General features: G+C 61.2%; 42 protein-coding genes (1 of these 42 running past the window's edge). 18 read left to right on the forward strand and 24 right to left on the reverse strand.

Annotated elements, in window-relative coordinates; translation table 11 throughout:
* Positions 1-187: 187 nt before the first annotated feature.
* Entirely contained in the window at positions 188-340 is a 153-nt protein-coding gene (locus tag FQP90_RS23400; protein WP_167510535.1) for a hypothetical protein, read from the reverse strand.
* 124 nt (positions 341-464) lie between these two features.
* Here FQP90_RS23400 and FQP90_RS21155 point away from each other — a divergent pair, with 124 nt between their 5' ends.
* Entirely contained in the window at positions 465-746 is a 282-nt protein-coding gene (locus FQP90_RS21155) for a hypothetical protein (RefSeq protein ID WP_144653037.1), read from the forward strand.
* Positions 747-785: 39 nt separating this feature from the next.
* On the opposite strand, the gene FQP90_RS21160 is transcribed toward FQP90_RS21155, so the two are convergent.
* The 4 genes from FQP90_RS21160 to FQP90_RS21175 form a co-directional block, all read right to left on the reverse strand.
* Positions 786-1,424, reverse strand: a complete 639-nt coding sequence (locus FQP90_RS21160; RefSeq protein WP_144653038.1) for a hypothetical protein — start codon at positions 1,422-1,424, stop codon at positions 786-788.
* A 612-nt stretch (positions 1,425-2,036) separates the two neighbouring features.
* Complete coding sequence (gene mobF / locus FQP90_RS21165; protein ID WP_144653039.1) at positions 2,037-5,603, reverse strand: MobF family relaxase; 3,567 nt, start codon at positions 5,601-5,603, stop codon at positions 2,037-2,039.
* On the reverse strand, positions 5,600-5,938 hold the full coding sequence (locus FQP90_RS21170) for a hypothetical protein (RefSeq protein WP_144653040.1): 339 nt from the start codon (positions 5,936-5,938) through the stop codon (positions 5,600-5,602). Before FQP90_RS21170 ends, mobF begins: the two co-directional genes overlap by 4 nt.
* A 904-nt stretch (positions 5,939-6,842) precedes the next feature.
* Positions 6,843-7,349: a MarR family winged helix-turn-helix transcriptional regulator gene (locus tag FQP90_RS21175; protein WP_144653041.1), complete on the reverse strand. Its 507-nt coding sequence runs from the start codon at positions 7,347-7,349 to the stop codon at positions 6,843-6,845.
* A gap of 116 nt (positions 7,350-7,465) precedes the next feature.
* On the opposite strand from FQP90_RS21175, the gene FQP90_RS21180 reads away from it, so the two are divergent.
* The gene (locus FQP90_RS21180) at positions 7,466-9,085 is read left to right on the forward strand and encodes an MFS transporter (protein ID WP_144653042.1); all 1,620 of its coding nucleotides are present in this window, start codon (positions 7,466-7,468) and stop codon (positions 9,083-9,085) included.
* 154 nt (positions 9,086-9,239) lie between these two features.
* The gene (locus tag FQP90_RS21185; protein ID WP_244296911.1) at positions 9,240-10,025 is read left to right on the forward strand and encodes an FAD-dependent monooxygenase; all 786 of its coding nucleotides are present in this window, start codon (positions 9,240-9,242) and stop codon (positions 10,023-10,025) included.
* 579 nt (positions 10,026-10,604) lie between these two features.
* Here FQP90_RS21185 and FQP90_RS23405 read toward each other — a convergent pair.
* The gene (locus FQP90_RS23405; RefSeq protein ID WP_167510536.1) at positions 10,605-10,943 is read right to left on the reverse strand and encodes a hypothetical protein; all 339 of its coding nucleotides are present in this window, start codon (positions 10,941-10,943) and stop codon (positions 10,605-10,607) included.
* 96 nt (positions 10,944-11,039) lie between these two features.
* On the opposite strand from FQP90_RS23405, the gene FQP90_RS23885 reads away from it, so the two are divergent.
* Entirely contained in the window at positions 11,040-11,252 is a 213-nt protein-coding gene (locus FQP90_RS23885; protein WP_167510537.1) for an alanine racemase C-terminal domain-containing protein, read from the forward strand.
* Between the two features lie 415 nt (positions 11,253-11,667).
* On the opposite strand, the gene FQP90_RS21195 is transcribed toward FQP90_RS23885, so the two are convergent.
* The gene (locus FQP90_RS21195; protein WP_208760054.1) at positions 11,668-13,143 is read right to left on the reverse strand and encodes an MFS transporter; all 1,476 of its coding nucleotides are present in this window, start codon (positions 13,141-13,143) and stop codon (positions 11,668-11,670) included.
* Between the two features lie 60 nt (positions 13,144-13,203).
* On the opposite strand from FQP90_RS21195, the gene FQP90_RS21200 reads away from it, so the two are divergent.
* Complete coding sequence (locus FQP90_RS21200) at positions 13,204-13,725, forward strand: MarR family winged helix-turn-helix transcriptional regulator (RefSeq protein ID WP_244296913.1); 522 nt, start codon at positions 13,204-13,206, stop codon at positions 13,723-13,725.
* A 128-nt stretch (positions 13,726-13,853) separates the two neighbouring features.
* On the opposite strand, the gene FQP90_RS21205 is transcribed toward FQP90_RS21200, so the two are convergent.
* The 5 genes from FQP90_RS21205 to FQP90_RS21230 all read right to left on the reverse strand — a co-directional run bounded on the left by FQP90_RS21205 (position 13,854) and on the right by FQP90_RS21230 (position 21,842).
* Entirely contained in the window at positions 13,854-15,464 is a 1,611-nt protein-coding gene (locus FQP90_RS21205) for a long-chain-fatty-acid--CoA ligase (protein ID WP_144653044.1), read from the reverse strand.
* A gap of 161 nt (positions 15,465-15,625) precedes the next feature.
* Entirely contained in the window at positions 15,626-17,128 is a 1,503-nt protein-coding gene (locus FQP90_RS21215; protein WP_144653046.1) for a glycoside hydrolase family 43 protein, read from the reverse strand.
* Positions 17,129-17,144: 16 nt separating this feature from the next.
* Complete coding sequence (locus FQP90_RS21220; protein ID WP_167510538.1) at positions 17,145-18,071, reverse strand: alpha/beta hydrolase; 927 nt, start codon at positions 18,069-18,071, stop codon at positions 17,145-17,147.
* Positions 18,068-19,282 carry a glycoside hydrolase family 1 protein gene (locus tag FQP90_RS21225; protein ID WP_144653048.1) on the reverse strand — a complete coding sequence of 405 codons (1,215 nt, stop codon included), beginning with the start codon at positions 19,280-19,282 and terminating at the stop codon, positions 18,068-18,070. The genes FQP90_RS21220 and FQP90_RS21225 overlap by 4 nt, the downstream gene beginning before the upstream one ends.
* 67 nt (positions 19,283-19,349) lie before the next feature.
* Positions 19,350-21,842 (reverse strand): family 78 glycoside hydrolase catalytic domain, encoded by a 2,493-nt coding sequence (locus FQP90_RS21230; protein ID WP_244296915.1) that lies wholly within the window; start codon positions 21,840-21,842, stop codon positions 19,350-19,352.
* Between the two features lie 652 nt (positions 21,843-22,494).
* Here FQP90_RS21230 and FQP90_RS21235 point away from each other — a divergent pair.
* A complete protein-coding gene (locus tag FQP90_RS21235) occupies positions 22,495-23,094 on the forward strand; it encodes a TetR/AcrR family transcriptional regulator (protein WP_144653050.1) in 600 nt (199 codons plus the stop codon).
* Between the two features lie 292 nt (positions 23,095-23,386).
* Here the strand turns inward: FQP90_RS21235 and FQP90_RS21240 are convergent, their stop codons facing one another.
* From FQP90_RS21240 to FQP90_RS21285, 10 genes are all read right to left on the reverse strand, one after another.
* The gene (locus FQP90_RS21240) at positions 23,387-24,205 is read right to left on the reverse strand and encodes an SDR family NAD(P)-dependent oxidoreductase (protein ID WP_144653051.1); all 819 of its coding nucleotides are present in this window, start codon (positions 24,203-24,205) and stop codon (positions 23,387-23,389) included.
* Complete coding sequence (locus FQP90_RS21245; RefSeq protein WP_144653052.1) at positions 24,202-25,065, reverse strand: alpha/beta fold hydrolase; 864 nt, start codon at positions 25,063-25,065, stop codon at positions 24,202-24,204. Before FQP90_RS21245 ends, FQP90_RS21240 begins: the two co-directional genes overlap by 4 nt.
* On the reverse strand, positions 25,065-26,528 hold the full coding sequence (locus FQP90_RS21250) for a flavin-containing monooxygenase (RefSeq protein ID WP_167510539.1): 1,464 nt from the start codon (positions 26,526-26,528) through the stop codon (positions 25,065-25,067). The genes FQP90_RS21245 and FQP90_RS21250 overlap by 1 nt, the downstream gene beginning before the upstream one ends.
* Positions 26,529-26,654: 126 nt before the next feature.
* Positions 26,655-28,454: a hypothetical protein gene (locus tag FQP90_RS21255; RefSeq protein ID WP_167510540.1), complete on the reverse strand. Its 1,800-nt coding sequence runs from the start codon at positions 28,452-28,454 to the stop codon at positions 26,655-26,657.
* Between the two features lie 191 nt (positions 28,455-28,645).
* Positions 28,646-30,898, reverse strand: a complete 2,253-nt coding sequence (locus FQP90_RS21260; RefSeq protein ID WP_167510541.1) for a glycoside hydrolase family 3 C-terminal domain-containing protein — start codon at positions 30,896-30,898, stop codon at positions 28,646-28,648.
* A gap of 331 nt (positions 30,899-31,229) precedes the next feature.
* Positions 31,230-32,108: an alpha/beta hydrolase gene (locus FQP90_RS21265; protein WP_144653055.1), complete on the reverse strand. Its 879-nt coding sequence runs from the start codon at positions 32,106-32,108 to the stop codon at positions 31,230-31,232.
* 423 nt (positions 32,109-32,531) lie between these two features.
* On the reverse strand, positions 32,532-34,886 hold the full coding sequence (locus tag FQP90_RS21270; protein ID WP_244296917.1) for a family 78 glycoside hydrolase catalytic domain: 2,355 nt from the start codon (positions 34,884-34,886) through the stop codon (positions 32,532-32,534).
* 44 nt (positions 34,887-34,930) lie between these two features.
* Complete coding sequence (locus FQP90_RS21275; protein ID WP_144653056.1) at positions 34,931-35,845, reverse strand: alpha/beta hydrolase; 915 nt, start codon at positions 35,843-35,845, stop codon at positions 34,931-34,933.
* A 9-nt stretch (positions 35,846-35,854) separates the two neighbouring features.
* Positions 35,855-37,207, reverse strand: coding sequence for an MFS transporter (locus tag FQP90_RS21280; protein ID WP_144653057.1), 1,353 nt, complete (start codon positions 37,205-37,207; stop codon positions 35,855-35,857).
* 269 nt (positions 37,208-37,476) lie between these two features.
* A complete protein-coding gene (locus FQP90_RS21285) occupies positions 37,477-41,172 on the reverse strand; it encodes a carboxypeptidase regulatory-like domain-containing protein (protein ID WP_144653058.1) in 3,696 nt (1,231 codons plus the stop codon).
* 248 nt (positions 41,173-41,420) lie between these two features.
* Here FQP90_RS21285 and FQP90_RS21290 point away from each other — a divergent pair, with 248 nt between their 5' ends.
* From FQP90_RS21290 to FQP90_RS21330, 9 genes are all read left to right on the forward strand, one after another.
* Positions 41,421-42,446, forward strand: coding sequence for a LacI family DNA-binding transcriptional regulator (locus tag FQP90_RS21290; protein WP_144653075.1), 1,026 nt, complete (start codon positions 41,421-41,423; stop codon positions 42,444-42,446).
* A gap of 258 nt (positions 42,447-42,704) precedes the next feature.
* A complete protein-coding gene (locus tag FQP90_RS21295) occupies positions 42,705-43,628 on the forward strand; it encodes a carbohydrate ABC transporter permease (RefSeq protein WP_144653059.1) in 924 nt (307 codons plus the stop codon).
* On the forward strand, positions 43,621-44,544 hold the full coding sequence (locus FQP90_RS21300; protein WP_144653060.1) for a carbohydrate ABC transporter permease: 924 nt from the start codon (positions 43,621-43,623) through the stop codon (positions 44,542-44,544). The genes FQP90_RS21295 and FQP90_RS21300 overlap by 8 nt, the downstream gene beginning before the upstream one ends.
* Positions 44,545-44,589: 45 nt before the next feature.
* The gene (locus FQP90_RS21305; protein ID WP_244296919.1) at positions 44,590-45,891 is read left to right on the forward strand and encodes an ABC transporter substrate-binding protein; all 1,302 of its coding nucleotides are present in this window, start codon (positions 44,590-44,592) and stop codon (positions 45,889-45,891) included.
* A gap of 2 nt (positions 45,892-45,893) precedes the next feature.
* Positions 45,894-46,997 carry a Gfo/Idh/MocA family protein gene (locus FQP90_RS21310; RefSeq protein WP_144653061.1) on the forward strand — a complete coding sequence of 368 codons (1,104 nt, stop codon included), beginning with the start codon at positions 45,894-45,896 and terminating at the stop codon, positions 46,995-46,997.
* Positions 46,994-47,929 carry a PmoA family protein gene (locus FQP90_RS21315; RefSeq protein ID WP_144653062.1) on the forward strand — a complete coding sequence of 312 codons (936 nt, stop codon included), beginning with the start codon at positions 46,994-46,996 and terminating at the stop codon, positions 47,927-47,929. Before FQP90_RS21310 ends, FQP90_RS21315 begins: the two co-directional genes overlap by 4 nt.
* Positions 47,926-48,666, forward strand: coding sequence for a cupin domain-containing protein (locus tag FQP90_RS21320; protein ID WP_144653063.1), 741 nt, complete (start codon positions 47,926-47,928; stop codon positions 48,664-48,666). The genes FQP90_RS21315 and FQP90_RS21320 overlap by 4 nt, the downstream gene beginning before the upstream one ends.
* A 102-nt stretch (positions 48,667-48,768) precedes the next feature.
* Positions 48,769-49,794 carry a LacI family DNA-binding transcriptional regulator gene (locus tag FQP90_RS21325; protein ID WP_144653064.1) on the forward strand — a complete coding sequence of 342 codons (1,026 nt, stop codon included), beginning with the start codon at positions 48,769-48,771 and terminating at the stop codon, positions 49,792-49,794.
* A gap of 69 nt (positions 49,795-49,863) precedes the next feature.
* Complete coding sequence (locus tag FQP90_RS21330; RefSeq protein ID WP_144653065.1) at positions 49,864-50,712, forward strand: hypothetical protein; 849 nt, start codon at positions 49,864-49,866, stop codon at positions 50,710-50,712.
* Positions 50,713-50,863: 151 nt separating this feature from the next.
* Here FQP90_RS21330 and FQP90_RS21335 read toward each other — a convergent pair whose 3' ends face one another.
* Both FQP90_RS21335 and FQP90_RS21340 read right to left on the reverse strand, forming a co-directional pair.
* Positions 50,864-53,398 carry a rhamnogalacturonan lyase gene (locus FQP90_RS21335; protein ID WP_144653066.1) on the reverse strand — a complete coding sequence of 845 codons (2,535 nt, stop codon included), beginning with the start codon at positions 53,396-53,398 and terminating at the stop codon, positions 50,864-50,866.
* A gap of 152 nt (positions 53,399-53,550) precedes the next feature.
* Positions 53,551-54,519: a LacI family DNA-binding transcriptional regulator gene (locus FQP90_RS21340; RefSeq protein ID WP_167510542.1), complete on the reverse strand. Its 969-nt coding sequence runs from the start codon at positions 54,517-54,519 to the stop codon at positions 53,551-53,553.
* 347 nt (positions 54,520-54,866) lie between these two features.
* On the opposite strand from FQP90_RS21340, the gene FQP90_RS21345 reads away from it, so the two are divergent.
* From FQP90_RS21345 to FQP90_RS21355, 3 genes are all read left to right on the forward strand, one after another.
* Positions 54,867-56,153: an ABC transporter substrate-binding protein gene (locus FQP90_RS21345; RefSeq protein ID WP_144653068.1), complete on the forward strand. Its 1,287-nt coding sequence runs from the start codon at positions 54,867-54,869 to the stop codon at positions 56,151-56,153.
* Between the two features lie 31 nt (positions 56,154-56,184).
* Entirely contained in the window at positions 56,185-57,135 is a 951-nt protein-coding gene (locus FQP90_RS21350; protein ID WP_144653069.1) for a carbohydrate ABC transporter permease, read from the forward strand.
* Positions 57,132-57,671, forward strand: part of the annotated coding region (locus FQP90_RS21355) for a carbohydrate ABC transporter permease (RefSeq protein ID WP_144653070.1) (this coding region is incomplete at its 3' end). Its footprint extends 179 nt past the window's final position; 540 of its 719 annotated nt are in view. The genes FQP90_RS21350 and FQP90_RS21355, both read left to right, overlap by 4 nt.

Raw genomic sequence — 57,671 nt, forward strand, 5'->3', positions numbered from 1 at the left:
GAGCACTACAATCAACGCAGGCCACACACCGCACTCAAAGGCGCCTCACCCATCAGCCGCGTCACCAACCAACCGGGATAGTACAGCTAGAGTTCCGTGCTTACGACAAGGACGGGGAACGACGTGAAGCTCGGCGGATTATTGCTGACACCATCGGACCGGACCTTCGCTTTGGCACCGCGACGTATCAGCGCTCTGCGCGAGCAGTTGCCGAGGCCGAGGTCGCCGTGGAGACTGCAGGGCCACAAGCGACTACGGCGACTGGCTGGCCCGCGTACAACGTGACCACGAAGGGTCCGGTGGTGACGTCCCCTTTAGGCGGAGCTCCGGTGAATGACATGACGGTTTGATCCGTCTCCACCGTTTCAGCCCACGTCTCTCCAAGGAGGCGTGGGCTCTCCTTTGTACACAGGATCCCCTGTACGCAGGATCTCCATTAGAATATATGTTCTAGTCTTGTTGGTATGAGACCAAAGCAAGACTCCATCGCTTTCGCCCGCATGATGGCCCAGATAGACGCCGACGATAGCCACCCCAAGCCTGACGACGGCAAGATCATCGAGCTGGAGCCTGCGAGTCAGCCTCTGGTTCGCGTGGGGGAGATCTATGGTCGAGCGATCAAGTACACGCGGACGTTTGGGCTGGTTGAGTGGGTGGATGACCGACGCGTTTATCACGTGGAGTGGTTCCCGGCTGGGCAGGTCAAGCGGGTGGACCAGGAGTCTTGGAGGGGGCGGCAGTTGTGAATATTCATCGGTGGAAGTCGGAGGCTGACGTCGCCGACGTTATCCCAAAATCTGGGGCACGGATGTGATTTTTTGGGAATCAATAAAGTCTAGGAGGACGTGTCCGCGCGCAACATCGCGCTTCTGACCTGCGTAGCTGCCGTCGTCGAAGAGCTCTGCCCGAACTATGTAGGAGGTACCAGCTGGCGGTGACCCCGACCAGCAGCGCCAGGTCACTCCATCCTCATTGGCTTTCGGGCTTTTGCCTTCGCAACCTGAGTGGGCAACGGCTATCGCCCTAAGAGTTTCCGAGTCCAGCAAAGTTACTCGCATGAAGTAGATTCGATCACTAAATCCGTTGAGCGATGCATGGACAACAACTTCGACTCCTCTCCGGGCATCCGGACCTTCCTGACATTCAGAGTTTTCTGAAGCAAGCTTTGCCTCGTATTCGCAATAGGCAATATCTTGCTGAATTCCGATACGGTCAACGGCGGCTCCGAGCTTGTCTCGCGGCTTGAGATCGGGAGCGACTAGATATGTAGCCCCTACCAGTGCCGCCACGAGCGAGGCCACGGCACCGAGCCACGTGATCATCCCCTTGGTAAATCCACCTAGGCTCTCATAGGCTGATTTCAGCCCCCTGCCCGGTTTTGCACGGCTTTTCTTGTCCGTCGGGCGTTTATCCGGTTCCGGCATTCATCGAGTCTATGTGACCAGCGTCTTAGCCGGCTTCGCCAGATCCCGTTGTCAAGCCCCTAGGGACTTGATCGCGGATGGGACGCTTAGACTTGCGGTGCCCACGCCAAGACATTTTCGCCGCTGATCCGGTAAGTCTCGGGCCACGGAGCTCCTGGTCGCACCTGGGCGGGATCCGGCCGGATCAGCAGAATAGAACCTGGCCAGATGGGTTCGGGGAGCGCTTCGAGCCACGCTGGCTGGACGTAGTCGAAACGATTCCACCTAATCATGATCCACGATCCAGTTGGCTGCACGGCGTCTACGCTCAGCACAGTGACCTCGCTTGTAGTCCCGCTAGCCTCCTTTAGCCTTTCAAGGCGTTTCCATTGAGCTGCTGTTTCGGTCTGCCACTGCCGCTTGCTTTGGAGCCGTTGAGCCCAGAAGAGCAGGACGACTACACAAGGAGTCGTGAGAGCAACCAGCAACCAGGCCGTGTCGGAAAGCGTGAAGCTCAGCACCGTTAGGATCGCGGCAAGCACCAGCGCCACTGCGCTCGCAACGATCAGAGCGGGTGTTGCTACTCTCGGCTTGAGGACTGGGTTCATCGGCATGATTGCTCCAACTTCCAGTTTAAAGCTGCCATCCAGCACTTGTCAGGCTAGTTGGGGAGTCGAACTCATACAGGCTGCGGACATCTTCAACCTCGGGATACGGTGTGGCGGCCTGGCTAACTGCTCGCTGCAGGTTGTCCCACTGTGAACGTTGTTCCCATTCCCAGTCCGCGGGAACCGGGCCGAAGGGGAGAGCCGCGGTACCGACACCCCAGCGATCCCGATACACGGCCACATCGCGAATCAACGCGGTCCTCTCGAACGGATCTGCACCCTCCCCGATATCCTTGCGCAAGTGCGTGGCCCATTCAGGCTCGTCAAGTAGCGCCGCGGTGGCGACGTGTTCCGCACGCTTCCCAATCCGCCGTCGTACTTGGTCCAGCAATGCCGCCAAGTCTGGCCGGTCTACCGTCATCCGCTCAGTCAACGGAGCAACAGGCGACTGGGGCATCGCCGAACAGAACTTGCGTAGTCGGGTGTGGACTACTGCGGCTAGGTCCCGTGCCTTGGCATCGGAGCCCATAGCTTCGTTCAAGGTCCGTAGAGCTCCTGCACGGCTTAGGTTGTTGGCACGGCGCCAGGCAGCGATGGCGGCGCCCCAAGCTGGAGATTCGCGCATCTCCTCAGAGCGGCCGGGCATGACACCGTCGATAGACTTTACGAGCTCCAAGCCCGCAGCGATTTGAGCCAGGTAATCGTATTCGCGGCTCAGCCGCTCCAAGCTATCGGCATGCTGCCGTTCGAAGTCCTGAATCTCGTGAGCCGTTCGTTCCGCACCTTCGGCAGCAAGGACCTCGCCCAGGATCATCCGCCAGCTAGAACGGGCACTCGGGTCCAGGATCTCGTCCTCGTCCGGGTCGTTCTCGCTCACATAGGCCTTGTTGGAGTGCCGCCCTCGGGTCATGCTGACATACAACAGCTCGCGCGTCAGTCGACCGGGAGTCACGACAGTGTGGCCGGTGTCTACAGTGAGGCCTTGACCGCGATGGGCTGTGGTGGCGTAGCCCAGCTCCATGGACGCCTCCACATAAGTGCTCGGCAAGAGTAGGGCCGCTCCGGTGTCTTTCCGTATCGCCCGCAAACCGCCGTGGAGTCTATCGACTCCCGTGACTTCGAGGAGCGTCCCATTGCGAAGGAACTCATCTCGATCATCGCGAATGGATCGGTCATTTCGACGGGCAATGACGATGTCGCCGCGACCCGCTCGAAGCCCGTCCCGAAGGACCACAGTACGTTCCGCGTCCACGGCGCCCAGACTGACCCGGTCGGCCTGGGCTCGTTCATTGAGCATTTGGACGGTCTCGTTATCAGGAGCTATCAAAACCGAGACGCAGCCAGCCAAGACATCCGAGTGCCACGCGGAGTAGGCACGGTCGACCATTTCCGAGTAGTGGCCATGCCTGATGCGACCGTGGTCCTCATACTCTGCGAGCACAGACGGGCGACCCTCACGCAGCCCGAGGGAGGCTGACCGTTCCCACGGATCCTTGAAACGCCAGATCGTGCTCAACCGTGCTGCCTTCCCTTGCCGATCAAGCCAACCAAGCACACCGCCGGCATCGATGGAATCGAGCTGGGCGGGATCTCCTACGAGGAGGATCTTGGCACCGGCGTCCTTGGCCTGGCGGACCAAGGTTGCGAGCTGAAGAGTTGAGACCATGGAGGCTTCATCGACTATTACCAGCTGGTCGGGCCGGAACTGCCATTGATTCTGCTCGGCGGCCAGTCGAGCGACCTCTTGTTGAAGTCGACTAATGATTGGGACGTGGGGAACGGATGCTCTACGCAGTCGATTCTCCGCCTGGAAGAATCGGTCTGCGCGCTCGGCGGCACCCGACCCAACAGATTCATGCAGCCACTTGGCGACGTTCTCAGTAACCATGCGCAACTCCGAACCGAGAACCTCGGCGCTCGCAGCCGCCGGCGCCAGGCCAACAACACTGCCCACTCCGTGCGCTGCTTCCCATGCTGCTTTGACCGCACCAAGGGCGGTTGTCTTCCCGGTCCCTGCGGGACCGACGATCGCATCGAGCCGGTTGGGGCTCAAAAGGACATCCGACGCGGCCGCCAGTTGGTCATCGTGCAGGGGCGATCCCTGACCGTTTCTGTATGAGGTGAGCGTCTGGAAGGTGAGATTCACCGGCACTGCCAGACCGCCGTCGTCGTTCTTCGCCGCTAGGATCTCATCCTCAAAGGCGAGTGTCGACTCCCCGGTGTAGAGTCGTGACCCGGGGAAATCGAAGACGCTGCGCCCTGCGAATCGCAGATCATCAGCCGTATCCGCGGGGACGCCGTACCGATATCGGTTGAGTGGCACGGATTGACGCTCTGCCTCGGTGGCCACAGCATCGATCAGGGCATTGCGGTCGGCGGGGGAGGCGCAGCGGATCTCGGTGCACACGCGCTCACCCTCGGCGATCAGATTCCAGTGATTCCAGGTTGAGCGTTTGGCCGCCACACGTTGTCGGGTGAGAAGCCCGACGGCGGCAATCCAGTCAGGAGCAAAGTCGCCTACGTGGAACGGACGTGAGCGGGAACGCCGAATGGTGGAAGCTATGACGGACTCAGGGTCAAACCCCTTGGTCTTTGCTCTGTCACGCCATTGTGCGGATAGCAGTCGCAGAGGTGACGGCGAAGCATTCTTGGGGGTTCGCGTTGAGAGGGTAGCTTGCTGGCGCAGTCTTACAGTGGTTGTCGCCGTCGGGGGAGTTCCGTGTTTCGTGGTCCACTGTTTGATCAAGCGATCGGTCTCGATGTCGATGAGCCTTGAACGGTTGGAGAATTCGCGGATGAGGGCTTCGGCGATGCCAGTGAGTTGCTGGCTGGGGTTATGGGTGTTTTGTGCTGGGGCTCGGATTTCGGTTTCTGTTCCGAGGCTCGTCTCCAGGGCATCAAAGAGGAGCCCGTTGTAGTGCTCGCTGGCGGCGACGACGGCTTTGTACAGGGATCGGGAGTCGAGGGTGACCCATGCGCTGTCCGTGATGCGCTGGACCCGGTTCGCTATGACAAGGTGGGTGTGGAGTTGAGGGTCGCCGGCGCGGGATTCCCAATGGTCGAATGCGGCGGCGATGACTCCTCGAGTTCCGACGTGAGCAACGCCGTTTCGGCCGGATCTGGTGTTGATAACCTGCTGTTCCATCCAAGCCAGGGTTGCTTCGATGGCTTCGTGGTGGGTGCCTAGTATCTGTTCTTGGAGATGGCGGGGGCTGAGAGCCCACAGCGTCGAAACGGATTTCGGGACGCTGAAGGTGAGGTCGAAACCGGCGACGGCGTGCTTCGTTGCGTTGGGATTGCTGACCTCTTGGCTGATCGGCGGCTGCGCGTGGGGCCTCCCTAGAGGTTCCTCACTGTCGGGATGGGTAGCGTCCTGGAAGATGGAGCGTGCATCGGATTCAGTGACTTTGTCCCCGGCTTCCCTCGCGATCCCTTGGAGACCGTTGCCCAGCCAACGGCCCTGAGGTGTTCCCGTCTTCATGTAGTAGCTGATGGTTTCTGGGGGAGTAGGGGAGACGTCGTCCAGCATCGTGGACTTGTACAGGTACCGGAGTCCTGATTTGACAGAGAGCCTGGCGATGGACATCGTCATGGCCGCGCTCCCGTGCGGGTCCTGGCGGGCAGCCAGCCTCGCCGACGGAGGATGTCTAGCGTCACTGAGTCGAGGGCGATGCCTTTAGCGCGCGAAACCTGGAGCAAAACGGCCGCCACTCGGGCAAGGTCTTGGACGTTCGTTCGCTGAGCGCGCTTTAGGCGAAGCACTTCGTTGTGAAGGAGACCGTTCCGGGTTTCCAGTTCGTCGTAGATGGCGTGGAGCCGTTCGAGTTCGGAGGACTGCGATCGCAGCTCTGTCAGGAGCCGGTCCATGCGGTTGGCGCCATCTTCAGGTTTGCCATGTGCTTGCTGTCCGGAGCTCTGCTTGTTCACACCAGTTCATGAATTCGGCCCGCCCCACCCGCATGATTTCCTGCGGACTCGCCCTTGGATGCCAGAGGTGTGAAGGGAGTGGCGGCCCCGTCGTTAGGGGAGATCGACATGGCAGGACAGGGCATCAACCCTTTTGGCGCTGCCGACGCTTGACTGTTTGCAAAGCGGCCTGCGAGGCGGCGGGAAAGAGACTGTGAGTAGGCGCGTTCTATTTCGACGGTGCCGTTGGCAGAGTCTCAGGTACCAAGCAAATGTGCGGCAGGCATTGGCATATTTGCAACTTTATGAAAGCAGTCTGAGGCTCTGGGTCGATAGTTGCGGCCTAGGGGCTCGGTGGTTCGATGGATCGGGACTTGGTCTGGACGGCCCCACCCGCAGATGGTGGGGCAGGCGTCTAAAGACAAGGGAAGCCTCCCAGGTGGTGATTGCGCAGCCGGCTGCTGCGCAATCACTTAACAGTCGCCTTGCCTCAATTCGGCGGGAGCGTTTCAGACGCCACCCGACTGAAACTTCAATGAACGAGGAAAACGCCGATAAACCCATATGCCGGGCTGCCGGTAGCCGGAATACAAGCACACTCACGAGGCCGCTGCGCGGGAAGAGTTGGAGACGCGTGAAGCAGAGCCTCCCGGACAGTGCGGTACCCGGCTAAGCGGCTCGTGGGTGCATTGGCAATTGTGTGTTCACGACGCGGGCTAGGTGCCGTGAAGCCTACGTCTTCCAACCCAGGACGAGGGACATGCAATATGCCTGAGCAGGATCGGATATGCCCCTTCAGCCATGGCTGGGGCGCCCCACGTGCCTGCTGCTGCAGATGTCCCATTTTGCGGCGTGGATAGGGACGGCATGTTGGGCCGCAGTGTTGACTGTCGAACTACGTTCTCCGCGCATGTTAGTAGGACGGCTAGTCAGGATTCTTGGCTCTGGCAGCAGCCGTATCTGCTATGTAGCTCTCCATGGTTTCGGTGAGTTCGCCGAGCATGTTCTCGAACTTAACCAACCGCTCGGTGGAGTGATGGGCCATGACTTTGGCGATCCGTTCGCCCAAGGGCTGGAAGAACGCATCTGCGATGACTTGGACACCAGGTGTGGAGTGAAGCGTTACGACCCGCCGGTCGGCGTGAACCCGGCTGCGAATGATGTGGCCAGCCAGCTCCAAGCGGTTGAGGAGCGTTGACGTGGCCCCGGCTGTGAGACCGATCTTGTCGCCAAGTTTCGCTGGGGACAACGGTGTTCCGCGTTCTTCCGCGGCCAGGATCTCAATCAGGGCGACGGCATCAGTGGAGTGCAGCCCCTCGCTGGCTGCGAACTGTCGCGCGAGCTCACCATACGTTGCTCCGTAGGCGCGGAGGGCGTCGTTGACTCGTTCAAGCTGCGCAGGGAAATCGCTGCGCGGGAGGGACTTGCCCATGGAACCACCTTCCGCTGGTGTCTACCTGTTCTTTTGATACCTACTCTTTGACTTTATCACCATGAAGTAGTTTGATGATAAAAATATTCTTTGATGAAAGTTATAGGAGGTTTGCTATGAGTGTGTCTGAGAGCGCGCGGCGGTGGATAGGTCTGATAGCCCTGGCGTTGGGCGTGGCCCTGATCGTGGTCGATACGACCATCGTTAACGTGATCACTCCCTCGGTGATCGATGATTTGGGCATAAATTCAAGTCAAGCGCAGTGGATTCAAGAGTCCTACGCGATCGTTTTCGCGGCCCTTCTGCTTGTTTCCGGACGGATCGCGGACCTTCGCGGTGCCCGTACCGTGTTCGTCGCGGGTGTTGTTATCTTCGGTGTCACCAGTCTGCTCGCGGGCCTGGCCCCCAATGGTGAGATTCTTATTCTCGCCCGTTTCCTGCAAGGCATCGGTGCTGCCGCGATGCTGCCCACGTCCTTGGCGTTGCTGAACCACATGTTCACAGGCCCAGCCCGTGGGCAGGCATTTGCCGTGTGGGGTTCGACCATCGGCGCGGCGACCGCGCTTGGGCCGGTTCTGGGCGGCTGGCTCTCCGAAAACGCGTCATGGCGGTGGGCCTTTGGCATCAACATCCCGCTCGCGATACTCGTCCTGGTCATAGCTGTCGTTTTCCTGGGACAGCCGAAGCGTTCACGCGGGAGCGTGGATGGTGTCAGTGCCGTCCTCTCCGTTCTTGGGCTTGGTCTGTTGGCTTTCGGCCTTGTTGAGGGACGCGTCTACGGATGGGTGATGAGCGAGGAGGCGTTCACGATCTTCGGTGCTACCTGGGATTCCGGACTCTCCCCAGCCTTCGTAGCACTCTTGCTCTCGGTTGTGCTGCTGACCATCTTCGTGCGGCGTCAGGTCGTCATCAGCCGAGGGGGAAGCAAGCATCAGCCGCTGATGGACGTCAAACTCTTCTCGATAGCTTCGTTCCGCAACGGCAACATCGCCACACTGATTATCGGGCTCGGAGAGTTCGGCATTATCGCCGTGCTGCCGCTCTGGCTGCAGTTCACCCTCAATTACACACCGTTGGAAGCCGGGGCAACGCTTGTCCCCATCGCTGTAGGCAGTTTCGTTGCCAGTGGTATCAGCTTCCCGCTCTCTGCGCGGGTATCCCCGCTGGCGTTGGTCCGAACCGGTCTGATTCTCGAAGTTGTAGGACTGGCAGGACTCGGCTTGGTTGCTGCCCTGACGGACGCGAACTGGTGGTTTATCGCCATGGTCTTGTTCTTCTATGGGATTGGAGTCGGGTTCGCGACTTCACAGGTGACCAACGTGGTTCTGGCGGACGTCCCGGAAGGCGACGGGGGGCAGAGTTCCGGCATCCAGAGTACGTTCCGGCAGCTGGGTTCAGCGCTGGGTATTGCCGCGTTGACGACAGTGTTCTTCTCCTCGCTGGGAAGCACATTGCACAGCAAGCTGACTGATGCCGGCCTTCCCGATGGGGACGCAACCCAGCTCAGCGACGCAGTTACCAACAGTGCCGGCGCCGCCATAGGCCCGCTTGCCTCCCGTCCCGAAACTGCTTTCGTAGCCGACGCGGCGCACGAAGCCATGACCCAAGCAATCGCCTTCGGCTCTTACCTCGCGGCCGGCTTCCTCGTTCTTGGCGTCATCGCAACCCTGCTCATTCCCAGCAAGAAGAACAATCTGGACACGCCCTCCGCTGTCGTGTTGACCGACGCCCGCTAACCGCAGCCGCGAGCATCGGCTGCGACGAGTCGAGCCCTTGGGCTGTGTTCCGAATCGATGGACCACACACTACCGCCAAGTGTGTGGTCCATCCGTGACTGCCGCGTGTCCGGCGTCGCCAACGCCCTGCACCGCCATGAAAGGATTCACACCCATGACCAGCAAACGTGTACTGATCTCCGGAGCCAGCATCGCTGGTCCCGCGGCAGCCTACTGGCTCGCCAGGTACGGGTGGGAAGTCACCGTGATTGAACGCGCCCCACAGCTGAGGGACGGAGGACACAACGTTGACATTCGTGGTGCCGGCCGCGAAGTTGCCCGGCGAATGGGTGTGGAAGAAGCCATCCGGGAAGCGACAACGCATGAGAAGGGGACCAGATTCATTGACCTGAACGGCAGAATGGTCGCAGAGTTTCCGGCATCAACCTCTGATACAAGCGGGGCAACAGCAGAGCTGGAAATCCTCCGCGGCGACCTTGCACGCATCATTATCGATGCCGGCTCCAAGGACATCGAGTACATCTTCGATGACACAATCACCACCGTGACAGAGAATCCGGACGAGGCTGTTGTGTCCTTCCGGAAAGGCCAGGATCGATCCTTCGACGTGATAGTAATAGCCGAAGGCATAAATTCCAGCACTCGTGCGCTCCTCTTCGGTGACGAGCCAGTGGTCCGCCACCTCGGTTTGTACACTGCAAACTTCACCATTGACCGCGCCCACGGCGACGATGACTGGGCCCGCTGGTACAACACCACGGGAGGTCGCGCTGCTCTATTGCGCCCTGATATCAAAGGAACAACCCGCGCAGCCCTGTCATTTCTGTCCCGCCCAGAAGGATACGAAGAACTGACTCTTAATCAGCAAAAGGAAGTCATGCGTGGTCGTTTCGCTGGCGCCGACTGGGAAATCCCCAGACTGCTGAACGGCCTTGACTAGGCCAAAGACATGTATCTGGACTACATCGGACAAGTACATGCACCGACTTGGACGAGCGGAAGAAAGATTCTCCTTGGCGACGCCGCCTACTGTGCTTCACCCATCAGCGGTATGGGAACCAGCCTGGCCCTCGTTGGCGCACACATCCACGCAGGAGAACTCGAATCCCGTCCCATCGATGCAGCGACCGGGAAATACGAAACCATCATGAGACCGCACGTCCACCAAGCCCAACAATTACCGCCAGGAGCCCCCCGGTTAGCGAACCCCAAATCCCGCACCGGGCTGGCCCTCTACAGTGCTGCACTAAGAATCGGCTTGACCCGAGCATTCAGCACACTGGGAGGAAGGCTCTTTGCCCCACCCGCTGACAAGATCTAACTGCCCGACTACAAACACCTTTCGACCCCATCCGAGGTGTCGGATCTAACGGGATGAAGGTAGCGCCAACCCCGTGGCGGATTTCGATGCCATTACTGACAAGTGGTTTCCTAGAGAGCCAGTGTCCTCAGCGTCACTGCGTCGGTTTGGACTGGACTGTGCATCGAACAAGGGACAATACATGAGGCTGGTTATCCCTCAGCCGTGGGTGCCGCCCGACGAATAGATGTTTGGCTCCAGGTACATCAGAGTCGCTATCGGCACGGCGGCCCGGTCGCGCGTCTCCGCGGCATCGATAATCGCAGCGATCTCTTCCCCGCTGGACGACCTCGACACGGCAATTATGAGGGCCACAAGGAGCTCCTCCGGCGCAAGGTGCATCGTCCTAAGATGAATGACTCGCTCCACATCCGGACCAAGGAACGCCACGACCATCGCGTCAATGTCGGGCGGGTTCGCTGCCTCGCGCCTCAGTCGTTTCGACGTTGTCTCCACGACCAGGACGACGGAGACCGTTACAAGCAGGAGCCCTGTCAAGGCAGCTCCCCAACGCGGACTCCGCGAAGCCTCTTGCCAACGATTCCCGGCTTGGCTCCTTCGAGACCGCCCACAAGATGGCTCAGGGAGCCGGCCTTGGGCGGGCTACCCCAACACCTCGACGCGGCGGCGCGGGTCATGATCAACAACCGCCCCTGCCGCATCGTGGGGCCAGTTAACATGGATCAGATCGTCGTCGAAAGCGGTAGCTGGGCGGCTTCCCTTGGCACCGAAGCAACCCTCATCGGCGTTAACCCGAGAGCCCACAGTGCAGGATTGGGCCCATTGGGGGAACACATCGGCACATAACATCTTCACCGACTTCGGTCAGCGACTCCACCGCGCCACGTCTACCAACCAAAAGGAAACGTCGTGAGCACCGTTTTTTTCGTCGGCGGGGGGGAACAAACCCCGAACACTCCGTCTGACTGGCTTCAGCCACAACCATCAGCAGCACGCTCAATTTCGCCCAAGTGTTAAAGGCCCCACGGTCGTTCCCACACCCCCTGCCTTGTCACTTAGGGTGGGGGAAAGTAGCCAAGCCGTTGAATGTCTCTGCTCGGAGGATGAGAGATCGAGACCCACCGAGAACGATGATCGGTCCGCCCGCCGGATATCACGGCAGTCACGCTAAAATTGCCCAGATCCAAGAACCGGCATCAGTCGAAATGCGTCCGCTTGGCGTGCGTCTTCCAAGCAAGCACAAGGCCGTCGCGCGTTAGCCCTATTTTCCGATCAGGTCGTGCTCGGTTGTTGATTGGACGAGTTGGCTGGCTTCGACGCCGTGGCTGTCGGTTCGGCTCTTCTTGGGGAAGAGGAAGGTCAGTGCGAAGAAGCCCAGGAGCAGTCCGGCTTGGATGAGCAGGGTGCTGCGGAAGGCATCTGCCGGTGAACCGTCTGCGATTGCGGAGAAGAAGGTTGACCCGAAGACTGCCACGCCAATCGAGCTTGCGATCGACTGGACCGCAGTAAGGACACCGGACGCCGATCCGATTTCTTCGTCCCGGACGGCGGCAAGGATGATGCTGAACAGTGCGGCAATGACCAGGCCTGATCCGACACCTGCTATGGCAATTCCGGGCACGATTTGCCAGATATCGAACGTGGATCCATCACCGAGTTCGATCCACAGGAGTGCAGCTCCGATGAGCTGTACGACGGCGCCGATCTGCAGGACAGCGCGGCCGAGCCGTTCGGCGAGGAATGCTCCGCTGAGCGCCCCGCCAATCGCGGTGCCCAGGGCGACGGGTAGGTTCCCCAGTCCTGCCTCGCCGGCGCTGAAGCCTTGTCCGATCTGTAGGAACAGCGTCAGGACCAGCTGTGTGCCAATGAGGGCGCTGAAGTACAGGGCGATGCCGGCAAGACCCAGCGTGTAGGCCCTGCGGGAGAAGATCCCGGGGATGACCAATGGCGTACGCCCACGCCGGGAAGCGGCCCGTTGTTGCCATGCGAAGACCCGGAAACCGATGAGGCCCGCGGCGATGCTGAGCCACGTCCATAGTGGCCAATCCTGCTCTTGCCCGAAGTTGAGCGGCAGGACCAGCAAGGCTGAGGCGGCGACGATGATGGATGCGCCAACGGCGTCCACCCCCACCGATTTGTCGCCCGCCCGTCGGGGCAGGATACGCCACGCGACGATGAGGGCGGCCAGACCAATCGGTACGTTCACCAGGAACACGGCGCGCCAACCGAGCCCGAACAGGTTGGCTTCGATGAGGCCGCCACCGATCAGGGGCCCAAGTATGCCACCCAAGCCAAGGACCGGACCGAAGATGCCAAATACCTGAGCCAGTTCCTTGCCGGAGAAGTTCTCGCGCAGCAGGCCAAGACCCTGCGGCAGCAGCATCGCGCCGGCGACACCCTGCACCAGCCGGGCAGCGATGAGCAGTTCAATATTTGGAGCCAGGGCGCAGAGCATTGAGACGAGCGTGAAGGCCAAAAGGCTGGCCAGGAACATGGGGCGGCGGCCGAACCGGTCCCCGAGCCGACCGCCCAGAATCAGTCCGGCTCCAAGGGTGAGTGCGTAGCCGCCGATGACCCACTGAAGTCCGAGTGCGGACGCCCCCAGGGAACGTTCCAGGTCTGGGCCTGCGACGTTGACGATGGTGGAGTCGAGGAGATCCATGATCTCGGCGGTGAGCATGACCGCGAGGATCAGCCACCGCCAGCGGTATGGAGGTGGAGTAGTCAGGTCCGGCAAAGTCGCTTCCAATCTTGATTATCAATAATATTGGCAACTTTGAGTATTACTATGGTGGGTATGGATGTCAAAAGCGCGGCACAGCTTCCCATGCCCCCTTCGGGGAGGGCTGACCGACGAGACCGTGAAGCGGCGCGTCGCGACGGCCGGGAGCTTCCGGAAGATGACATCCGTGCGCGTGTGCAGCAATTGGCGGTTCGGCAGCAGCGCTTCGAACGCTATTTGGCCTCCGAGCTGGGAGTAGACGCACCCGGGCTTGAGGCGATGGACCACCTGATTGCGACAGGACCTGCCACGCCCACCGAACTCGCCAGGCGTCTCGGGATTTCGACGGCGGCCACGACGTTGGTGCTGAACCGGCTGGAAGACGCTGGCCACATCAGGCGCGATCGGCACCCCTCCGACGGGCGGAAGTTGGTTGTGACGGCAGCCCAGAGCTCGGCCGACCAGGCTTTCGAGCGGGTCCTTCCGATGATCGAAGGGGTTGAGGAACTCGTCGCCGGACTGTCCGCGCCGGAACGGGCCGCAGTGCAATCGTTCCTGGATCGTCTCGTGGAGATCTACGACGGCGCGACAGGCTGATCGAGTGGACCGCTTGCTCGAAAAGCCGATATCGGATGCTAGACGCGCTCCCACTTTGCCGACGTCTAGCGGGGGCACTCCTTCTGCTTGTTTCTCAGCGAAAAGTCACTCCATGCCAGGCTGTGGGGTCATGCGTCAGTTCCGATCACGACCGCCTCCGAGCGGGCGGAAGCATCCGACTGCCAGGAGGACTGGAGTGCACGTTTGAGGATTTTCCCGCTAGGGCCCAGTGGAAGCTCAGGCAAGATCTGAACAATCCGGGGATACTTGTAGGCTGCCAGACGGTCTTTGCCGAAGTCCAGGATTTCCTGGCTGCTGGTGTTCGCCCCGTCGCTGAGGATGACCGCAGCGACGACTTCCTGCCCATAGACCTCGTGCGAAACTCCGAAGACGGCGACGCTGGCTACGTCCGGATGGCTGGCCATGACTTCCTCCACCTCCCTGGGGTAGACGTTATTGCCGTTGCGGATGATCATGTCCTTCTTGCGGTCAAGGATTCGCAGGTAGCCGTCTTCATCTTTGGTACCGAGGTCACCGGACCGGAACCAACCGTCCACGATGGCTTCGGCTGTTGCCTCAGGGCGGTTGAGGTAGCCCTTCATGAGCAGGTGTCCTCTTATAACCAGCTCTCCGAGTGCGCCGTGGGGCATCAGTTCGATCCGGTCGGTCACTTCAGGGCGCGCGATTTCAACGTCTACTCCCCAGATCGGTGTGCCGATGGTTCCGGGCCTCGGCGGTACTCCGACGTGATTAAAGGCGGCCACGGGTGATGTTTCGGTGAGGCCATACCCTTCGTAAATTTCAGTGCCGAAGACTTCACGGAACCGTGAGAGCAGCGCCAAGGGCAAGGATGCCCCTCCCGAGATGCCGTAACGCAGCGCATCAGGGCGATCCTCCGAGGTTTTTGCTGATTCCAGAAGTGCCGCATACATGCTGGGAACGCCCATAAAGACAGTCGCGGCGTGTTTAGACATGAGGCTCAGTGCAGCGGCGCCAGTGAATCGGGGCAGCAGGACGATGGCCGCGCCGGCCCGTAGGCCGGTATTGAGCACCGCGGTCTGGCCAAACGTGTGAAAGAGCGGCAGCCCCCCGAAGAGCACGTCGCTGCCAGTGATGTCGAATGTGTCCGTGAGAAGGACGTTTGTCTGTTCTACAAGGGCGAAGTGGCTGCCGAGCGCACCCTTGGGTCTTCCAGTGGTCCCGGACGTGTACAGGATTGTGGCGGTATCCTCCGGCTGGCGGGGCAGGTACGTGATGACGGGTTCCGCGGCGGCCGCTTCGTCTTCGAGCCTGGGAAGACTCTCTGTTCCTTCTGCAGCCAGGACAGTAACGGTATCAATTCCTGCCCTGGATGCCGCCGGAGCGCCCTGTTCAAGCAGAGGCGCTGCGCAGATCAGAGCCTTCGCGCCGCTGTCGGACAGTACGAATTCGATTTCGTGGGCCTTCAGAAGGGCATGAACCGGGACAACGACAGCGCCTAAGGCAAGGATGGCGTAGTAGACCCGCACAAAATCCGGGACGTTGGGAATGAGCACGGCCACTGGATCCCCAGGGCCGATTCCGCGGGTTTGCAACGCCCCGGCGTAGGCCCTGGTTTGTGCCCAAAGGTCGGCATAAGTGATACGGGTTTCATCAATAATGAGTGCAGTTGAATCGGGGCGCCGGGTGGCCGATTCAGAGAGAATCGCGGCCACAGAGATCGTGCCGTATCCGCCTGTGGCGGGGCTGTCCTTTGTCATGGTGATCCTTGGGTAGTTTTCTTGAGTGGTTATGCGCTGAGGTAAAGGCATCGCCTTGGCCGCCGCCGGAGAGCACGACGACGCCGGCGCCACCGCCGCGCCGATGCAGCTCATGAGCCTGTTGGGGTACCAGCCGGGGGTGCGCAGGGGACAGTGAAGAATCAGGCGTTTGTGCCGTTGTACGCGAAGTCACGGAATGTGACGGTGCCCTCGGTTGAGTAGGGGCCGATAACTCGTCCAGTGAATGAGGGAACCACTTCGGCGCTGAGGTACCGGCCATCGATTTCGGCGACGGTGGCGGCTGCGTCGCCGGCCGGTGCGGCGCTGAACGTCACGCGTTCAACCGGATCTCCCAGCGAGAACCCGTCGCGGTTCGGGGCCAACACGACGCTCATGATTATGGGACCGGCGGGAAGCTCGGCGTGCCACTCCTGCTGAAGGCCCGCGAGGCGTGCGCGGGCGACGAGGTGGACGCCCTGGTCCGTGGTGGTTGCTTCCAGGTCGTAGTGGTTGTTCTCGTCGTACCGGATTGTCAGGCCACCGGTGCCGCGCGAGACGTCAACCTCGATGGACGCCGACGCCTTCAAAGTGGATTGGCGTCGGCCCAGGAACGTCGGATGAAGCCCGTCCAGGGTTTCGCCGTCGGCGGTGAGGACAAGCGCGCCGTTCTCGACGGCAGTGACCTCCCCGGGCGTGCGCCGCACAGCCATCCAGCCCATGTCGAGTGTCTCGGCAGTGAACGTGTCCTTGAAAGTGATCGGCTCTGGTCGCGGATTCAGCGTCACCGGCTCCGCGACTGGCCATCCATCCACCCACTCAAGGCGAGTGGCGAAGGTTTCCCGGCCCAACGGCGAGAAGGACTTAGCCAGCCCGAGCGGGCGCATTCCGAGGACGATCATTCCTGTGCTGCCGTCGGGGAGTTCGACGAGGTCCCCGTGGCCGGTGTTCTGAATGGGACGGTCGGTGCTTCGGGCGCTGAGGAACGGATTGGAAGGGGCCCCCTCGAACGGACCCTCCGGAGAGTTGGCACGGGCGATGCTGACCGCATGGCCGCGTTCGGTTCCGCCTTCGGCGATGAGCAGGTACCAGGTGTCGCCGCGCTGATAGAGGTGCGGGGCTTCCGGGTATTTCAGCCCGGTGCCCGACCACAGCAGCCTAGGCTCATCCAGAATGGTTCCCGAAGCAACGTCGACCTTCACCTGCAGGACGGACGGGCGTTTGTGTCCGTTCTCCTCAAGAACGGTACCGGAGTACGTCACGTAAGCGGTCCCGTTTTCGTCCCAGGCCAAATCCGGGTCAATCCCGTCAAGCCCTTCGAGCACAGTCCCGTCACTCCAATCCCCGGCCGGGTCAGTGGCAGTGAAGATCACGCACCCCCGGCCGCCCAGAATGGTCACGATCACGTAGAAGAGTCCGTCATGGTGCCGGATGGTCGGTGCGAACACGCCGAGCGGAGTGGGCACGTTGTAAATCCCCAGCTGGTCCGCGCGCGTGGCGACGTTGCCAATCTGCTCCCACGTCTCGAAGTCGGTGCTGTGGTAGATCGGCAGACCCGGGAGATATTCGAAGCTCGAGGTGATCAGGAAATAGTCCTCACCGACCCGGACGATGCTCGGATCGGGGTTGAAGCCCGGAATCAGGGGGTTGAAAATTGCAGTCCTCATCAGTGATTCTCCCAATCTAGAGGTGGCTTGAGACATTGGGGACGGGCGGCAGTGTCTCATTGATGACACTGCGGGCACGAGCGTTGCTCTGCCGTCCTTGTGGAAACGGCACGGCGTTGAAACCGTGGGGTGCGCCTGGGAAGACATCGAGGTGCACGTCGACATCGGCCGCCCGCATGCGGGCGGCCACCCTACGGGTGTCGTCAAGTATTAGGTCCCGGGAGCCGGCGAAGATATAGGTGCGCGGGAAACCTTCGAATGAGCCGAACAGCGGAGAGATTGCTGGATCCTGCAGGTCCCGTCCGCCTGCGTACCAAGCGGCTGCCTGCTCAAGTTCCGAGTATACGAGGATGTCCCGCCCCTTATTGGCTCTTGACGAGTCTCCGCTGAGTGAAAGGTCCGCCCATGGGTGCACAGCGATGAGCGCGGCGGGCATCGGAAGGTCTTCCGCGGCAGCGCCCTGTAGAAGTGTGAGCGCCAGTCCACCGCCGGCGGAGTCACCCATGACGGCCAACCGGTCCGCGCCGATGGTTTCCAGCAGTGACCGGTAAACCGTAAGGGCATCGTCCTGGGCCGCCGGATAGGGATGTTCGGGGCTCAGCCGGTAGTCGACGCTAATCACATCCGGTCCATCATCCTTGGCCATCGGAATCGACAGGGCGCGGGGGCTTCCGAGCATGTAGGCGCCGCCGTGGAAGGCCAGGACCGTGCCCCGGGCGCTGTTGCCCGAACTGAAACGGACCACGGGGACTCCGGCGATGAGCTCTTCGGTCTGCTGGACGCCCCGCGGCGGCCGAAACCTCGACTCCATTTTGGTGCTCGAGGCCCGGACAGCGGCAACGTCGAACGGCTTACCTTCCCGCTGCCGGGCGCTCCTGGCCAAGATGGCCGTAATCATCTGGCCGGGAAGCCCCGAGCGTTTGGGCGCCTCCCCGAAGGTCATGAGGTCACCTGGGCGATACCGGTACGGGCGTGCTGGCCGAGCCAGCCAAGGCTGGGTTTGGGGTGCCGTTCGAAAGTGGTGCGGTCCACGGCGATCAGGCCGAAGGTAGGTCCCCAGTGGCCCCATTCATAGTTATCCAGTGCGCTCCAGTGCAGGTAGCCGCGGACGTCGAGGCCGTCGCTGACGGCGTTGTCCAGTCCGGCAAGGGCGGCTTCGGTGTAGCGAATTCGTACGTCGTCATCGTCGGTGGAGATTCCGTTCTCCGTGACGAGCAGCGGCGTTCCGCCCGTGATGTCCCAGGCGTGCCGTAGCGCCATCTCGAGGGCATCGGGCCGGTAAGCCCAACCCGAGAGGGTGTTGTCAGGATGGGCGGGGTGGGCGACGATGCCGTCCGCATCAACGGTCTGACTTGTGTAAGCCTGGATGCCCACGAAGTCGTCGCCCCGTGCTACTTCAAGGAACCGGTCCTCCCACTCCCAGCGGGTCCTTTCGAAGATCTCCTTGTTGCCCGGCGTAGGTTCAAGCTGCTGACCTGCGATTGTCCAGCCGGCTTTCGCCGGTGTATTCGCGTGTACGATCCCCACGGCCCGTTTGTGCGCCCGGGTGAGGATCTCAGCGATCTCACTGTCCGGAGTCGGCAGGCTGAGGCTCGTAACCGCGGTGTCGGTTTGTGTGTTTTGGCTGTTGTCAGCCATATTCCGCATCAGCGCTGCCATGGCAGCAATGATGTTTGGTTCATTGATGGTGCAGACCCATTGGACGTCGTGCAGGATAGTGGCGGCCTGTTCGACGTAGCGGGCAAAAAGATCGACAGCGTCAGGATGCAGCCATCCGCCTTGTTGGGCGAACCACGCCGGGGACGTGAAGTGGTGGAGGGTGACCACCGGGGTCAATCCTAGGCCCTGCGCGGTCTCGATCATCCGGCGGTAGTGGTCCAGTTCGACCTGCATGAATTCGCCGGGTGCCGGCTCGATGCGTGCCCATTCGATGCCGAAGCGGTAAGCGGTCAAACCGGCGTCCGCGAGGAGACGCATGTCTTCAGGGTAGCGGTTGTAGCTGTCGGTAGCGTCGCCACTGCGTTCGCTGACGAATGAGTTCGGGTCGTTCTCCAGGAACCACCAGTCCGAGTGGACGTTGCCACCTTCAGTCTGATGGGGCGAGGTTGAGGCGCCCCAGAGGAAGCCCTCGGGGAGCGGCGGTGCAGTTGTCATGTCAGGAATTCCTTCGGTGTCGGGGTGGGGTGTTCGGCTGCAGTGCTGGCTGCAACCGGCTTTGCCGTCATGGAGCGACGGAGAAAATGTCCTGCGGGCGGTACACACAGGCGAACTGGTGCTGCCCGGGACCAATAGCGGTTGAAGAGCCGTCGGGTAGAACCGCCGTCGCTGTCGATCCGGCAGGGACTGTCACCTCCATGGCAAAGGCGCTTCCGTTCAGCCGCCACCCGACCTCGATGAGACCTTGGGGTGAAAGGAACTGCGCGGTGGCGGTGGTGATTCCACCGCCGAGCATGGGGCGGACCTCGAAGTGCTTCCACGCTGTAGACCCCTGCGCCTGCTGCAGGCCCGCAACGTGGCTGTAGAGGAAGCGGATAACCGCACCTTTGCTGTAATGGTTCAGCGACGCTGACGCGTGCCCCTTCTCGTCGATCCCGTCCCAGTCCTCCCACACGGTGGTGGCCCCACGGCCCAGCATCCCCAACCAGGAGGGTGAGTCTTCCTGGAGGAGGAGCCCAAAGGCGGCCTCGAGGTGTCCGGCATCGGCGAGGACGGGGAGGAGCATGCCAGTGGAGAGGAATCCGGTCGTCAGCCGCCCGTCAGCGTCGTCGATTAGCTCGATGAGGCGTTGCCCGGCGGCACCTCTCTGTCCGTGGGGGATGAGATCGAACGCAAGGGCCCGCACGTACGCTGCCTGTGTGTCCTGGATCGTGCGGGTCTCAGCAGTGAGAAATTCCGCCTGCCACGCCAAGCGGATGCGCTCCGCAAGCTCTGCGTACCTGGTTGCGTCGACGGTTTTTCCGAGGATGAGCGCGGCCCGACTCAGCAGGAGCGTCGACCGGTAGAGGTAAGCGGTGGCGACTTCGCCTTTATCCGCGGTGAGGAACACCATCGGCGCGTCCACCATCGGATCGATCAGGGTGCCGTCTTCCCGGCGCTTTTTCGGTTCCAGCCATTCACCAAAGTGGAACGAGCCGTCCCAGATGAATTGCTCGTGTGATGCCGGCTCCGATGAGCGCTTTGTCCGCGACGGATGCCGGTGTTCCCGGGCTGTCCGCAGCGCGAATTCGACCCAGGCCCGCATGGAGTCCCAACTCTCCGTCAATATGGCTTTGTCCCCATAGTTCTCGTAGAGAGTCCACGGAACGTAGACTGCGGCGTCACCCCATCCCGCTGAGCCGCCCCCGGTGCGCGCAGGGTTCTCGGGGGTGTGCTTCATCCGTTCAGAGTCGGGTGAAAACATCGCGAGCGACCCGTCATCATATTGGTCATCCCGGACAGCCTGCAGCCACTTCCTGGTGAAACCGTCGATGTCGTAGAGATACGCAGCCGCCGGAGCGAAGACTTGGAAGTCTCCGGTCCAGCCGGAGCGCTCCCGCGTCGGGCAGTCGGTGGGTACGTCGACGATGTTGCCGCGGAAGCTCCACCGTGCCGCATCGTGCAGTTGATTAAGCTGCTCGTTGTTGCAGCTGAACCAGCTCGTCGGAGTCAGATCGCTGTGAACGACGACGGCACGTACGTCCTCGGCCGCGAGGGTCCGGCCGGGATGCTGGATTCGGGCGTACTGGAACCCGTGGACCGTGTGACGGGGTTCGAACACTGAACTTGCGGGACCGGCGATGACGCGGTCGACTTGCCGGTACGGGATATGTGCTCCTTCCGGGGTGTGGATGTCCAGGTGTGCAGTGGTCAGGTCGCCGGCCGCATCGATGTGCTCGCCGAACTCCAAGATAGTTTCGGAACCGACCTTCCCTAGGTTCGTCAGGCGGACCCAACCGGAAATGTTTTGGCCGAAATCGACCACGCTGGTGTCAGGGGCGATGGCCGTCACAGAGACGGGCTTGAGTTCTTCGATTCGTTTCGGAGCCGGAGCCGGAGACCATGTAGGAACCGGGGGGCTAACCGCGCCGACGACGACCGGGGCGGAAGCGGTGTCGGCGCGGGAGAAGTCAGTGGTCTGCCCAGTCATCAAATCAGCACGGGTGATCACCCCCGCATGGCTCGCCCACGTTGAATCAGTGCAGATCACCAGCATGGCATCATCCACCGTGGTGATCTCGAGCTGTGCCAGTGCGGCGGTGCGCTTGCCCCACGCGTCTTGGCGCTGCATACCGCCGTTGCGACCGCGAAACCATCCGTCGGAGAGGACGATCTCTATGCGGTTCTTCCCGGCATTCAGCGCCATGGTGACGTCATAGGCTTGCGCGTAAACGGTTTCGTCGTAGTTCGACGATCCCGGCGCCAGTTCGAGGTCTCCGACACGTTCCCCGTTGAGGAACACTTCGTAGACCCCGAGCGCGGTCGCGTACAGCCGGGCAGCGGCAGGAGCTACGTCCAGGGTGAATTCGCGACTCAGGGTGTAGGCCGGACGGTCCTCGGGGATCTCCGCTTCCTCAGTTGGGGAGATCCATTCCGATAACCAGTCGTCGGCACCGAACAACGGCGTCTCGAAAGCAGACCAATCTGACCATCCGGACCTGCCGTTCGCGCCACGTACTCGGACACGCCACTGCACACCGGTCCGGCTTGGAAGGTCCGTCCAAGGCCACGCGATCATTCGGTGTTGAGATGTTTCACTTTGAGAAACGACCATTTCCGAACCAATCCTGGCTTCAAGTTCGTATCCGTGTTGCGCGGTCATCCCTGCCGGCAGGCGCCATGACAGGTGAGGGTGGGGGGATGGGACGATCTGAGCGCTGGTTTGTTGGCCGGCGTCGAGGGCTGTCGGACAGTTGTGGGTGAGGTCGAAAGGCACGACGTTCCTTTTTCGCTGGAGTGGCTCGGGGGATGCTGGGCGGTCTATGGGGCATTTTTCACCTCGCGGACAACGAGGCGGAGGATGCTGAAGATGCCCGTAAAGAGGTAGAAGACGGGCTAGTCGTCGAGTGGGGTGAAGGCGCCGCGGGCAATGATGGCCGGGGCGATGGCGCGGGGGAGTTGGCAGGAGATGAGCATGATCAACATGTATTAGCCCTTTGACCGCGGATGCCCGGGCTCACCGCGGTGCCGAGCGCAGTGTCACCTGCCCGGCCCACGACGCTGAGGGCTGATTCTATGTGAGTCATGGGGTGATCCTCCTCGATCAGCCAGGGAATGCGCGGCGAAATTCTAACTCCACTTGGAGTTTCATTGAAGTGACAATATCACGAAATTCCGCGTGAGGTAAGATATTCAAAAGCGCAGTCTCGGCTGCAGTAAGGAGTTGAACTATGTCTACGGTGACGGGTACGCGGGGGCCTTATGCAAAGACCGCGAAGCTGCGCGCACGTGCCATTGAGGCCGCGATCGACCTGTTTGGCACAGCGGGTTACAACGGGGCTACACTCACGGAGGTCGCGGACCGTGTCGGCATGAGCCTGACAGGGCTCCAGCATCACTTCCCGGACAAGGACAGCCTCTTGGCCGCCGTGCTTGAAGAGCGTGACCGCCGGGCGAGTGCAGGGGTCCCCGAAGGACCCGGTGTGGAGACGCTCGAAGGTCTTTTGAGAATGCTCAGTGAGAGCGAAAAGAACCCGGGCCTGATGGAACTTCAGTGTGTCCTTTCTGCTGAAGCGACCTCGGCCGATCATCCGGCGCACGAATACTTCCAGCGCCGCTACTCAACACTACGTAACCAGGCAGTCTCCGGATTCGAGGAAATGGCCTCGCGAGGAGATCTCGTTCCGGGCATCGACCCACAACAGCTTGCAGCAATGGTCATCGCCCTGGTCGACGGTCTCCAACTCCAATGGCTCTTGGACCGCGACGCCGTCAACGTTGAGGCCGCCGTTCGCACCTTTATCCGCACCTTCATTCCAGCCGTCCGCTGACCCTCGCCGCCGGGTGAATCCCTGCCGGCGGACTTTTGACGGCACAGGAAATGGGCTTTCGTCCTCTCGCCGGGGGGCAATACTGAGGGCAATTTCGCTTATCAGGACCCCAGGCGCAGGCGCGTGGTACCGCCCTTGGGCTGGTGGGCGCCATCCACTGCCCGCTTGAGGTTGAAAGGTATGTGTTTCGCGGTGGCGACACTGCTGCCGCGCGTTTGTAGATTGCTGCGTTCGGCAGACCTATGGCTCAGTCCTCGCTGCGGCCCAGCTTTTTCGCCTCAAGGGCAGTGGACTAGTCAGTCATGGCGCGGGATATCATGCCGCGGTGCCGCGCCGGGAATGTACGCGCCAGGATGTCAGCGACGATGGCGCCGCGAGTGATAACAAGGCGCTCTCGCCGTTTGTGGATAGCACTCACGATCTGCCGGGCGGCGCGATCCGCGGAAAAAGTCAGGAGGGCATTCATCCGGGCAATCGATTTCACGGCATCTTCCGCATCCTGCGGCACCCGGGCACTGTTGGCGATGTTGGTTGCGATGCCTCCGGGGTGCACGACCGTTACACCGATGCCTTGCGGGATAAGCTCTGCCTGAAGTGAAAGGGTGAACCCGCGCAGCCCAAATTTGCTGGCGGAATAGGCTGCCTGACCAGCTGGACCGACGAGTCCGAAGAGGCTGGACACATTGGTGATGTGTGCGCCTGGTGTCTCACGGAGGTAAGGCAGGAAAGCTTTAGTCAGTGCTACTGGTGCCCGAAGGTTAATCGACGTGAGCCAGTCGAAGTCGTCCATGGAGATTTGTTCGACCCTGCCGCCCAGCGCTACACCGGCGTTGTTTATGAGGAGTCCTATTCGCGAATGTTGCTTCGCGATCTCTGTTGAGAGGCTGATGAAGTCGCTGTGGTCTGACAAGTCGATCACGTGTGTTGAAATCCGCCGGGTTGAGGCAAGGCGGGAAATGTTCTCCTCGGTTCGTGCGAGACCGGACGCGTCCCGGTCGATAAGTGCGAGATCGCTGCCCTGTCGCGCCAGTTCGACGGCAAGGGCCGCACCGATTCCGCTGGCCGCTCCGGTCAACACAGCTGTGCGGCCCTCGAAGACGTAGTTGTTCATGATTTAGTTCCCTTCGTTGTCAGTGCATGTGATGGCTCAGTGTCCTGTGTGCCCTGCCCTGACCAGAATTCGAGCGCAACGCGGGCGAAATCGTCGGCGCGTTCGATCTGGGGGAGGTGGCCGGTGTCGGCGAAGAGTTGCACTCGGGCATCGGCGATGCGCGAGGCTCCAAGCACGTGACTGACAGGGAGGATGCGGTCCTTCGTTCCCCACACGACAAGAACTGGCAGTCCTGTCGCCGCCACACGCTTAAGAAGCTGCCGCCGCCAGGCTGATTTGATGCCTCCGATGGTTCCCAGGGACCGCAGCAGGTCAAGGAAGTACTGGTTCGAGCCCGGAAGCGAGGCAAGGTCGAAGGCGAGCTTGATCCGTTCCGGTGTTGCAAAGGAGTGGTCGTGGTAGAGCGCCTTTTCCAGTATTTTTGCCGCCACGGGGTTGGGCTGCCTGAGCATCTCGCCGAGGCCGGGCACGGTAGCGAGCCGAAGAGCCATGCCCACTGATCGGCCAAACCCGGCGCTGTTTGCGAGCAGGAGGCTGCGCACCTGCTCGGGGCGATCTGCCGCGATCTGCATGGCCACCGCGCCGCCGAGTGAGTTGCCTGCGATGTGCACGGGCCCGAGGTTCTTCGCGACGAGGAAGTCGGAGACGGCGGAGGCCAGGAGCGGAAGGCGTGGGCGCTCCTCCGGGGGCGGCGAGTCGCCGAAGCCTGGCAGGTCCAGGCTCCATACCTGATGCGAAGCACTTAGGCGCTCGTGCTGGTCCCTCCAATCGGCGTGGCTGCGCCCGATACCGTGCAAGAGCAGGACAGGAACGCCGGTCCCTGTGACCCGGAACCGCAGCTGCCGTTCGTCGTCGTGCATTACGCACTCCTTACTGAGCTGTTCGTAAAGCGAAGGGCTGACTGGTCCCGGATTTTTCGACGGAAGAGCCGGTGATCGGAGAGGTAGTTTTGGTTTCTCCGCCAATCACTTCCGTCACCTTGGCGGGGGAGCAGGTGGACGCCTCGCTTCACATAGCCTGAGCCCATGTCGATAAGGGGCGGAAGGTTGTCACGCCGCCCTTCATAATGAGGGGTAACCGTGAGTGCCCCGGTGCGGCGCAGGGTGCGCAAAAGTCGTCGGACGTGGTCCGTTATCAGGTCGACTTTCAAGGTCCACGACGAGTTGGTGTACCCAAACGCGAACGCGAAGTTCGGCACGCCATCGAGCATCATTCCCCGGTAACTGACCCTGGAGGCAAGATCAATCAGTTCCCCGTCGATGCGGAATTCAATGTCCCCGAACATCAGGATGTTCAATCCGGTCGCGGTCACAATAATGTCGGCTTGCAGGTGGCCGCCGGAGGCGAGCTGGATGCCGTCTTCGGTGAAGGCGGAAATATGGTCCGTCATGACATCCGCCTGACCGTTGCGGATCGAGTCGAAGAGGTCTCCGTCGGGGGTCGCGCACAGCCGCTGGTCCCAGGGGTCATAGTCGGGCTTGAAATGACGGTCCACCGGATAGTCCGGTCCCAGCTGGCGGGTCACACCCTCGTGCAGAAGTGCCCGCATGCGCGCGGGACGCCTCCTGCTGAACTCATAAACGAACATGCCCTTCAGGATTCCTCGCCATCTGTTGGCGCCGGCGGCAACACGGAGGGGCAGGAACCGGCGGATCCGGTTGCCCAGAGTATCCCGGGAGGGGACCGCCGCGATGTAGGTGGGGGACCTTTGAAGCATCGTGACCTTTGCTCCAGCATCCGCGAGTGAGGGGACCAGCGTGACAGCCGTGGCACCGCTTCCGACGACGACGACCCGTTTATCTCGAACGTCCAGATCACTCGGCCATTGCTGCGGATGCACGACGGTGCCCTGGAAGCGCGGCAGCGTGGGCCAGGACGGCCTGTAGCCCTCGTCGTAGCGGTAGTATCCGGTCGCGCCGAACAGCATCCAGCACGTAAGGCTCCGAACCTCTCCGGTTTCGAGTTCCTCGTATTCCACCCGCCAGGTCTGTGCCTCGGAGGACCAGTCCGCCCGGATGACCCGGCGCCGATAGCGGATGAGCCGCGCCACCTCAGCTTGCTCGGCCACGGAGCGAAGGTACTCCTGAATTGTTTCGCCGGGCGCGATCGTCCGTTCGTCGACCCACGGATGCGAACGGAACGCGAAGGTTGTCATGTCAGAGTCAGAGCGGATACCAGGGTACTGAAACAGGCTCCAAGTGCCGCCGAGTTCATGCCGCGATTCAAGAATGGAGATGGACAGTCCTTCGCCTGAAAGCGAAGACGCCATGCCGATGCCGGAGATACCAGCGCCGACGATGAGCACATCAACATGTTCGTTCATGATTTCCCTAGGATTGTCGGTCAACGTGAAGAGTCCGTTTCCTGTGCATTCGCTTGTTCACCGGGTTACTTGTTCTGTGCTTGGGGATTGTGCGGCGCCCGATCTGCCTGGGCGCCGCTGTCTGGCTCAGCTCCGCGTTCGGAAGCGGCGCCGGACCAGCGCCGCGATCACGCCCAAAGCCAAGAGGAGGAAGGCCGCCGCAAGGACGGGACCGAGCTGGGATGAGCTGACAGTCGTCGCCCCGCTGGCGAGCTGGGCTGATCCATCGGTTACGGCCTTGGCACCGGCGTCCAAGGCGGTTGTCCCGGAGTGAACGGCCTGAGTCCCCTTGTCGAGCTCTGTTGAACCGCTTGCCAGGGCTGCAGTACCCGAGGACAGCGCCTCGGCTCCGCTGGCGAGGGACATGGTGCCGTCCGCCAAGGTCGAAGCGCCAGAGGCCAGCGTTTCTGTTCCCTCGGACAGGCTTGAGGCTCCAGCACTCAGTTGCCCTGCACCTTCCACTGTTGCCGTAGTACCCAGCGCAACGGCGCCGCTCCCATCTGCCAGTGCGCTGGCGCCCGAGGCCAGGGCAGAGGCCCCCGCCGCAGCGTCGCGGCTGCCTGCCGCAAGTGCGTCGCTGCCCGCGGCGACCGAGCCGGCGCCACCGGATACGGAGGCGGCTCCTGCTGCCAAGGATGCCGATCCTGTAGACATGGTCGAGGCACCATCTGCCAGGCTGGTTGCGCCCGCTGAGAGGACGACCGCACCATTTTTCAGGGAAGAAGCGCCGGGAAGCAGGACGGTGTCAAGCCCGGTGTTCACGTCCGACAGCCCGGTTGCAACGCTGCCGGCGCCCGCTAGGAGCCCCGCCGGGGAGGTGATCTGAGACTGCATCTGAGTCAGACCTTGGTTCGCCCCCGCGATGTACTGCTGCGTTCCCGCTGCGCCGGCCTTAACCGCCGGTGACAATGCAGCTATGGTCTTCAAGGATGCGACGTCTTCGTTGGTAAGGACGTGGCCGGCGGAAAGTGAGCTGAGAACAGTAGCGATCCTGTCCACCTCGGTTGCAGCAGAGGTCGTATCACTTGAGACCACGGAGGCTTCGACCAAGGCCGAACTTATCCCGTTGATACCTGTCGACACTGCTTCAATGCCGCCCTTCACCGCGTCGGAGCCGGATTGAAGGCTTCCGGTGCCCGTCCGGAGTTCTTGGAAACCAGCTTCCAGGTTTGTCGCGCCGACGGCGAGCGTCCCTGCGCCTCCGGCAACACCAGACGCGCCGGCGGCGAGTTCCCGCCCGCCGTTTGCCAAGGCGCTGGCGCCGGTGTCCAGGGCGGAAGCGCCTTCGGCAAGTGTCCCCGCGCCGCTTGCCAGCGTGTCGGCACCGCTGCTAAGGGCGTTGGTGCCGGACGACAGGGAACCTGCGCCGTCCGCGAGAGTCGACGCTCCGGCAGATGCGGCACCCGCCCCCTCGGACAGTTTTTGAAGCCCAAAGGTCAGGGCGGTCGCGCCGCTACTCACCGCGCCCGCACCGGTTGCGACGGCCGAAGAGCCAAGGGCAAGCGCCTGGGCCCCTTGGTCTAATCCTGCACCGCCAGCTGCGAGGAGCTCCGCGCCGCTCGCAGCTGCGCCAGCACCCTCGGCAAGCGTTTTGGAACCCTGTTGCAGGTTGCCCGTCCCCTCGACAAGTTTGCTGCTGCCGTCCTTCAGTTGTTGAGTTCCTGCAGAGAGCGCTTGAGCTCCTGCGGCCACTTGGTCGTTGACGAGGAGGAATCCTCCTGCGAGAACCAGCGGCAGAAGCAGCAATCCGCCTGCGACAAGCGGCCCGCGGTTGTTGCGAGATGATGCCGCGACCCTTTGCCTGGCAAGTTCCTCGGGGGTCGAGTGGTGTACCGGCTCAGGCTCGGGCGCTTTGAACATGGTGGATAAGGGCTGTTCAGGTGTCATGGAAATCCTCATCGTCGAGGTCGTATGGGTGGGGGAACTGCAGCCACAGTGGGCGGTTATATGAGAGCGCCAAGGAGCAGCATGCATGAACTCTTGACGTGAACGAGTCATGTGCACTTTCGGGCCGGGCCAACGGCCCGAAAGCGCGCGTGAGCACTGTGTTCTCGGAGCTCATTGGCTCCACGAACGGTCTATTGTCGGGTCGTGTGCCTAAACGGCCAGCCGCTCTGCCGGTTGACCCAATTGAGCCACCGCAGGATCCGTGTGGCGCGTTTGGGGGTGATGGTCCCTTCGGTCAGTGTGGGCATCATCCGGAAGTTGATTTGCCCGACGACATCATCTGCTATCGCGCTGAGCGGATCATCTTTGGTAAGGCCGAGTGTTCGCACCACCGCGTTGCGCATCAACCGGAAGACGAGGCCGCCGCCGGCCGTGTGTCTCATGTCCCGCAGTGCCGTATCCATATTAAAGGGACTGGAAACCTCGTTCGGCGGGAGTGGGCTTCCGTACAGTGCTTCGAAGTCTGGCCTTGTAAATGTCTTGCCGACACCGGGATTGAGGTACGGTGCGGGGGCGGCATCTCGGGCACTTGCCTCCGGCTGCCCCTGAGCAGTGACGACATGTGAGAATTTCACCTCCCGCGACGATGAGCCCACCAGAATCTCAAACTCGCCCGGTTCCAGCACCCAGGCGGCTCGTTCTGTGTCCCAGAAGGAGAAAGCGCGGCGCTCCAAGCACAGAGTAACGTCCTCGTGTTCGCCCGGGGCCAACTCGACCTTCGCGAAGGCTGCCAGCTCTTGTCGGGGACGGAACACCGACGATTGGACGTCGCGGACATACACCTGCACAACCTCGGATCCTCGGCGCGCTCCCACGTTCGTCAGCCGGAGGGTGACAGTCACAGGTGTCTCTGCAGTTCCGTCAAATTTGCTGGCACCCGGGCCGATGGGGGACCAGTCGAACGCCGTGTAGGACAGACCATGGCCGAAGGGGAAGGCCACATCCAGGCCGGCAGAATCAAAGTATCTGTATCCGACGTAAATGCTTTCCCAATACTCGGTCTGGGCGGGGCCGGCGGGGAGCCGGGACACCGGATGGTCCGAATATCGTTCCGGGAAGCTTTCGGCAAGGCGTCCACCGGGTTCGGCCGCTCCGACGAGTACGTCAGCCAGTGCCGAACCGCCGGCCTGCCCGCCGAGATAAGCCTCAACGATCGAAGGGACACGGTCACGCCACGGCATCTCAACAGGAGAACCATTCATCAGGACCACGACGGTATTCGGGTTGGCCGCGACGACGGCCGTCACCAGGTGGTTATGTGCCGCCGGCAGCTCCATGTGGACCCGGTCGGTTCCTTCCGACTCGAAAGCCTCGGGCAGCCCGATGACGACGATGGCGACATCGGCTGACTCAGCGGTCACGACAGCTTCCAGGTGCAGTGTTGAAGGTGAATCGACGAGGGTCCTGTCATAGCCTGGTGCATACGTCACGTGCTGGTCTCCGAGGGCTTGCCTCATTGAGTCCAGCAGGTTTTCAAGGCGTGTCGGGTTCACCTGCGAGCTGCCTCCGCCTTGATAGCGCGGTTCGGAGGCGAAGGCTCCGATGACGGCGACGGTTTCTTTGCCTGAGAGAGGAAGCAACCCGGTGTCGTTCTTGAGCAGTACGGTGCCTTCAGCTGCCGCCCGGCGTGCCAGGGCGTGGTGCGCCGCAAAATCTGGATCCAGGGTTGCATTCCGTGCGGGCAGATGCCCGCCCAGGGCCAGAACGCGCCCAGCCGCAGCGTCCAGGCGCTCATGCGAAATATCACCGCGTTCGACGGCTTCCTCGATCGCCCGAGCATTCAGAGGGCCGGGCATGGCGAGGTCCGTGCCGCCTTCCAGTGAGGCGACGCCGTCGAAGGCAGCCCCCCAGTCGGAGATGACAGCTCCCGTGTAGCCCCATTCATTGCGGAGGACATCACGAAGCAGCCAGGAGTTTTCGGTGCAATGGATGCCGTTGAGTTTGTTGTAGGCGGCCATCACCGTGGCGGGCCGTGCATCAATGATGGCCCGTTCAAAGCTGGCGAGATAGAGCTCGCGAAGTGCACGAACATCGACGAGAACGTCAATTCCGTAGCGACGCTGCTCCGTGTTGTTGGCAGCGAAGTGCTTCAACGACGCACCAACGCCCTCCGCCTGAACGCCTAGGATCCATCCAGCTGAAAGAGACGAGGACAACAACGGGTCTTCGGAGAAATACTCGAAATTCCGGCCACCGATGGGCGTTCGTTTGAGGTTCGCTCCTGGGCCAAGAAGGATGTCGACGTCCTGTGCGGCGGCTTCCCGTCCCAGGGCGTGACCAATTTCTTTGAGCAACCGCACATTCCAGGTGGCCCCGAGCGCGGCGGCCGTCGGGAAGCAGGTCGCGGGGTGCGCTGCCGCAAGGAAGCCCTGACTGGGATCCAAAAGGCGCCGGACTCCGTGTGGGCCGTCGACCATTCGTAGCGGTCGAACGCCTAAGCGGTCAACACCGTGGGTTTCAGTGGCATTTTGCCCGACAACCAGCGTCGCTTTCTCCTGCTCCGACAGGCGCAACGTGAACCCCTCGGGAGAAGACGGATCGGTAAGTTCGCCAGATCTGTGGCGGCCAGTCGTGATGTGCGCTGGTGCTGCTTCCATCATTCGCAAAACTCCGTTGTTCTAGAGGTGTATGGATCTGTTGCGAGGCTATGGTCTGGACCGCCAAGGACGTCCCGAGTGTGTGGCCAAGAGTCCGTTTGCAGGCTCTGAGCGCTTATCAGCCCTGCTCCGTGATCAGGTCAGAAGTCAGCCATGTCGCCATGCGCCGGATACTCCGGACAGCGGCAGGCGAATCAGGATTGTCCAGATGACCATGCAGAGTCCCTTTCTCGCAGATCATGAGAACGTCGACACCTGCGGCAACAAGCTCGGCGCCAAACTTATCTCCAGAGGCTCGGATACTGTCGGCCTCAGAGTTGAGGAGGAACGTAGGCGGCAAGCCCTCGAGCGTGTGGCCGCCGGCGAAGGCGTAGGCATTGGAGAGCTGCGCGGGATCGCCGACGTAATTGAGGTTGATAAGCTGCACCACTTCAGGCGTGAAGACGGCGTACTCAAGCGGCAGCCCTGCATACTTCGCGGCAAGCTCAGCTTGGAGGGGCGGAAGTTCGGCATGGAAAAGCCCGTAGGCCAGTAACAGGGTACGCGGTAGCGTAACTCCTTCGTCGCGCAAGCGCATAGCTGCTCCTGCAGAGAGGTTGGCGCCCGCACTTGCGCCACCCAGTGACCAGTCGCTCGGCTGCACTCCGGGTAGTAGTGTGCTGGCCCAAGTGAAAGCGGCGGTGACTTCCTCGGACGCAACCGGGAACAGGACCCCTTCACGCACCGGCGCCCCCAGAGCGGCGGAAGCCCATTCCGGTACGGCTGCCAGGCGGTAGTCGACCGTGACGACGGCGACACCACGGGCAGCCATTTCGCGGGCCACCCAATCACTTTCGGGCTGGTCTATGTCGCCGAAGGCAAAAGCGCCGCCGTGAACCCACACGAGTCCCCGCGTGGCTGTGGAAGGCAGGTACGTACGAACCGGGATAGCCCCGTGCGGGCCCTCGATCGTAAGATCCTCGATCGTGATTTCTGAAGCGAGCAAGTTGGGTGTCATGATGTTTCCTTTTCTACGGCAACGCAGGATGTCGCGGGCTGTGCCGGGAGAAGTCTGCAGTCCACGTCGAGTGGGATGAGGTGTAGGTGGTGTAGTGCCGGCTATTCCGCGGAACGGGGCCGTTGAGACGCCTAACAACAGCGGGGCTAGTGAGGGCCAGAGCTCAGGAACGGTGGAGGTACTGGCCGACGGGGCCGAAACCCATCCGCTGGGAGGAATGCTTCCGACCTTGAACTTGAGCCCGATATAACGTGGTACCCCTTATCCCAGAGGACAACAATGAAATTCCAACTATACTTGGACTTTCATTGAAAGGACCCTACCACGAATTTCGGAGTTTGGTAACAAATTCGTGCACTCTGCCTTTCTGGACTTCTCCGATGTAAACCAATCACGGGAGTCTCCACGCTCAGGCTTGAGAGGTCACGATGAAGCTCCCGGCACCGAGCCTGTCGCCATCTCAAGGGCAGGGGATTCTGCGGTCTTGGAGTTGATCGAGTGGGTGCCCGGTTGGAGCTCAATGTCGGATCGGCCGGGTAGCCGCAGAATGGCTGTGGTCCCGGTGGGCACTGTCAGGTCAACTTCGAAGCCGCCGGGTGTCTTCGCCCAGCGTATCTTTGCCTTGCCGTGGGGAGTTGTCAGTTCGCTTTCTGCCCACGTCAGCTCGCCACCCGGTTGCGGCGAGAAAAGGATCCTGCGGTACCCGGGTTCCAAGGGGGTGATTCCCCCTACGATCCGGTGCATCCAATCAGCTACTGCACCGAGGGCATAGTGATTGAAGCTCGTCATCTCACCAGGGTTGACGGACCCATCAGGCAGCATGGAGTCCCATCGCTCCCAGACTGTTGTTGCGCCCATCGTGACCGGGTAGAGCCACGAGGGGCAGTGCTGTTGCAAGAGGAGCTGGTATGCCGTGTTGGTGTGGCCTGTGAGTGTCAGGGCGTCGTTGATGAAGGGGGTCCCGGCAAATCCGGTCGAAATCTTGTAGCCGCTTTGATCGACGAGCTCGGCGAGTCGCTGACCTGCCCAGCTGAGTTCATCTGGTTCGAGGATACCGAACATGATGGCGAGGGAGTAGGCAGTGGTGCAGTCACTGTGAATGCGTTGATTCTGCACATAGTTTTCGCGAAAGGCTTCGCGGAGGCGCAATGCCATGTCTGCAAATTCATCGTACTCACTCGAGCGATGCAGGATTTGCGCGGTTTGGGAGGTGATGATGGCGCTTCTGTAGGCGCTGGCGGTGGCGACTACGCCGGGATCGGCTTTCGCTGCCCATGGCTGTGCCGGGTCGGAGTCGGGGTCCAGCCAATCGCCGAATTGCAGGCTTCCATCCCAGAGTCCTGAGGGGGCAAGGAGGGATCGGACGCGCCTCACGTGCGCGGCCATTGAGTCGAAGGATTCTTCAAGCACAACGGGGTCTCCGTATGCACTCCATAACGCCCATGGCACCCAGACGGCAGCGTCTCCCCAGATGGCTGTTGAGTCGACCGGGGGCAGGCCGGCGGTCGTCATACGTTTCAAAACATCGGGAATTACGACTGGAACGATGCCTCCCTGGTGGGCTTGCTCGATGCTTAGATCCTGAAGCCAATCGCGAAGGAAGTCCTTTACGTCGTAGAGGTAAGCGGCGGTGGGGGCAAAGACGGACAGGTCCCCAGTCCAGCCCAGGCGTTCGTCCCGCTGCGGGCAGTCCGTTGGCACATCGACAAAATTGCCGCGCATGCTCCACACAATGTTGTCGTGAAGGCGGTTCAGGAGCGGGTTGGAGCACCGGAACGTGCCTGTTCGGCTCAGATCCGAGCCGACAACAACGGCAGTAAACGTGCCGTCGGCAGCTACATCGACGTTCTCGGGCAACCCCGTGACTTCGACGTAGCGGAACCCGTGGAACGTAAAGGTCGGTTCGAAAACGTCGTCACCTCCGCTCAACGTGAAGTGGTCCGTTGCATGAGCCGTGCGCAATGGACGGACGCAAACCTCTCCCGCTTCAAGGACTTCACTGTGTCGAAGGGTGACGATCGACCCCTCGGGTCCGGAGACTTTGACACGCACCCACCCGACGAGGTTTTGCCCGAAGTCGACGATGGTTGATCCGCTGGGACTACTGGTAACCGATCGTGGGGTTATCTCTTCCTGGCGCCTGATGGGCGGACCTATGTATGGAGTGAGGATCCTCTGATCGACCTCGAGGATGTGTACTCCGGCCCACTCCCGATCGTCGTATTCCGGATACATCCAGTCCGTGGCGTTCCGACGGGCGTCGATACTTTGGCCGTCGTACAAGTCGTTAGCAGTTACCGGGCCGTCATGACTCTTCCAGGACGCATCGGTTACGAAAGCCTCCTCGTATCCGTCGGAGTACAAGACCTTGAGCTCGGCATATGCTGCTAGTTCATCTCCATATGGCGCCGCCCCTTCACCCCAACCAAGGCGTCCCCGGTACCATCCGTTTCCGAGGATGATGGCGACCGTCAAGGTGTCGGTCACCATGTCGGTGACATCGAGCTCCCTGTATCTCAGCCGCCATTCATAGCTTGTCCAGCCCGGTATGAGCAGCTCATCAGATACCTCATGGCCGTTGAGGAAGGCTTCGCAGACTCCGAGCGCGGATAGCTTCAAAGTTGCTCGTTCGACGGGACCATGGGACGTTGCCAGTCTCACGGTTCGTCGGAACAGGGGTGCGGCGTCGGAGACGACGTCGGTTGCGATAAATTGGGCCTCTTCACTAGGGTGATCGGGCCAGGCCGAATCTCTTGACGGTACCGTTGCTGTCGTCACGAAAGTCTTCTCTCTGGGGGTGGGGGCTGTCTTGGCGGCCGCGACTAAGGCCGTTTCGGCGGCAGCTTTTCGTCGATGATGGCGCGGGCGCGGGCGTTGCACTGGCGGCTTCCCTTGAAGGGTACGGCGTTGAAGCCGTGCGGAGCGCCGTCGAAGATGTCGAGCTGAACGTCAACGCCTTCGGATTCCATTTTCGCTGCGACGCGGCGCGCATCATCGAGGATAAGATCCCTGGATCCGATCGGTATATAGGTTCGGGGGAACCCGCGGAAGGAACCGAATAACGGTGATACTGCGGGATCATCAAGTTCACGGTCCCCTGCGTACCAGCGGGCCGAGATCTCGACTTCGGAGCGCACAAGGATGTCGCGTCCGTTATTGGTCGTCGACGACTCCCCGCTCAATGACAGGTCCGCCCAAGGAAAGACAGCGATGAGCGCTGCAGGCATCGGCAGTTGTTCCGCGGCAACAGCCTGCAGGAGGGTGAGTGCCAGACCGCCACCAGCGGAATCTCCCGTGACGACGATTCGGTCTGCACCGACGGTGCTGAGTAGCTCTCGGTACACCGCTAGTGCGTCATTTTGAGCTGCCGGGAATGGGTGCTCCGGAGCGAGGCGGTAGTCGACACTGACGACGTCGGGGCCGCCGTTCTTCCATGCCTGGATGGAGAAGAGTCGGGCGCTGCCCAGGACGTAGGCGCCGCCGTGGAAGGTCAGTACGGTTCCCCGGTGCGCATTTCCCGACGAGAACCGGACGACGGGGACCCCTGCGATGATCTCGTCGGTGACCTGCACACCTCGTGGCGTTCCAAAGTACTTGTTTTGCTTCAGGGACTGTCGGCGCGCCGCCTGCAGGTCAAAGCTCTGACCTTCGCGTTTCCTTGCGCCGCCAGCAAGGACGTTAGTAAGTAATGTCCCGACTGCACCAGAGCGTGCGGTCTGGGTCGTGAAGTCAACCATTTTCGTCTCCTAACCGAGATTCTTGACGCGGCGAACGATCAGGCCGCCAGCGACGGCGACAATGCCCATGACGATATACAGAACGGAGTATCCACCCAGCGGAACTACGGCGCCCAACGCGATGATCGCCGGCACAAGCAACGGTCCGATGGAACGGGGGAGCTGGTCTGCAATGGTGATGATTGACATGTACTTCCCGGTCTCGCCCTTGCCGCCCGGGAGCACGGCCATCACGAGGGCCCCGTCAACCGGAAGGAATGAGCCGATAGCCAAAGCGATAATGCCCAGGGCAAGCATGAACATGGGTACAGTCGTTGAGAACGCGGCCAGGACACCGCCAATTGCAAAAATGACGCTGACGATGATGACGAGGTTCGGGAGGCGGCCCAGCTTGCCCGAGATGAATCCACCGACCAAGGTGCCGACAACCGTACCTGCGAGGTTGACCAAGGTGGAGAGGGTAATCAGGCCAGGCAGTTGCTCTTCAGTGACGCCGAGCTGATCGGTCATGAAGTAAAGGGAGAATCCCCCGAACGTGGTGCTCAACGTGATGATGAACCGGCTTGCCCATACCCAGGAGTAGTTCGGGGCAGATTTAGGGTTGTAACGGAAGCCTTCCACCAGCGTGCGCAGGACCGGAAGTTGCGACACCTCGTTCTTGTCCAGGATGCGGTCACGCAGAAGGACTACAGCAATCGCTGACGTGACAATCATGAGCACCGCACCGCCTCCGAAGAGCGCCACTTGGTTGTCGAGAAGTTCGGCTCCAACAAACGCGGCCGAAACGCCGGCCAGTACGAGCATCAGGCTCTGGAACCCGAGGACGCGTCCCCGACTGGCGGGAGCCACCTGATCAGGAATCAGCGCGGCGTAGGACCCGGTAAGAATCGCCGCGCCAAATGCCATCAGGACGACACCGCCGATGAGCACAGGAAGGCTCTGCGCAACTCCCTGTGTGAACAGACCGCCCACGATCACAAGGGTGCCGCCGATGATGCCGGGTCGGCGCATCCCCAGCCTGCTGGTGGTTCGGTCGCTGACGGCTCCAAAAATGGGGGCAAAAATCAGAAGTGCAAGAGCCGACAAGCCCAGGGCAAGGCCTAGCGAGTTGGCTTTACCTTCCGGGTCTATTCGCCCGATGATCACTGGCAACGCCACCAGGGGAGGCATTAACGTGGCAAATCCATTGCCGAAGGTGAGTATGAGGATCGCAGCGATGCCTCGACGGCTCGTCCTTTGGGGCGGCTCGTGCATGGTGGGCGTCATGGGTTCAGTTACCCGCTCACCGTCAACCACGGCTGCAACGAACGCAGTGTCAGCAGGCCGGGAAATTTCACCGAAGCCGGAACCAGATATAGACATCTGTTGATCCTCCTTGATCAGAGCGGAACCTCGTCCGCGTCAAAATCCAACTCGACTAAGAGTTTGATATGAGGAGAGTATCACGAAAATGTGGGTGGACTAAGAATTTCGGAAAAACCTGCCAAAATAAAGTCAGGCCGCAGCCCACGACGCCGACCTCCACGGGCAAACGATTACTTGAGGCGGGCCTGCCACGGCGCAGCTCCCATAAACGAAGAAGGCGGCGGCCCCACCCCTTCAGGTAGGACCGCCGCCATCGTTTCATCGGGCTAGCAGCTTCCGACGGCCTTCCAAGGGCCGGAGGGCTGCCCGGGCACTTGATTGCGTGTCCACCATTTGGCTTGCCAGAGTTGGCCATCGTGGGCGACGATTTCGCCCCCCTTGTAGATCCACGAGGCTGTCCAGGCGACGTGGCCACCATTGCTGCAAGCAACGGGAGCCCCGACCTCCGCCCAAGGGCCAGTCGCAGTGGCACCCGGCGCCTGGTTCTTGGTCCACCACTGCGCCACAAACACGCGGCCTTGATATGAAACGCGATCCCCGGTCACGTAGGCAGTGGCGCCTGACCATGCAGGTTCCGTAATGGGAGCAGGCTTGACAGTGACCACCAAGTTCGCGGTCGACGTCGCGCCTGTTGCGTTGGTTACTTGATATCGCACGCCTTCAAGCTGCCCGGATCCGTCCGTCGAAGCCCTGAAGACTACTTTGCCGGATTCGACAATGTAGGTGCCTTGATCGGTGCGCAGTTCCGGGACAGCGGTGCCTTCGGTATTCAACAGGGCCAAAGTGCCCGGGTCGAGCGCAGGTGTTGCGCCATCATTACCCAAGACATCGATTGTCACGGATTGGCCTGCAAGCACTTCTGCCGTGTCGTCGGTCAGCGGGGTTGGAAGTCGTACATCCACTGCGTATCCCACGACGCTGCCGTCCTCCGCCGTCACTTCCACTGTGATGGGAGCGCCGGTCTGGACGCTGACTCCCTCCCCGCCTGCCGGCATGGGGCTTCCATTCGCGGTGACTTTCTGCGCGAACGGGCTGAGCGCCGCTGCTTTGACCACTGCGGTTTGGGTTCCTGGGGCCAAGGTGAGCAGGTATCGTGTGGGGCCGGTTTGTGTGAGTTCTCCCGGTGCGATAACCAGCGAGGCGAGCGATGTTTCGGAGGGCGTATAGCCGATGCCGTGGGCTATGCGCAGGTCGTCGACGTCGAGGATGCCGGCGTTGGGACCGTCCGCGTAGTTGCTGATGGTAGTGATGCCGGCGCCTACGGGGTTCCTTAGGCGAGCGTTCTGTAGGACTGTACGGTCATCGATGATGAGGCTGTACGTTTGGGTGTTGGTATCTGCGATGACCTTCACGTGTACCCACTGATCGGCGCGGTATGTCGCGACCTGAGCTTGATACGTTCCGCCGTTGTAGGCACTGATGTTGCCATTTGAGAAACCAACGCTGATGAGGTTTTGGCCAGCAGCATTTCGGATGTAGGGCGCCCCGAAGAACTGCGTGGACGGCTGGCCCGACGGCCGGCGGACCTTTTGCTCGACGGTGATGATTCCTGTCAGCGGGGCAGGGGAGACGTAGTTGAGGCTCGTCGCCGGGGCTGCACTTCCGGCGCCGCCGGCACGGTTGAGACGTGCGAACTGGTTGGTCCCGTCCTCGTTGATGGTCACAGTGCCGTTCTGTTGGGCCGCGGTCAATGGGGCAACATTTGAAGCGGATCCGACCGGGAAGGCCTCAAAGTCCACGATTGCTTCGTACGAGACGTCGCGGCCAGAGAGCATCATGCTTCCGAGTGGCTTATCAAGGCCGGCTTCAACACTAATGCCTGTGCGCACGGCCGTCAGGTAGCCATCCGCAGTGACCAGTGCGGTGTACTCGGTGCCTGCGGGTATTTCCAGCGTGAACGTTCCGTCGACACCAGTGACTGAGGTGGCCTTCTCGACGCCTTGTGCATCCTGCACGGCTGCACGGGCGCCGGCGATTGGTTGCGCGTTGGCGTCCACCGCTTGACCGCTGATGGTGCCCTTGGTGGCGGTTGCGACCAGGGCGACATCCGCACGTGTGGATGTGCCCGAGGCTACGGCAGCGCTGAGCCGGGCATTGGCGAAGCCGTTGCGTTCAACGGAGATCTCAATCGCCGGGCCGAAGGGCACCCCGGCCAGGGCGTACCAGCCATCGAGATCGGTAGTGGCGGATCCTGTGGTTCCGGCCGCCGTGACGACCGCGCCCGGGACCGGGCTGCCGGAGGCAGCGCTTTTGACCACTCCGACGACGGTCTCGGTGAGCTGCTCGTCTGGTGTCTTGTATTCGAAAGCGCCGAAGTCCGGGGCGCCTTGATACAAGGGGACGCCACGGAAATCCTCGCCACCGTTGTCGGCAATTGTGGCCGCGGCATTGACGCTTCGTGCGCCGGCTGTGGGGATGAGGCGCAGCGCCTGCGTCAGGTCGGCAGCGCGGGGTGTTCCTGACGCGGGCGGTGTCAGTGGCGCGGCCGAGAATCCAGGCGTGGCCGTGAAGGGGGCGCTTTCCTGTGGTCGGGGAGCAACTCCCGAGTACAGGTTTCCGGCGTATGAGATGTTCGAGCCACCCGTTGAGACTGCGTAGCCGGAGGTGCTGTGAAAAATATTGTTCTGCAGCGTGTATCTGCCACTTGAGCCGTTGATCATGTAGCCGACGCTGTCAATGATGGTGTTGTTGTATATTGAGCCGGTTGCGATGCTCTCACTGGCAATGTGTATTTGGGAGCGTTTACTCTCCGCCACGACGTTATAGCGGTATATGGAGTCCCCGAACCGCTGTTGGTAGATCAGGAAACCCTCTCCGTTCCCGTAAACGTAGTTGTACTGGACAACCTGGTCAGTCGAAGCGATGTCGGTATCGATGGCATTGGAATCCTGGCCGCCGGCCTTAACCGTGGTGTAGTTGACTTCGTTGTGTTGGATGACCACGTTGTGCGTGTTGTACGACTCGATGCCTGAAGTTCCGACCCTGTCGACGAGGTTTCGTTCCACCAGGGCGTTCTTGGCGCCGGTGACGTAGATACCGTTGGCGCCGTAGGCGGTTGCCGCTTGGGTGATGTAGTTGTTCCGAATGATGATGTCGGTGTGTGGGCTGAAGCGTGGGTCGGCTTCGTCGGCTCGGTCGCCCCATCCGGTGGCCACTGCGCCTGGTGCGTCGCCGGTGTACTGCTTGATGGTGATGGCGCCAAACGAGGTGTTCTGAACCGTGCTGTTTTCAATGACAATGCCGTGGAATGTGGTGGCGGTGGCTCCTGGGTTGGAAACGTCAGCCACGCTGCCGCTCACCAGAATGCCGCCAGTGTTCTTGGATCTGTCCCATCCGTTGCCAAACGTGATGCCACTGGGCGGGGTATAGCCAGTGCGCTGGCCGATCCAACGCACTTCTCCCGTGACGTCGTGGACATCCACAGCGTCAAGGACGAAGTGGTGGTGCTCGCGTCCGTCGTCACCGCCGATGTGAATGCCGCGGAAGTCGCCCGCCTTGCCGGCAGCGTTGTACGCCACCGGGTCCGGGGCGAAGGTGGCATTGCTGACGTCGAGGTTCCGCACTTCCCAGTAGTCGGTGTTCCATAGCAATAAGCCGTCAGGGTGAGCGCCGTCGGTCTTGATGCGCGGTTTGGCTCCATCGTTGCCGTAAGCATCGACGGTCACTGGCGCCCCGGCGGCGCCGGCACCTTTCAGCGCAAGTTGCTCACCGGCCCATACGGACCCGCGGCGAAGGAGTACGTCGTCCCCAGGTTGAAGAACCACCGAATTCATCTTGGACAGGGTGCGCCAGGCAGTTTGCGCGGACCGCCCGTCGGCAGAGTCACTCCCGGCTACGGCGTCCACATAGTAGGAGACACCTGCTTCGGCCGCTTTGGCGGGCTGGATCACCCCACATATCAGCGCGGCTACGAGGGCTGCTATCGCCCACCATCGGGCGCGGTTTCTCTTCTCAAGCTCCATTGCTTCTCCGGTTCCTCTATTTTGGGTGAACGTTCACTAATTACAGCTGCAAAAGAAAATGGCTGTTGCTGGGAATCATCCGTGGAATCGACGCCAGGGTGGGTATGGCGGTAGTGGTCAAGCCAGGCTGGGGTTCCGGGCGCTGCAGTATGCCCGAATGACAGAACTCGTGGCACGCTCACACCGTGCGGGCAGGCCAAGATGGACTCAAGTTAGTGAACGATCACCTTTTCTGTCAAGATGTTTCTATGGAAACAGCGGCGGAATCCGGGTTAAGCAAGCGTCCTACGATCAGGGATGTAGCTCACCTAGCGGGCGTTTCTCATCAAACAGTGTCCCGATTCCTGCGTGAACCCGGTGGCCTCAAAGCTGAAACACGTAGTCGCGTCGAGGCTGCAATACGCGAGCTCCACTACCGTCCCAACTTGGTTGCGCGCTCGATGAGGACGAGAAAAAACGGGCGCCTGGCTGTTCTCGTACCCACGCTGGCATTCGACCCCTCGCGCCTGCTTTCGGGAGCCAGTGCTGCAGCCCATGATGCGGGCTACGTCGTTGATGTCCTGAGTTTCGAAGGTGGCGCCCGATCACGGACTGATCGCTTGGTGGACATCGTCAACTCCGGACAATTCGAGGCCGTACTCTCTTTCGCGCCGATCCTCCCTGCCGCCCAGGAGCAGATCTTGCCCGGCACTACGATTGTCGTGTCCGGCGACTTCGACGATGAGATGCGCGGTATCGGTGAACTCGCCGACGGGTCCGCCATCGGCGGGATCATCGAGCATCTGGCTGCGCTGGGCCATCGGCGTTTTTTTCACGTCGCAGGAGACCTCCAGTTTGCGTCGGCGCGCGCCCGCAAGCGGACGTATCTGCAAACGCTGAAGGAGATGGGCCTAACCTCCGTGGGGGTTTACGACGGCGACTGGTCGGGGGAGTCGGGCATGGCGGCAGTCGCTTCACTGGCTGAAGCAGGGCGTCCGAGTGCCATTATCGCCGCCAATGACCTTGTTGCCTCCGGAGTGATAAAAGGTGCCCACCAGCGCGGCTGGCGAGTGCCGGCTGATGTCAGCGTCACGGGCTGGGATGACTCCCAAATGGGCCCGTTTCTGATCCCCTCCTTGTCCACCGTGAACAACGATCTTGAGCAGCTGGGCAGCAACGCAATGGCCAAGGTAATCGCCTTTCTCGCGGGAGAAACACCCGAGCTAAAGACGCGATCACTGAATCGAATTATCTGGCGGGACTCCGTCGGCGAGGCGCCGACCATCAGCGGCTAAGAGCGGTCCCAAAAAAGGGAATCCAAAAGTATTGACAGGAAAGTGAACGATCACCAATACTTTTGTTACCGATCACTTTCCTGTGATTCGAACTCTCACGACTCACCCGCCCATCCATGAGGGCTCGGGGGGCCGGCTCCGCCTTCAAGGACCTTCGATCCGCACAGATGCGATGGATCGTCCCAGTTAGGAAACAATGGATTTCTCCTCACCTCCGGCCACAAGATCGTGTCCGGCACCCAATGGGCAGGCTGCACAATGAGTGCACTGTCAGAGCTCGGGAAGCTTAAGGGCCAAGGCTCCAAGTCAGAGGGGCGCGACACCAAGGCCGCGCTGGTCTTCCTGGGACCATGGCTGGTGGGCCTGGTCGCCATCACCTTAGGCCCCATGCTGATATCCCTGTACTTGTCCTTTACCGACTACAACCTGCTTCAGGAACCGACGTTCGTCGGCTTGGATAACTTTGTCCGAATGTTCGAAGACGCCCGGTTGTTGAACTCGCTCCGGGTTACCTTCATCTACGTTCTGGTGGGCGTTCCCCTGCAGTTGGCGGTGGCACTGCTCATCGCGATGGTGCTCGACCGGGGGATCAGGGGCTTGCCCTTCTATCGTTCGGTGTTCTACTTGCCCTCCCTCCTGGGCGGCTCAGTAGCCGTCGCCATTCTGTGGAAGCAGATTTTCGGCACCACGGGCTTGGTCAACCAATTTCTGGCACTGATCGGTATTGAAGGCCCGGGATGGATCTCGGACCCCAACACGGCGCTGAGCACCATCATCCTGTTGCATATTTGGACTTTTGGCAGCCCTATGATCATCTTCCTGGCCGGCCTGCGGCAGATTCCCCATATGTACTACGAAGCAGCGCAGGTGGATGGCGCCAGCAAAGCAAGTCAATTCTTCCGCATCACGCTGCCGCTGCTGAGCCCCATCATCTTCTTCAACCTCGTTCTGCAGATTGTTGGGGCGTTCCAATCGTTCACTCAGGCGTTCATCGTCTCCGGTGGCACAGGAGGTCCCTCCGACTCCACCATGTTCTTCACCCTGTACCTCTACCAGAAGGGCTTTGGCCAGTTCGACATGGGGTACGCCTCGGCCATGGCATGGGTACTCCTCCTCATTATCGGCGCGTTCACCGCCATCAACTTCTACGCCTCAAAGTTCTGGGTGTTCTACGATGACTAAACTCCAAGCCCTTCCAAGCCCATCGCGTGATGCACGGAGGGAAGCCAAGCTTCCTCCCCGGAAGTCGTCGCGGCCAAAGAGCCAATCATCCACGCGCATCCGGGCTCTGCTGAAGCACGTCATTTTGATCATCTCGGCTTTGCTGATGATCTATCCGCTGTTGTGGATGGTGGTGTCATCCCTTCGGCCGAACGACCTCATTTTCAGGGAGCCAGGGCTTTGGCTCACAACGTTCGAGGCGAGCAACTTCAGTGACGGTTGGAACGCGCTGGCGAACCCCTTCTCCACCTACCTGCTGAACTCCGCCATCGTGGTCCTGGGCTGCATCATTGGGAATCTGGTTTCCTGCTCCATGGCGGCCTATGCGTTCGCCCGGTTGAACTTCAAAGGCAAGAAATGGCTCTTTGGGGCGATGCTGCTGACCATCATGCTGCCGTTCCATGTGGTGATCGTGCCCCAGTACATCCTGTTCTCGCAGATCGGCTGGGTGAACACGTTCTGGCCCATCATCGTACCCAAGCTCCTGGCCACGGACGCGTTCTTCGTGTTCCTGATGGTCCAATTCATCCGAGGCATCCCGAAAGAACTGGACGAGGCGGCAAGGATTGACGGTGCCGGCCATCCCCGGATCTTCCTGCAGGTGATCTTGCCCCTCATGGTCCCTGCGCTGGCCACTACCACCATCTTCACGTTCATCTGGACCTGGAACGACTTCTTCAGCCAGCTGATCTACCTGACGGATCCGGACATGTTCACTGTCCCTGTTGCCCTCCGGGCTTTCATCGACGCCACTGCCTCAACGTCGTGGGGTGCCATGTTCGCTATGTCCATCGTGTCCCTGCTTCCCGTATTCATCGCATTCCTCCTCGGCCAGAAATTCCTGGTAAAGGGCATCGCCACAACAGGTATCAAGTAGCACAAACGTGTCGAAGACGACACAAATCCTGACAATGAAAGGTCAATGATGAACATTCAACCATCACGTCGCAACCTGATTCAGTTTTCCGCTGCCATCGCCGTATCCGCGTTGGTCCTGACCGGCTGCGGTACCGGCGCCACCCCCGCCGCAGAGGAAACGGGACCAGTTACGATCCGCTTTTCCTGGTGGGGCGGTGATGCACGGCAAAAGGCCACCCAAAAGGTTATTGATGCATTCAACGCCGAAAATCCAAACATCACGGTGGTAGGCGAGTACGGCGACTGGAACGGGTACTGGGACAAGCTCGCCACCCAAGTCGCGGCCAACGATGCTCCGGACATCATTCAGATGGACGAGAAATACGTCCGCGAGTACGGCGATCGCGGAGCGTTGCTGGATTTGAAAAAGCTCGATCTGGACACCTCCGGTATTGCCGGCGACACGTTGAAGAACGGCGAGGTGGACGGCAAACTCGTCGGTCTGGTCACCGGCGTGGCCTCCTTCTGCGTCCTTGCCAACCCTGCAGTACTTCAAAAGGCCGGCGTCGCCATGCCGGACGACACCACCTGGAGTTGGGATGACTTCAAAGAGATTGGACAAAAGATCAGCGAGAGCGGCACCGGTGCCACGGGCGTCGGTGTTGGCTACGGCGATAGTGATCTCTACATTTGGGCCCGCCAGCAGGGCGACAGAATCTACGACGAGTCCGGGAAAGTGGTTATTAAGCCCGAGACGCTGATCTCGTTCTGGAAGAACATCCAGGAACTGTCCAAGTCCGGTGCAGCCGCAAAACCATCCGCCATCATCGAAAATACTTCAGCCTCTTTGAACCAGACGTCCATGGCTAAGAACGAGATGGGTTTCTCGGGGGCGTTCAGCACGCAGCTGACCGCTTACTCCGCCGCCAGTGGGCAAGAGCTGAAGTTGCTGCGGCTGCCCGGCGAGTCCCAGGCGAAGGAACGGGGCGGTTATTACAAGGCTTCCATGTTCTGGTCCGTAACTTCCCGGACCAAGCACCAGAAGGCGGCAGAGAAATTCCTCAACTATCTGACCAACAGCCAGACCGCCGGCGACATCATGTTGACCGAACGTGGTATTCCGGCCAACACCAAAATCCGGGAGGCCATCGCCCCCAAGTTGTCGGTCACGGACAAAGCAGCGATTGATTTTACTGACTCCATCTCCAAGGATGTCCGCCCCGCCCCGCCGATCACCCCGGCAGGTGGAAGCACCATCGTGGACATCCTCAGCCGCTATACCTCGGACATTCTTTTCGAACGCACCACACCTGAGAAAGCCGCCCAGCCGTTCATCGACGAACTATCCTCTTCCCTCCGAAAGTAGCCATGACTGACTCCAGGAAAATCCGCGTCGCATTTGTTGGCACCGGAGGCATCGCCAATGCTCACGCCGAGGCGCTGCGGCAACAGCCGGGCGTAGAACTAGCCGTCGCGGTAGACCTCGATGCGTCCAGGGCTGAAGCATTTGCCGCGAAGTGGGGCATCACCCGCACGGCTGCCAGCCTCGCAGAAGCTATTGACGGAGGCAGGCTGGATCTCGTGGCCATCTGCACTCCGCCTTCCAGCCACTTTCCGCTGGCGCTAGAAGCTCTCAGCTACGGTCTGGACGCCGTCATCGAAAAGCCACCGGCGTTGTCGCTGAGCCAGATGCGGGAGCTGGAGAAGGCAGAAGCTGCCTCAAAGGGGAAGCTCAGTTGCGTGTTCCAGCACCGGTTCGGTTCAGGTGCGCAACGGCTGCTCGCCCTCCAAGAATCGGGCGCCTTGGGCAAACCGCTCGTGGGCACCTGCAACACCCTGTGGTTCCGTGATCAGCCTTACTTTGACGTTCCATGGCGCGGGCTCTGGGATGTTGAAGGTGGCGGCCCCACCATGGGGCACGGCATTCACCAGTTCGATTTGCTCCTGCACCTTTGGGGACCGTGGGCTGAGGTCACCGCCTTCGCGGGAAAGCTTGCCAGGAGGACAGACACTGAAGATGCCTCCGCTGCCGTGGTGCGCTTCGAATCCGGAGCCATCGCAACCATCATCAACTCCGTCATCTCCCCACGGGAGACCTCCTACATGCGCCTGGACTTCGAGAACGCCACGGTGGAACTCGAGCACCTGTACGGCTACAGCGACAACAACTGGACGGTTACGCCGGCACCCGGGCAGGAGGACGCCGTCGAACTTTGGAAGCAAGGTGAGGACCTAGCCAGCGGCCATGCCGCGCAGTACCAAGCATTGATACGAAGCATCCAGCATGGCGTACACCCGCCGGTTTCGATCTCGGATGCGTACGCCACCATGGAACTGGCCGCGGCGATCTATGCCTCGAGCGTCAGCGGGACAACCATAGCCCGCGGGCAGATCAATGAAATCAGCCCGTTCTTCACCCGCATGGACGGCCACTTGGAACCGTGGAAACAAGAGGAAGCACTGAACGCATGAGCAACACGATCAGCTGGCACGACGATGAAAAATCGCTGACGGTGTCCCTCGGCGATCTGGAGATCGCTGCGTACACCTACGATGCCACCGACGAACAGCGGGAATCGCCCCGGCCGTTCTTTCATCCGCTGCGCACCACAGCGGGAGAGACAGTCAGCGTGTACCGTCCCTGGGACCACGTATGGCATAAAGGCCTCGCCTGGTCACTCCCGCATTTTGGAGACGACAACTTCTGGGGTGGGCCAAGCTACCGCAAAAAGACCGATTACACCTGGCTGCCCAACAATGGCCGCATGCGCCACGAACGCGTTCTCGAAGCCGGTGCTTCGGGTAGCGGCTTCCGGTTCTCGCATGAACTGAGCTGGTGGACCCAGCCCGGCGAACACGTTGTGGACGAAATCCGAACCATCCGGATCGAACCGGGGCCTGGGGGTGATGCATGGACCCTCGTGTTTGAGACGGCCATGACCAACGTTTCCGGTCGCGACGTCCAGATCGGCTCGCCCACCACCGAGGGGCGGGACAATGCGGGCTACGGTGGTTTGTTCTGGCGGGGGCCCCGCGAATTCGCCGGCGGCCGGATCGAAGGTCCAGGCGGTGCCACCGGCGAAGCGCTGAGGGGAACCCGCGGACCGTGGCTCGCCTTCGTGGGGCAGCACGATGACAGTTGCCGGCACTCCACAGTGTTGATCGCCGACGCCACGACCAACGCTCAACACCCGCCCGAGTGGTTCGCGAGGTCGGAACCTTTTGCTTGCTTTGGCCCCGCCCCGTTTTTCAGCCAGGAGGTGACATTTACTGCTGGCAGCACCATGGTGAACCGTTACGCGGTGGTGATTGCCGACGGCGACTCGGACCAAGAGCGTTTGGCCAACCTTGCGTCGTTGGCGGCTGAGACACTTCAGGCTGAGCCTGTAAAGGCCGGCGCATGACTACGACCAAGCTCTCGGCGCCGTTCCCGGGCGGCGTGGGATTGACTCGTTTGAAGGTCTACGACTGGGAAGCAGCCGATGGTGCGTGTGGCGGGTCCCCTCATATGCACACAGCTTCCACTGAGGGCTACTTCGTGCTGGCCGGAACCGGCCGGGTGGAAACCATCCGGACCTCCGGCTACGACTCCTTCGAATTGTCGGCGAACGATGTTCTCTGGTTCAGCCCCGGAACCATCCACCGTCTGGTGAACGACGGAGATCTCGAGATCCTGGCCATCATGCAGAACGGAGGGCTGCCCGAAGCCGGCGATGCCGTGCTTACTTTCGACGCCGAAATCGTCGCCGACCCCGTCAGATACGCAAGGACCGCTTCGCTTACTGGAGGAGCGCCGTCGGACTCCCTCCAAGACGCCGCCCGCGCCAGGCGGGACGCGGCGCTGGCCGGCTACCAACGGTTGAAGGAAGCAGCCATTGCCGGCGAAGTGGAGTATCTGACGACGTTCCAGCAAGATGCCGTCCGGCTCATCCAATCACGGGTACCGGAATGGAAGTCACTGTGGGAGGAAACGATAGCTCCGGAATCGACGCGAACAGCTGAATGGTTGGACGAACTCGCCCAAGGGCAGTTCAGCCACTTCGCTGACGCGACGGTCGCCCGGTCGGATGCCAACCGCCCAGGCGCGATCTTCGGGATGTGCGGCACGCTGCAAAAGTGGGATACCGGCCGCGTACTCTGATCGAAAGTCTGCCAGCGGGCAAAGCCGGCGGCGGGAGGGAATAAGCTGGAGCCCGATCCCTCCCGCAACGCCGGGATCACCGCGTGAAAGGGAAGTCACCAAATGGTGCAGGAAGCAACTGGCCGGGCCAAGACCAAGGCCCCGACGATCTATGACGTCGCTGAGCTGGCCGGTGTTTCACATCAGACGGTGTCGCGCTACCTCAAGAACAAGACTGCCCTCAAAGCCAGCACCTTGGAACGCGTGGAAAAAGCATTGGCCGAGCTCAACTACTCGCCGAACCTCGCCGCCAGATCCCTGCGATCGCGCGAGCGTTACCGCGTCGTGGTGGTTGTACCGGAAGCATCGTTGTACTTTCCGGCGCGGATGCTCAGCGGTGCTGCCGGCGCCGCCCACGCAGCGGGCTACCGGGTGGATGTAGTGGCCATGGAAGGCACGGCCGAAGCCCGTGCCCTTCAACTGAAGACCTTACTCGCGGGTGAGGACCTTGCCGGCATTTTATCGTTTGTGCCACGGCCCAAGTCAGCGGTCCTGGATTCCGGTGTTCCGCTGGTGGTGGCCGGCGAGTACGACAACAAGATGCGCGCCCGCGGCAGCCTGGCCGATGGCACAGCCGCTGGGAAAATCGTGGAACATCTGGCCTCTCTGGGCCACCGGAACTTCTTCCACGTTGCCGGACCGTCTGCATGGCCCTCCGCCCGAAACCGCAAAGCAGCCTATGAGGAAGCCATTGCCGAACTAGGCCTGAACTCGGTGGGGATCGCCCCCGGTGATTGGTCTCCTGGCTCAGGCTATACGGCCGGAAAGAAAATTGCTGCCCTCAGCGAGGTCACTGCGGTGGTTGCCGCAAACGACCAGATGGCCATCGGTGTCATCCGCGCCCTCCATGAGCACGGAATCTCCGTCCCGCGCGACGTCAGCGTGTTTGGTTGGGACGACATGGCCGAATCGTCGTACCTGGTGCCGTCGCTTTCTTCTGTGCATATGGATCTTGAAGCGTTGGGTACACGTGCCATGCGCGAACTTGTTGCAAGAATTCGCGGGACGCAGGCAACGCCCGAAGCGCTGATTCTTGACCCGATGGAGCTCATTGTTCGGGAGTCGGTGGGACCGGTCCGTGGGGCCTAACGTTATTGGACTTCCTTGTACAACGGTCCTCGCTTGCGGGCAACGTCTGGCCACTGCGTCCGGAACAGCGTGAGTGTCGTCCTGCGCGGCGGGCACGGTATGCGGATGGAAGTCCGCCCGGAATTGGGCGGGCGCATCACCAGCCTGACCACCGGTGACGGTTTCGAGTGGCTCCTGCCCTCCACCGATGCTGACCGGCCCGGGTACGGTGCCCCCTTCCTCCGGCCCGGCATGGGCGGATGGGACGAGGTGTGCCCTTCTGTTTCGGCAGACGTCCTGGAAGGCGGGCGGCTGGTACCCGATCACGGTGATGTCTGGAACATCCCGTGGGATGTTAAAGCCGGGTCTTCTGATCACCTCACACTACAAACAGACCTCGTCAGCGTCCCGGTCAAACTTCAACGAACCATTTCACGAAGCCAAACGGGGTTCACTTTCTCATACACCGCAGCAACACGGGCAGCAGGGCTGCATCCTGTTTTGTGGTGCGCTCATCCGCAATTCTTCGCCGACAAGCGCACCATTGTTCGCGCCCATCCCGAAGAGCCCTTAGCGGCCCTGGGCTTGGTTGAGGAGTACCCAGAGAAGGGGCGACATCATCACTTCCCGCTCCGCCCGCTCTTGAATGAGCTCAAAAAGGGCACATCGTTTAAGGCATTCGTGCCGCCCGATGTCCACATCAGCGCCGCGACCATCACGCAAGGCGGGGGCTCGAGGCTGCGCATCGGATGGTCAGCCGATGAGTTGCCGTACCTCGGCCTCTTTTGGGACAACGGGGAGTTCGCATCCCAGCCAGCATTGGCGGTGGAACCGAGCACAGGCTTCGGCGACAGCTTGAGCGCCGCTGCAGCAGAGGGCCTGGTGCTTAGCGTCAGTGCAGATCAGGACTTGAGCTGGAAGATCCATCTCTCCGGCTGAGTCGGTGGGGGAGTAGACCGCCACCCCCGACTCCTTACGGGCTCGTCTACAAGCCGTATCCGGGGTCCCTGTGGCACATACGGGACCGCCCCATCGCCGTGAGGAGTCACGGCGATGGGGCGGTCGTCTTGCTTGTCCTTGGGTAGGTTTCTTACTTGCCGAAGTTGTGCGTCCAGATGGCAGTCGCACCTTCTGCGATTGCCAGGAACGGTTTGGGAACTGCGGCGACCGTTACGTCCGAACCGGGTGCTTTATGCCCACCCGTTCCGACTTTCTCGCCGTTGATGTAATAGTCGACGTCGGCACTCGGCGGTATCACGATGAGGCCGCTCGGGTCGATGAACTTCGGCCCCTTTGGTGTGACCGGTTTGGTGAGGATAGGCACCTTGGACCAGTCAGTGTCGCTCGCCAGGTAGAAGCCCACTTGGCTGGGGTAGTTGTAAACGGTGTTCTGGCGGGCGATCTCTGCGCGATATTGCTTGTCATGCATAAGGGTAGTGAGCTTATGCGTTGTCACCTCGGTGCTCGTGTAGATGCGCATCTTCGTCGAGTCCTTGGTGTGGATGAGGAGTTCTTCCCGCCAGTCGCCGAGGATGTCCGCGACGAGGGGCGGGTTGCCGGAGGTATCCTCTTCGGTCAGCAACGTTCCTCGTTCCCAGTCGACGATGCGTTTTGCACCGTCCCGATTTCCGGAGATTGTCTGGGTGGTGGGTTCAGCGGCGAAGTGAATGGTCGCATCCACCAGATCTGGCTTTTTGGTCGAGAGGATCTCACCTTTTGCGCTGAGCAGGCCACTGGCCGTTGTTCCAGCCGGCATGGAAGCCCACACCTCAAGGCCAGGTACGTCCGTCCGCACATCTCCGACCAACCCGTTGCCGGTGTCTTTGCCGGAGTAGGCTCCGAACAGCACTTCACCGGTAGCAGCGTCTCGCATCGCGGTGCCGTAGGGCGCGTTGCGGGCGCTCTCATGGACACTGAAAATTTCCAGTCCCGGGCGGCTAGGATCAATGTCGGTGACGTACATGCCGTCACCGTGGCCAAGTTTGGCGGTAGTTCCCGGTGCGGCGCTTCCTTCGGGCAATGTGGCGTAGGAGCTGTAAAGAACGCTCCCGTCGTCATCAAGGGTGGCGGAGCCGTAGACGATCTCGTGCTTGCCGTCCCCGTCGACATCTGCCGCGCTCAGCGAATGGAAGCCCTGCGAGGACATGCTGCCCCACTGAGGATCGGTTCCCTCCCGACCGTGGGGTGTGTCATTGAACGGATTCGTCAAGGGCACGTGGCCACTGTCGACGAACCAGCGCTCCTTGAGCGACTTGCCGTCCCAGTCGTACGTCACCATGGTCATTCGAGTGTAGTAACCGCGGGCGAAGACAGCCGACGGGCGTTTGCCGTCCAGGTAAGCGACGCCGGCGATGAAGCGGTCAACACGGTTGCCGGGCTCGATGACACCGTAGGCGTAGTCGCCCCACAGCAGGCCATCGTCACCGCGCCCTGGCTTGTAAGGGATGGTCTGCAGTTCCTTGCCTGTGGCGCTGTCGAACACCGTCAGGTACTCGGGACCGTCGAGGATGAAGCCTTCGAATTGGCGCAATAGGTTCCGCGGGCTGCGGGATGGTGCGTAGACGTCGATGAAGTAGTCGGTCAGCTCGGTGGCGCTCTGCTCGGAGAGCGGGTAGTCGTGGGTCACCGGAATGCCGAGTGCCTCCTCAACGGTGCCTGGCCAATTTCCGGCCTTCACTTCCGGGTGCTCGCTCCAGCCTTGGAGCATGGCCACCAGGTGGGCGTGGTATCCCTCTGCGCTGAGTCGGTAATCGTCGGTGTGTGCGTAACCAGCGTCGATGTCGGACTTGGGCATCGTAACGTACCCCTGGTTGGCTACGGTGCCGTCGGCGTTGTAGCCGGTGGACTTCGTGCCCGGGGCAGTTTTCAACATGGTTTCGGAGCGGCCGTCGCCGTCGAAGTCGTAAACCATGAACTGTGTGTAATGCTGTCCGGCCCGGATGTTCGGGCCGAGGTCGAGGCGGTTAAGCAGCGTCCCGTCCAGTTCGTAAGTGTCGACGTAAACGGTGCCGGTGTAGCCCTTCTGCGAGACGTCCTTTTGGTTGGTCGGGTTCCAGAGGACCACGAGCTCGTAGGCGCCGTCGCCGTCTACGTCAGCCGCTGAGGCGTCGAAGGCCTCGTAGCTGAAAGCTTCTCCTCGCGGAGTAATTCCGTCGGCGGGTTTCTGCAGCGGTACGTCGTGGTGGCCGTCCTGCCAGGCAGTGACTGGAGCGCTCGCATCAAGCTCGACGCCGGACACCACCGGGGCCACCGAGTAGCTGGAAGTGGGGGAACCGGTGGGATCAGCGAAGTTAGTGCTGTCGGTGACGGTTCCAATTGACTTACCGTCCCGGTAAACGGTGAAGTCAGGACCTGAGAGGCCGGTCTCCGTAGCTCCCGTGGCTTCCGAACCGAGCAGTCGCCAGCTGAGGAACACGCCTTCGTCGGTGCTCACAGCCACCAGGCCGCGATCCAGCTGTTCAAGCTGGAAGGGCGCGCCAGTGGCTGCAGGGCCACGGGCACCCGAGCCTGTTACTGAAGCGACTCCGGGGGCGGGAGGGGGAGCGGCCACGGCGGGTTGGACCAAGGCGGCGAGCATCACCCCCGCAGTCATAATGGCAGGAAAAAGTTTTCGGGCACGATTCATCGTCGAATCCTTCTTGTGGGATTTCGTGGGGATAGCGATTGCCGAAGTGGCATTGAATGAGGCCACCATCGGCCACAGATATGCTCCGTGACCGGTCACGTAAGCCTAAAAACAGGCTGCAAGGATGTCAATGGTTTGGCAGTAAATTTGTTTTAGGCCGATTCCCGCCACAGAGGGACTGGCGTGACGGTGCGGGTCAGTGATCTCGACGGCATGGGCTCCCCGGCGAAAAGCTCCGCGAGGATGGACGCAGCCTGGGCCGCGACGGTCTGCGTCTCCAGCGACAGGGTGGTGAGCGTGGGGCTGATCGCTTCGCCAAGAGAAATGCCGTCTATGCCGACGATCCGCACCCTGCCCGGCACATCAACGCCCAGGGTGTGGGCACCTTGAACAGCGCCCATCGCCATCAAGTCATTGAAAGCCAGGACCGTATCGATCTCAGGGTCGAGGTCGAGTAGCCTTCTGAAGCCGTCAACGCCGCCTGCAATCGACTCGGGTTCCGTAACCACGATGCATTCTTCTCCGACAGCTGCCTCAAAAAACTGCCGACGTGGGGACCCCGGGGCGGTGCCTTTTGGATTTGCACTGGAGGCGTCGATCATGGCGAAACGGCGGGAACCCTTGGCCCGAAGCGCCGCCACCATGTCTGAGATCCCGGTTCTGAAGTCGAGCTCAACAGAGTGCACCCCTGGCATCGTAGCCTGATCTTCCAGCAGGACGATGGGTACCCCGCGCGCCGCCGGGACGAAGTTAGTCTGCGGCTCCAGAAAGTAACCAATGATGGCGTCGGTTTGGGATGCCATCGAACGCACCGCGTCGGCCTCGCCCTGGGAAGCCATGCTGACGAGCACCTGCCAGTCGCGGCTTCTCAGTTCCGCAACGAACGCATCGGCAAGTTGAGCGTAGTACGGGTTACGAAAAGTCCCCACGATCAGCCCTACGGCATGGGTCCTTTGCCGTGACAGGTCGATGGCGAAGCGGTTGGGCCGGTATCCGAGTTCCTCGACAGTGCGCATCACGCGTGCACGGGTTTCTTCGCTGATCTCAGGCATCTCGTTGATGGCGCGCGTGACCGTCTGCCGGGACACACCGGCGGCCCGGGCAACGTCTCTGATGGTCACTCGGGTAGGAGGAGTCGACGGCGCGCCAGTGGTCACGCGGCGCCTCTCGGCGTGGTGTCAGTAGCCCGGATGTTATTGGCCCACGGATATGCAGGCGCGCAGCAATAGCACATGCCCAAACTATATCGGGAGAGTTGCGAGTGCGATCGCGCTTCGTTGCACAAGTCTCTTGACATCAATGACTGTACGTATCTACGCTGTCGTGAACAGTCCGTGACCGGTCACGGACAATCCTCCAAACAAAGTGTGCGGCGGTAATGCTCCCAAAACTTCGGTCGCGGCTTCGCCGAAAGACCCGAGTGACAGCCGGGAGCCGATCACGTCACACCTCGAGCAAGGAAGCTCTCATGATCGATAGAAGGAAATTCCTGGGCACGGTGGCTCTGGGCACCGCATCCGCTGCGTTCCTGGCCGCATGTGGCCAGTCCTCATCGCCGGCCCAGACCGGCTCGGCGGAGAAACCGGTGACTCTGAATTACTCGTGGTGGGGCAACGACGACCGCGCCGAGCGGACCCGCAAGGCCATTGCCCTGTTCGAGTCCAAGAACCCGGACATCAAAGTTGCCGGCAACTTCACAGATTTCGGTGGTTACTGGCCGAAGCGGGCCACGGAGGCAGCTGGCGGCGGCCTGCCGGACGTCATGCAATTCGATCTCTCCTATCTTCGCGATTACGGTCAGCGGAACCAGCTCCTGGACCTGGGCACCGTCAAGATCAACACGGACGCATTCGACAAGTCCCTCCTTCCCTCGGGCCAGATCCGCGGCAAGACCTACGGCATCCCCACCAGCACCAACACTTTCGCGGTCTACTACGACCCCGCCAAACTCGCTTCCCTGGGCATCGCGGAACCCGACGGCACGTGGAACTACAAGGAATTCAACGCGTTCCTGGCCGAGGTTGGCGCCAAGGGCAACGGCACGTTGTTCGGCAGCTCCGATTACACCGGCGTTTGGTGGATGTTCAACATTTGGCTGCGCCAGAACAATATCCAGGCCTTCACCGAGGACGGCAAGCTCGGCTTCTCCAAGGATGACCTGAAGAAGTGGTGGAACCTCACCGCGGATCTGCGCGGCACCGGAGCCATCATCTCCGAGGAACGCGTGACCCAATTGCTCCCCAAATCGCCTTTCGCGTCGAACTCCACTGTGGCGGAGGTGAACTGGGATAACTTCATGGCCGGCTATCTCTCCGATAGCGGCGCGAAGGAACTCAAACTGGTGCCGGTTCCGTCGGATGACCCGGATAACCTGGGCCTGTTCCTCAAACCCACCATGCTGATGTCTGCCAGCGCCAAAACCAAGTACAAAGACCAAGCCGGCCGGTTCATAGACTTCATGGTCAACGATCCCGAGGTCGGCCAAATCTTCAAGACCTCCCGCGGCCTTCCGGCCTCGAAGACCCAGCGCGACGGCACCACGTTCGAAGGCACCGACAAGCTTGTGGTGGACTACGGAGCCTCGGTCGAAAAGTACCTCAAGGACGCTCCGGAGCCGCCCATCGTCGGTTTCGGCACCCTTGAAGCATCTTTCAAGAGGGTGGCCTCGGACGTCAACTACGGCAAGCTCACCGTGGACGGCGCTGTTGACACGTGGTTCAAGGAAGCCGAAGACCTCATCAAGCAGAACGCCTGACACAGGCTTTCATTACTGACGGACTGATCTTGTGACTCAAAGCCCAACCCTGAGCAGGCGTTCCGCGTCCGCTCCCGCGCAGCCGCGTAAATCGCGGCGGCGCGGGGCGGACGCCCGCGCCGGCTACACGTTCCTGTTGCCCTGGCTGCTGGGATTCATCGCCCTGACCGTGGGGCCCATGATTTCCTCGCTGTACCTTTCCTTCACCAACTACAACCTCTTCGATGCCCCCAAGTGGATCGGTTTCGATAACTACGTCTCGCTGTTCCAGGACGAACGGTTCCTGCAGTCGGTAGGGGTGACCATGCAGTACGTGGTCTTCGGTACGCCGTTGAAGCTCGCCGCGGCGTTGGCGATCGCGATGCTGCTCAACAGCAAACGCAAGGGCCAGGGTTTCTACCGGTCCGCGTTCTACGCCCCCTCGTTGATCGGCGCATCGGTGTCCATCGCGATCGTCTGGAAGGCCATGTTTGGCGATTCCGGCCCGGTGGACCAAGGCCTGTCCTTCTTCGGAATCAACCTTGGCGGCTGGGTGGGCAACCCGAACATGACCATGGGCATGATGATCCTGTTGACCGTGTGGCAGTTCGGCGCCCCGATGGTGATCTTCCTGGCCGGCCTGAAGCAAATCCCGGCCGACCTGTACGAGGCTGCCTCGATGGACGGTGCCGGCCCGGTGCGGAAGTTCATGAACATCACCTGGCCCATGCTCTCCCCGGTGATCTTCTTCAACCTGCTGATGGAAACCATCCACGCCTTCCAGATCTTCGCCTCGGCCTACATCATTTCCAACGGTGAAGGCGGCCCGGCAGGGTCCACCCTCTTCTACACCCTCTACCTGTACTTGCGCGGTTTCTCAGATTTTCGGATGGGTTACGCCTCGGCGATGGCCTGGCTCCTGGTGATCGTGGTCGGCATCATCACGCTGATCTTCTTCAAGACCTCCAAGTCCTGGGTCCACTACAGCGGTGATGCAAAGTGACAACCATGGCAACACCCACCCAACCCGCACCCACCAAGACCTCAACGGCACCGGTGTACAACCCGAAGTCAGAGTCCGGCACGGCCAAACGCATCAAGAGCACCATCTTCCACGTTGTCGCTTTGGCGCTGGTGGCGATGGTCCTCTACCCGGCCCTATGGATGATCGCCTCGTCCTTCAAACCGAACTCCGAAATCGGCGGCGCCAACACCTCGCTGTGGTCGAACAACTTCAGCTTCGACAACTTCGCCACGGCCATGGAAGGCATCGGCGGGGTCTCCACCCTGACGTTCTTCACCAACTCGCTGATCCTGGCCGTCGGCGCGGTAGTGGGCACGGTCCTCTCGGCGTCCATTTCGGCCTACGCGTTCGCCCGGATCAACTTCCCCGGCCGTGGACTGTTCTTCGGCATGATGATCGCCACACTCCTGCTGCCCTTCCACGTGGTGATCATCCCGCAATACATCGTGTTCCAGCAGCTCGGCCTCGTGGACACCTACATCCCGCTGCTGATCGGCAAGTTCCTCGCCGCCGAC

The organism is Paenarthrobacter nitroguajacolicus (assembly GCF_007786235.1).
Classification (GTDB): domain Bacteria; phylum Actinomycetota; class Actinomycetes; order Actinomycetales; family Micrococcaceae; genus Arthrobacter; species Arthrobacter nitroguajacolicus_A.

What these genes read in the sequence shown, in the direction of transcription:
- FQP90_RS23400 (WP_167510535.1), bottom strand. Translation starts at nt 340, where the DNA reads ATGTCATTCACCGGAGCTCCGCCTAAAGGGGACGTCACCACCGGACCC.
- FQP90_RS21155 (WP_144653037.1), top strand. Translation starts at nt 465, where the DNA reads ATGAGACCAAAGCAAGACTCCATCGCTTTCGCCCGCATGATGGCCCAG.
- FQP90_RS21160 (WP_144653038.1), bottom strand. Translation starts at nt 1,424, where the DNA reads ATGCCGGAACCGGATAAACGCCCGACGGACAAGAAAAGCCGTGCAAAA.
- mobF (WP_144653039.1), bottom strand. Translation starts at nt 5,603, where the DNA reads ATGACGATGTCCATCGCCAGGCTCTCTGTCAAATCAGGACTCCGGTAC.
- FQP90_RS21175 (WP_144653041.1), bottom strand. Translation starts at nt 7,349, where the DNA reads ATGGGCAAGTCCCTCCCGCGCAGCGATTTCCCTGCGCAGCTTGAACGA.
- FQP90_RS21180 (WP_144653042.1), top strand. Translation starts at nt 7,466, where the DNA reads ATGAGTGTGTCTGAGAGCGCGCGGCGGTGGATAGGTCTGATAGCCCTG.
- FQP90_RS21185 (WP_244296911.1), top strand. Translation starts at nt 9,240, where the DNA reads ATGACCAGCAAACGTGTACTGATCTCCGGAGCCAGCATCGCTGGTCCC.
- FQP90_RS21200 (WP_244296913.1), top strand. Translation starts at nt 13,204, where the DNA reads ATGGATGTCAAAAGCGCGGCACAGCTTCCCATGCCCCCTTCGGGGAGG.
- FQP90_RS21205 (WP_144653044.1), bottom strand. Translation starts at nt 15,464, where the DNA reads ATGACAAAGGACAGCCCCGCCACAGGCGGATACGGCACGATCTCTGTG.
- FQP90_RS21215 (WP_144653046.1), bottom strand. Translation starts at nt 17,128, where the DNA reads ATGAGGACTGCAATTTTCAACCCCCTGATTCCGGGCTTCAACCCCGAT.
- FQP90_RS21220 (WP_167510538.1), bottom strand. Translation starts at nt 18,071, where the DNA reads ATGACCTTCGGGGAGGCGCCCAAACGCTCGGGGCTTCCCGGCCAGATG.
- FQP90_RS21225 (WP_144653048.1), bottom strand. Translation starts at nt 19,282, where the DNA reads ATGACAACTGCACCGCCGCTCCCCGAGGGCTTCCTCTGGGGCGCCTCA.
- FQP90_RS21230 (WP_244296915.1), bottom strand. Translation starts at nt 21,842, where the DNA reads ATGATCGCGTGGCCTTGGACGGACCTTCCAAGCCGGACCGGTGTGCAG.
- FQP90_RS21235 (WP_144653050.1), top strand. Translation starts at nt 22,495, where the DNA reads ATGTCTACGGTGACGGGTACGCGGGGGCCTTATGCAAAGACCGCGAAG.
- FQP90_RS21240 (WP_144653051.1), bottom strand. Translation starts at nt 24,205, where the DNA reads ATGAACAACTACGTCTTCGAGGGCCGCACAGCTGTGTTGACCGGAGCG.
- FQP90_RS21245 (WP_144653052.1), bottom strand. Translation starts at nt 25,065, where the DNA reads ATGCACGACGACGAACGGCAGCTGCGGTTCCGGGTCACAGGGACCGGC.
- FQP90_RS21250 (WP_167510539.1), bottom strand. Translation starts at nt 26,528, where the DNA reads ATGAACGAACATGTTGATGTGCTCATCGTCGGCGCTGGTATCTCCGGC.
- FQP90_RS21255 (WP_167510540.1), bottom strand. Translation starts at nt 28,454, where the DNA reads ATGACACCTGAACAGCCCTTATCCACCATGTTCAAAGCGCCCGAGCCT.
- FQP90_RS21265 (WP_144653055.1), bottom strand. Translation starts at nt 32,108, where the DNA reads ATGACACCCAACTTGCTCGCTTCAGAAATCACGATCGAGGATCTTACG.
- FQP90_RS21275 (WP_144653056.1), bottom strand. Translation starts at nt 35,845, where the DNA reads ATGGTTGACTTCACGACCCAGACCGCACGCTCTGGTGCAGTCGGGACA.
- FQP90_RS21280 (WP_144653057.1), bottom strand. Translation starts at nt 37,207, where the DNA reads ATGTCTATATCTGGTTCCGGCTTCGGTGAAATTTCCCGGCCTGCTGAC.
- FQP90_RS21285 (WP_144653058.1), bottom strand. Translation starts at nt 41,172, where the DNA reads ATGGAGCTTGAGAAGAGAAACCGCGCCCGATGGTGGGCGATAGCAGCC.
- FQP90_RS21290 (WP_144653075.1), top strand. Translation starts at nt 41,421, where the DNA reads ATGGAAACAGCGGCGGAATCCGGGTTAAGCAAGCGTCCTACGATCAGG.
- FQP90_RS21295 (WP_144653059.1), top strand. Translation starts at nt 42,705, where the DNA reads ATGAGTGCACTGTCAGAGCTCGGGAAGCTTAAGGGCCAAGGCTCCAAG.
- FQP90_RS21300 (WP_144653060.1), top strand. Translation starts at nt 43,621, where the DNA reads ATGACTAAACTCCAAGCCCTTCCAAGCCCATCGCGTGATGCACGGAGG.
- FQP90_RS21305 (WP_244296919.1), top strand. Translation starts at nt 44,590, where the DNA reads ATGATGAACATTCAACCATCACGTCGCAACCTGATTCAGTTTTCCGCT.
- FQP90_RS21310 (WP_144653061.1), top strand. Translation starts at nt 45,894, where the DNA reads ATGACTGACTCCAGGAAAATCCGCGTCGCATTTGTTGGCACCGGAGGC.
- FQP90_RS21315 (WP_144653062.1), top strand. Translation starts at nt 46,994, where the DNA reads ATGAGCAACACGATCAGCTGGCACGACGATGAAAAATCGCTGACGGTG.
- FQP90_RS21320 (WP_144653063.1), top strand. Translation starts at nt 47,926, where the DNA reads ATGACTACGACCAAGCTCTCGGCGCCGTTCCCGGGCGGCGTGGGATTG.
- FQP90_RS21325 (WP_144653064.1), top strand. Translation starts at nt 48,769, where the DNA reads ATGGTGCAGGAAGCAACTGGCCGGGCCAAGACCAAGGCCCCGACGATC.
- FQP90_RS21335 (WP_144653066.1), bottom strand. Translation starts at nt 53,398, where the DNA reads ATGAATCGTGCCCGAAAACTTTTTCCTGCCATTATGACTGCGGGGGTG.
- FQP90_RS21345 (WP_144653068.1), top strand. Translation starts at nt 54,867, where the DNA reads ATGATCGATAGAAGGAAATTCCTGGGCACGGTGGCTCTGGGCACCGCA.